Origin of the sequence: Variovorax boronicumulans (assembly GCF_040544675.1) — a bacterium.
Classification (GTDB): Bacteria; Pseudomonadota; Gammaproteobacteria; order Burkholderiales; family Burkholderiaceae_C; genus Variovorax; species Variovorax boronicumulans_D.
In genome coordinates, this window is record NZ_JBEPKK010000001.1 from 503,894 (window position 1) to 557,286 (window position 53,393).

Here is a 53,393-nt window from a genome sequence, read left to right on the forward strand (position 1 = left end):
CCGTTGCCGCATGTGCAACGACAGCACGCTTGCGCTGCGGAAGCGCGTGCCCGGCCCGCAATGCTGACCCGCACAAGGCGTCACGTCCCACGCTCGGCATGCAGCCAGCGGCCAGCATGAATGCATGACTGATCCACGCAATGTCGCGCACGACAAAAAAGTGCAGCAAGAAAAGAAACACAACGGCGAAGAGATCGCGCCTGGCGCCATCCATGCGCCGCAGCCCGGCCAGAAGCCTGCGCTGAAGCACGATGAAGCGGAGACTCCTGACGGCGACAGTTCGGGTTCGAACTGATCGCTCGGCCTGTCTAGAGCCCGTGTTCTTCGCCCTGCGTGGAATCGATCAACCGCAGCAACTGATAAAAATCCACCGGCTTCGCCACATGGTGGTTGAACCCGGCTGCGACTGACTGAACGCGATCCGAAGGGGCGTCGTAGCCGGTGAGTGCGATCAGTACCGGCTTTGGCGTGTCGTTTCGCTCGCGGATGCGCGAGGCCACCTGGTAGCCGTTCATTCCCGGCAGGCCGATGTCGCACAGCATCACCTGCGGCCGCTGCTGTTCGAACATTTCCAACGCCGCAGGGCCGTCGGCAGCCACCTCGACTTCATGGCCCGAGATGCGCAACAGCATCGCCAGAAGAAGCGCGGCGTCTGCGTTGTCATCGACCAGCAGGATGCGAATGGGTACGGCCGCCGGCACCGGGCGCAGCTCGACCACCGGGTCGACCACAGGCTCCTCGATACGGGGCAGTGTCACCACGAATTCGCTTCCCTCGCCGAGCCCTGCGCTGTGCGCCTGCACCGTTCCCCCGTGAAGTTCGACCATGCTCCGCACGATGGTCAGGCCAATACCCAAGCCGCCCTGGCTGCGATTGAGCAAGCGGTCTTCCTGGCGAAACAGGTCGAAGACGGTCGGCAAGGTGCCGGCGGAAATTCCGCTGCCGTTGTCGGCCACCCGGATCTCGACCTTGTTTTCCACCGGGCGCGTGCTCACGCGGATGGCGCCGCCTTCGGGCGTGTACTTTGCCGCGTTGTGCAGCAGGTTGCTGACGATCTGCGCCAGCCGTGTCGGATCGCCATCGACGTAGAGCGCATCCGGCGGCATGTCCAGCGTGAGCCGATGGCGCTGCGTGTCGATGATCCCGCGATTCGTTTCGACGGCCTGTTCCACGAAATCGTCGACCCGCGTGGGCCGGCGCTGCAGCGTGACCTTGCCGCTGGTGACGCGCGAGGCGTCCAGCAGGTCGTCGAGCAGGCGCGCCATGTGCTCCACCTGCCGCCCCACCACCTTGCGGATGACCGAGAGCGTCGGGTGCACCGCGTCCAGATGGTCCAGCAGCGCCACGGCGCTGCGAATCGGAGCCAGCGGGTTGCGCAGTTCGTGCGCCAGCATCGCCAGGAACTCATCCTGGCGTTGCTTGGCCAGCAGCGCGGCGTCCTTGAGTTCCTGCGCCTGCAGCGTGGCCATGACCAGGTGCTCATTGGCCTCGCGCAAGTTGCCGCTGCGTTCCTCAGCGTGCGACTGCGTCTGTTCGCGCGCGCCGAGTTGCTCTTCGCGCTCGCGAACGGCGTGCTCGCGCTTTGCGACCGCCTCTTCGCCATGAAGAGCCTTCTGGCCTTTGTCCCCTGGCGCGTCGGTGTTCATGGCGGGTGGCCGGTCTACGGACTTGCCGCCGTCGATCCCAGTCGGGGGTGGCCGGTGAGCAGTCCTTCCATTTCGGGCCTGGACTGCGCGATGGAGATGCCTTCATCGGTGATCTCGAACAGCCGCAGTTCGTGGCTGTGCGCGCTGTTTCGCAGCTTGACCACCGCCATCACGCGCTCGATCTTTCCCTGCAGTTCCACATAGCGCTGCACGATGATGGCGTCCGTGAGGAACGCCGCGCCGTAGGGGCTGAAACGAAGGTCGGTGTAGCGGTCTTCCAGCTCCGAGATCATCAGGACTGAGGCGCCCAGGCCCGTCAGCACGGCCACCATGCGATGGAGCGACTCGCGGAAGTCTTCGCGAAAGGTCGGCGCCAGCGCAAGCTCGAAGCCCGACAGCGAATCGATGACCACGCGCGTCGCGCCGGTGCGCTCGATCATTTCGGTCAGCGCGAACAAGGTTTCATCGATCGAAAGATCCAGCGAGCGCGTATCGACCACGCCGACATCGCCGTTGGCGATCAGCCGGTCCAGCAGGAACGCGCGTGAACGGCTGGGGCTTTTCTCGAAGGCGGCAATGGCGCCTTTTTCGCCCACCTGTGCCCCCGCGGCAAGGAATGCGGCTGCCAGCTGTGACTTGCCGGAGCCAGAAGGGCCGGCCACCAGCACCGAATAGCCCGCCGGCAAGCCGCCGCACATGAGTTCATCGAGCACCGGCACGCCCATCGAGAGGCGCGGTACAGGCGCGGTCTGGCCGCCGGACAAGTCCGCGGTCGCCGTCTCGGAAACCTGCGGAATGGTGCGCGGAAAGATATGCAGGCCGTCTCCGCTGATGCGAAAGGTGTGCAGCCCGGGAATGGTGGCGTGCCCCCGCATCTTGGCGACCTGGATCTTGCGCACCATCGAATTGCGGTCGATGCTTTGCGCCAGCCAGAAGATGCCGTCGGCAACCGTGAAGATGGGGTTCGAGTCGCTTTCGGGCGCCACGTACTCGCCGATCAGGAAGGTGGTGGCCTGCCAGGTGGTCAGGTGCATGGCCAGGCGCTGGATGAACTGCTGCAGGTCCATGCTGCCGTTGCCCGTGCCCTTGGTCGCCTGGACCACCGAACGAAACGAATCGACGATGACCAGGGCGGGATCGAAACGCTCGACTTCCTCGATGACGCGCGCCAGCACGCGGTCGAAGTCGCCGGTCATCACGTCGTCGGCCAGGTTGATGAAGCGGATGGAGTCGTTGACCTTGCTGGCGTCGAAGAAGCTGTACTGCTGCTGGTAGCGCAGCATCTTCAACGGCGGCTCGCCCAGCACGGTGAAGAACAGCGCGCGCCGGTCCGGCTTGGCGAGCGCGAACATGATCTGGTGCGCCAGCGTGGTTTTTCCCGACCCGGGGGCGCCGGCGATCAGGTTGAAGGAAAACTCCGCCAGCCCTCCGCAGAGCACTGCATCGAGCCCGGGCACGCCCGTCGGCAATCGTCGGATTTCAACTTTGTCATTCATCTCGCTTGCTTCCAGAAAGCTCATCGTCAGCGGGCCGGCCCCAGGCTGAGCGCAACAAGCGGTGTGTTAATTGCTCGCCGATCAGTGTGACCAGCAGATCGGCAAGGGTGCGTAGGAGGGCTACACCAGCTTGTCGCGCCTCGGTCGGCTCGCGCGAGGAAAGCTCGCCGTGCAGGATCGAAAAGAGTGCATCGGGCGCTTGCGTTGCCTGTGAAAGCCATTGAAAGGATGGGCGGGTCAAATGCATGCTGCGTACATAGAGCGCACTCGTGGCCTGGGATCCGATGAGCGAGGCGAGTTCGGTGTGGAGCAGACGCAAGGCATCCACGATTGCTTTTGCGATCTCGTTCGAAGTCGCCAGTTCGCCAGCAGTTTCAGCGAGTGCGTGATCGATTATTTGCTCTCGCATGACGCTTGCGGCGTTGGACGGCTGCGAGTTGGGGTTAGGCATTACCCTTCCCAGCCGCAGAGGATTGAGGTGCGAGGCGCATGCGGGGGAGCATACCTTGCGCACTGTTGCCGCAGTGGCGAGTTCGTGTGGCGATGACCGTACGTACGACGGGCTGATACAGGGTAGAAGCGTGTACCGGGACGAGGGGCGCCTACCCGCCCGATGCGGCTCCGTCCGTGGGGCTTTCGGGATGGATTCCGAGGTGGCACATGGTGCGCGCCTACAGAGGTGCCTGGGGTCGGCTAATACAAATGCCTGCATACCCACCAGGAATGCAGCCATGAGCCCGGATCAGACCACCAGCACTTTCGACCCTCGGGGGCCGCGCGTTGCCGCGTCGCTCGAAGCATCTAGCGCGGCGTCAGCCGAACACGACGGCAAGCGCTATTGGGCGCCGTGCCTGGCCGTCGCGCTGGTGGCGGTGTCGTTGTTCTATGTGAGCTTGCAGGACCTGGTGCGCGAGAGCGCGGCGCGCGCGCCGACCTTGCCGCCGGCCATCATGCCCGCGTATGTCGAGCCAGCCAGGCTGGCTGGCGGCGGTGCGGTGCCGGACGCCGGGGCACAGCCAGCGGTCAGTCCGGCGCAGCGCATGGTGGCGCTCACGACTTTCGAGCCATCGGCAAGCGTTGCCGAGGCGCCGCCTGCCAAGGCGGTACCTGCGGTCGTCGAGGTGCACAAGTGCCTCTCGCCTGAGGGGGCGGCTGCGTACACCGACGGGCCTTGTCCCGACGGTGCAAGCACGAGCACCTTGCGCCTGCCGCAAAACGTGAAGGTGGCCGGGCGCCTCTGAGCGTCGGTGTGTCAGCTACTGCGGCACCAACCCGGCCGCTTTCACCAGGTCGGCATGAAGGCGAATCTCTTGCGCGATGACCTGCGCCAGCGGCATCGCATCTTCCGTCGCCGGCTCCATTCCCGCCTCCAGCAGTCGGGCCTTGGCGGCGCCGCGCAGCAGCGTCTTCACCGACCTGTCGAGCTTGTCGAGCACGGCCTGCGGCGTCCGGGCCGGCGCCAGCAGGCCGATCCACGCCGACAGCACCACGTTGTCGATGCCGCCTTCGCGCAGCGTCGGAATGTCGGGCGCCGACACGGCGCGCTTGTCGCTCAGCACGCCCACCGCATGCAGCTTGCCGCCCTTGAGGTGCGGCAGTGCTTCGGGGAGCGGCGCGAAGACCATATCGACCTGCCCGCCGATGAGGTCGGTGATGGCCGGCGCGCCGCCCTTGTAGGGAACGTGCAGCAGCTTTGCGCCGGTCCTGCTCTCGAAGAGCAGGCCTACCAGGTGCTGCGGGCTGCCGTCGCCCGACGAGGCGTAGGTGAGCATGCCGGGGGCGGCCCTGGCGGCCGCGAGCACCTTGGCCGCGGTGGCGAAGCGCGCCTTGTCGCGCACCACCAGCACCATCGCCTGGTTGACCAGCTTGGTCACGGGGGCGAAGTCGGTTTCGGGGTTGTAGGGCAGCGTCTTGAAGATGCTCTTGTTCGTCGTGAGGAAGGAGGCGGGCGACACCATCAGCGTGTAGCCGTCCGGCGCCGCGCGCGCCACCAGCGGCACGCCGATCTGGCCCGAGGCGCCCGCCCTGTTGTCGACCACGAAGGGCTGGCCGAGGTCGGCCGACAACTGCTGGCTGACCAGCCGCGCCACCATGTCCACGCTGCCGCCGGCCGGCAGGGCGACGACGACCTTGACAGGGCGGCTGGGGTAGGCGTCTTGCGCCGAGGCGGGCGCTGACAGAAGCAAGCCGCACAAAGCGGCCAGCGGCAGGAAGAGGGAGCGGGTGGTAGGCATGCGGGTGGACACTGCAGTTTCCGTGCCGTGACCGAAATCGGCCTTCCTGCCTTCCTGTTGCGCACGCGGATGGACAACGAGCGCGCTGTTTTCCTGTCAAGACTCTTCCCCTGCGTGCAAAACCCGCCACCCCTCAGAATCCCCGCATGCCCCACGCCGTCTCCCTCCTTCGCGCCGCCCGCCTGACGCGGAGTGCCAAGCCCTTTCTCGCGCGCGGCGGTTTCAAGCAGGAGCGCTGCGCAGGCTGCCGGCTGTTGCCCAGCCATTGCATGTGCGCCCTGCGCCCGTCGGTGCCCACGCGCGTCGGGGTGTGCCTGCTCATGGCCGACATCGAACCGCTCAAGCCGAGCAACACCGGCTGGCTGGTCGCCGATGTGGTGGCGGACACCTTCGCTTTCGGCTGGGCGCGCACCGAAACCGACCCGGCGCTGCTGGCTTTGCTTCGCGATCCGCAGTGGCAGCCGTATGTGGTGTTTCCGGGGCAGTACGCGGCGCCCGAGCGGGTGGTGCACAGCGTTGCGCCCAGTCAACCATCGGATAAACACAAGCGCCCGCTCTTCATCCTGCTGGACGGCACCTGGGCCGAGGCCCGCAAGATGTTCAGCCGCAGCCCGTATCTGGCGGCGCTGCCGGTGCTGAGCCTGGAGCCCGAGCAGATCTCCCAGTACAAATTGCGCCGCTCGCGCCGCGAAGACCACTTCTGCACCAGCGAGGTGGCGGCACTGTGCATGCAACTGGCCGGCGAAGAGCTCGCGGGGCAGACGCTGGAGGCTTACCTGGCGGTGTTCACCCACCACTACCTGCGCGCGAAGCACCAGCAACCCGTCGAGTGGGACGGAGACGCGCATCGGCGCCTGCGCGAGCTGACCGGGGTGGCCGTGCAACCGCCGCCGCTGTCGCTTTAAGCCTTGACCAGCGCCGCCGCCTTGTCGACGTCGATGCCGCGCTGAATCGGCAGCCACAGCGTGAACCGGGTGCCCCCTTTGCCCGATTGCCAGCTCGCCGTGCCGCCGATGGCCTCCGCGCGCCGCTGCTGGTTGCGCAGGCCCCGGCCGCTGCGGCGCAGGGCCTCTTCCACGTCGAAGCCCGTGCCGTTGTCCTCGATCACCACGCGCACGCCTTCGCCCGCCATCGCGGTGCGAAAGCTGATGGTGGTGGCCTTGGTGTGGCGCAGCACGTTGGCCACGCACTCCTGCATGATCCGCAGGATGTGCAGCGCACTGCCCGGGTCCAGCCAGGGCAGGGCGGGCACGGGCTGCACTTCCCAGCGCAGCGAAAGGCCGGCGCTCTCGATGCGCGGCGCCAGCCGGAAGCGCAGGGTCGCCAGGAGCAGCAGCAGGTCGGCGTCCACGCTTTCCATGGAGTCGATGGCCAGCTTCAGGTCGTCCATGCAGCCCTTGAGCACGCCGGAGATTTCGGCGTCGCTCATGGCACCTTGCTCCACCGAACGGATCGCGCTGATCAGCGAGGAGCCCAAGCCGTCGTGCATGTCCTGCATCAGCCGCTTGCGCTCGGCGCTGAGCATCCGCTCGTTCTCCACCGCGCGCAGCCGCTGGTAGCTTTGCTCCAGCTCGGCCTCGCGCGCCTGCAGGCGTTGCGCCAGGCCCTTGTTCAGCCGGGCCACTTCGGCGAAGGCGCCGGTGTACCGCTGGAACATGATGTACGAGAAGATGAAGAACAAACTGATGATGGCGTAAGGCGAGGTGTACACGCTCTCCGGGCTCACCAGGTTGTTCTGCAGCAGGCTGTCGTACGAGGTGACCGCCACGGTGAACACCGCCCAGCCCGCCACCAGGCGCCCCTCGGGCAGCTTGGCGCGCAAGGCCTTGCGCAGGTTCACGGTGAAGATCAGCACCGCGACCGGCAGCACCATCAGGTTGAGCAGCGGCGTGACCAGGTAGAGGCTGGCGACGGCCTTGGTCGCATGCGGCAGCGTGACGACGCTGCAGGCCACGGCCAGCGTGACCGCGGTGCGGGTGAGCCAGCGCGAGGGCTGTTGGTGCAGGCGCTCCAGAAACAGGTGGATGGCGATGATCAGCCAGAGCATGGAGGCCACGGTCATCCACTCGAACCACTCGTCGGACATGGGCAGGTAGTCGCCGCTCACGTAGTAGTGAAGCATGCGCATGAAGGCCAGCGTCGAGATCGCGAAGAACAGCATGTAGAGCGGCTCGCGCCGCTTGCCCAGCCACACGGCGAGCGCGAACGCACCCACCGCCAGGAACGCGGCGCTGCCCATGAACGGCAGTTGCACCTGCAGCAGTTCGCGCACCTGGTAGCGCCAGTTGAGCGACGCCAGCTCGCCCACCCACACGGTCGAGAAGCCGCTGCCGCTGCTGCGCAAGCGGTTCACGCGGATCAGCACCGTCCTGGGCACGGGCGCGTTCGCCGCTGAATTCAAGGGCAGCAGCAGCGGGTGGTTGTAGCCGTTGTGAACGGGGCTGCCCTGCGACTGGTAGAGCAGGGCGCCGTCGCCGTACACCGCGATGTGGCCCAGCGTCTTCCAGCGCGGGAGGTAGAGTACCAGCGGCCTGGCCGAGGGCGGCTGCATGGCGGCCAGGTCGAGGCGGTACCAGTCGGTGACGGTCTGCTTGCCGCCCGACGACGTTGGCACCAGTTCGCGGCCGGCCGTGTGCGGGAGGGCGATGGTTCGCCAACCGTCGGCAGGGAGGGCTGCGTCTTCGATGCGCCGCGTCGGGGCGGAATACCCGATGCCGGGGATGGAGAGCAGCTCGGCCTGCGTGAAGTGGACTGCGCCCTCGGGCGGCTGCTGTTGCGCGGCGTTTGCAGATTCGGGCTCGCTGGCCTGTGCGCAAGGCAGAACAGCCAAGGCCACGGCCAGAGGCAAGGCCTGCCGGAACCGGGCCAGCCATTGGACGAGTCGCCGGCAACCCATGTCGCTCGGCTTCATGCTTGGGCCAAGGGCAACAGGGGGCGGTTTCATCGGGACACAATTATGTCCTCGACCGCCTTTGGCCTGCAGCCCTGGCGCATCCATCGGTCATTCCGGACAAAACCCGGCAATTTACTTTGCCGCGGGCGGCGGCTAACATCGGCGCCCCTGGAGATGGCATTCCTCCATGAACCGCCGCGGCATCGCCCGCAGCTGATGATGCCTACAGACACCTGATCACATCGCAGGGCTGTAGGCGTTCGCGTTTCGCGCACATTGCCCCGCTGGTCGATCAGGCCCTTGTTTTCCAACCTGATCTTCATGACCCGCTTTCGCCGCCCCGAACAACTGGAGCTCCTGCCTTACATCGGCAAGTGGCTCGTCATCGCCAGCGTCGTCGCCTTCCTGGCCGGCTCCGCCTCCGCCTTCTTTCTTTTTGCCCTCGACGGGGCCACCCGCTGGCGCGAATCGCATCGCGAGGTGATCTGGCTGCTGCCGCTCGCGGGCTTTGCGGTGGGGTGGATCTACTACCGCCTGGGCAAGCCGGTGGACGCGGGCAACAACCTGCTGATCGACGAGATCCACGATCCGAAGAAGGTCGTGCCGCTGCGGATGGTGCCCCTGGTGCTGGGCGGCACGGTGATCTCGCATCTCTTCGGCGCCTCCGTGGGCCGCGAAGGCACGGCCGTGCAGATGGGGGGCGCGCTGGCGGACCAGCTCACGCACCTGTTTCGCCTGAAGCAGGAAGACCGGCGCATCCTGCTCATGGCCGGAATCAGCGCGGGTTTTGCTTCGGTGTTCGGCACGCCGCTCGCCGGCGCCATCTTCGGGCTGGAGGTGCTGGCCATCGGCCGCATGCGCTACGACGCGTTGTTCCCTTGCATGGTGGCCGCCATCGTGGCCGACCAGGTCGGGCTCGCGTGGGGTGTGCATCACACCCACTACGTCGTCAGCGAAGTGGCACCTGTCGCCTTCTGGAGCGTGGTCGCGGTCGTTGCGGCCGGCATCGTGTTCGGGCTGGCCGGCCTGGTGTTTGCAACGGCGACGCATCGGCTCGGTGCGTTGATGAAGCGGTTTGTCGCCTACCCGCCCTTGCGGCCGCTGCTGGGCGGCATCGTCGTTGCAAGCGCCGTGTGGGCCGTCGACGGCTACCGCTACATCGGGCTGGGCATTCCGACGATCGTGCAGTCCTTCCAGGTGCCCGTGGCGCCATGGGACTTCCTGGGCAAGATGGCCTTCACCGTGGTGTCGCTGGGCACGGGCTTCAAGGGCGGCGAGGTCACGCCGCTTTTCTACATCGGTGCCACCCTGGGCAATGCCATGGCGCCGCTGCTGCACCTGCCGTTCTCGATGCTGGCCGCCATCGGCTTCGTCGCCGTGTTCGCCGGAGCGGCCAACACGCCGGTCGCCACCATCGTCATGGCCGTGGAACTGTTCGGGCCGGCCATCGGGCCGCTCGCCGCCATTGCCTGCATCGCGAGCTACCTGGTCTCGGGCCACACCGGCATCTATCACGCGCAGCGCGTCGGACACAGCAAACACCGCCAGTCCTTGCCCGAAGACTTGCGGATCGCCGACATCGCCCAGTTCCGCCGCAAGCAGACGCAAGAGAAGAAGGACGCCGTCTCGGGGGAGAAGAAGCAATGACGACGCAGCCCCAAAGCCGCACGCACGCGCTGACCGCGCTGCGCCTGTACTTTCCCGCCAACAGCCGCGCCAGGCCCACGCGTTTCTGGCACCGGCTGAGCGCGCCGGCGCTCGCGCAGCACCTGCTGGCGGTGGCCCGGCGCGCGGGCATTCAGCAAGCGCTGCTGTACCAGATCGGCTCGGGCTACCTGCCGGGCGAGCGGCTGTCGCACCACCACCTCGAGGGGCATGCCCTGCGGCATCCGCAGTGCCTGGAACTGCTCGACTCCGAAGCGCGGCTTCGGGCTTTCATGCAGGAGCACGCGGAAGAGCTGCGCAAGGTGCGGGCCGTATTGTTTGCGTGCGAACTGCCGATGAGCGCCGGCGAGCCGGGCTCGTCAGCCGGCACTTGAACCATGTTGAGCATCATCGCTGCCATCGGTGTGGGCGCTGCCAACGTGGCCGGCGTGTTGACCTGGCTCAAGCCTCTGCAACCCAGCCCCTGAACGCCATGCCCGCATAGAACACGCGGACGTTCGTGAAGCCCGCTTCCTCGAGCAGTTCTTCTTCTCGCTGCGGGCTGAGCAAGGGCAGCGTGGACCCGATGGCGGATGCCGCCTTGCGCGCGTTTTCCGGAGCTACGCCTGAAGCGACTGCGAACGCGACATAGCGCGAGAGCCAAACATCACGCTCCTCGGGTGCCTGAGGAAAACTCAGATGCGCCATGACGAACGGCGCACCGGGTTTCAGCCGGCGGCGGATTTCCGCGAGCGTCGATCTTCTTTCGTCGATCGCCACGAAGTGCATCGTCAGGAGGCATGTGGCGGCATCGAACGGGCCGGTGGGTGCTGTATCGGTATAGCCGTGGTGCAGCTGGACGCGCTCGCCGAGCGGCCCCAGCGTTGCCGCCGCCAGGTCGAGCATCGGTTGCGATGGATCGATACCGACGAAGCGCCATTGCGGATGCGCTTGCGCCAGCGCCTTCAGTTCCATCCCGCCGCCGGCGCCGATGACCAGCACCTTCGCCGACTCGGGCGCGCGCTCGGCGACCAGCAGCGCCGCCATCGTCTGCATGTCGTGCAAACCTGGCACGAGGCGGGCCGTTTTCTCGGCGTAGTCGGTGATGGCGGAAGAGTCGCTGAAGGGGGCGTTGGGTTCGGACATGGGAACAGTCTAGGGTCTGGCCAGGCGCTTTGCAGGCCTAGACTGAAGGCGTTTCAACCACCCAGCCGCGACCCCCCATGCTCAAGATCCACCATCTCGGCCACTCCCAGTCCGAACGCATCGTCTGGCTCTGCGAAGAGCTGGGCCTTCCGTATGAACTGCAGCACCACACGCGCGATGCCGTCACGCGGCTGTCGCCGCCCGAACTCAAGGCGCTGCATCCGCTGGGCGCCGCGCCGCTGGTCGAAGACGGCGACCAGCTGCTGGCCGAGTCGGCCGCCATCGTCGAATACATCATCGTGAAGCACGGCGGCGGCCGCCTCAAGCCCGGCCCGGAACATCCGGACTACGCGGCGTTCCTGTACTGGGTCCATTTTTCGAACGGCAACCTGCAGCCGGTGATCGGGCGACTGATGTTCCTGAACCGCCTCGCGCTGCCCGCGGACCATCCGGTCAAGGCTGCGCTGCAGGGGCGACTCGACAAGGTGATGGCGCTGGTGGAAACACGGCTCGGCGAGGTGCCGTATCTTGCGGGCGGCGAGTTCACGGCGGCCGACATCATGAGCGTGTTCTCGCTCACGACGATGCGGCTCTTTCAGCCGATCGACCTTGCGCCCTTTCCGAACATCCGCGCCTATCTGCGGCGCATCGGAGAGCGGCCTGCCTACGGTCGCGCAATGGCGAAGGGCGATCCGGATCTGGTGCCGATGTTGAGCTGAGTTGAGGGGCCGTCACATCGGCGGCATCTTCTCGAACTTCGGCAACGCCGTGTCCAGTGCATCCCACGCGTGACCGCGCACGGTGTACGTGACCGCCTGCGGCCGGTAGCGGCCCGGATCGTCCAGGCTTGCCGCATGCACCGTGAAGATGTCGGGCATGGCCGCAAAGCTCAGGTACACGGGCGAGCCGCAGGCCGGGCAGAAGGCGCGTGTCTTGACGTTGCCGCTGTCGGCGACCATGTCCCAGAGCGCGGCCTTGCCGGTTTGCTTCACGCCGCCGCGTGCGAATGTGAGGTACGAGCCGTGGCCGGTGCCGCTGGCTTGCTGGCAGTCGAGGCACTGGCAGTCGTTCTGGAAGACGGGCTCGGCAGAAATCTCGTAGCGGATGGCGCCGCATGCGCAGCCGCCGGTGTAGGAGTGGGTCATTCCGATGTGTCCTCTGGCGTTGATCGATGACCCAATGTAGTGAGCCCAGGCTCCGACGCGGGAGTAACAACTTCGTCGTGAATCGCGGCGGATGAGCCAGCCCTCGGTCCGCGTCGAGGCTTGTTGCAACTCCCGGCCGGCAGCGCCATTCGCAGGCGGTAAAGTGCCTGCGTCCGGTCGCGGATGTTCCGCGACGCCCTTCACGCGTTCCAACGTTTTTCCATGTCCAACCTCATCGTGCACGGCGGCACGCCGCTTCGCGGCCGCATCACCCCCTCCGCCAACAAGAACGCCGTGCTGCCGGTGCTCTGCGCCACCTTGCTCACCAACGAGCCGCTGCGGCTGCTCGGCGTGCCCGACATCACCGACGTGCGCAAGATCCTCGACATCTTCCGCACGCTCGGCAGCGAGGTGCAGATGGACCACGCCACCGGCACGCTCGAGCTGCACCACCGCGAAACCGCGTTCGATGCCGCGCTGCACCGCCTGCCCGAGGAGATGCGCTCGTCGATCATGCTGGTGCCGCCGCTGCTCGCGCGCTTCGGCGTGGCGCGGCTGGAAGACAACGTCAAGGGCTGCACGCTGGGCGTGCGCGAGATCGATCCGCACGTCGAAGTGTTCCAGCGCTTCGGCGGCGTGGTGGAACGCACCGAGGGCTCGTTGCTGGTGCGCAGCGCCGGCCGCCTGACACCCACGGACCACTGGCTCGACTACGCCTCGGTCACCACCACCGAAAACTTCGTGCTGTGCGCCGCCGCCGCGGACGGTATCTCGACGCTCACCAACGCCGCGTCGGAGCCGCATGTGCAGGAGTTCTGCCGCTTCATGGCGATGATCGGCGTTCGCATCGACGGCATCGGCACCTCGCGCGTGACGGTGCACGGCGGCAGGGCGATGACGGGCGGAGAGTTTCGCTTCGACGAAGACTTTCACGAGATCACCACCTTTCTGGCGCTGGGCGCGATCACCGGCGGCGACGTCATCGTGCGCAACACGGCGCCGGCGAACTTTCCGCTGATCGACCGCACCTTCGCCAAGTTCGGCGTGCGCATCGAGCATGCGGAGGGCTGGTCGCGCGCCATCCGCACCGGTCCGCTGAAGGTGCAGACGCCGTTCACGAGCAACGTGCTCACCAAGGTCGAGGCGGCGCCGTGGCCCTACTTTCCGGTGGACCTGCTGCCCATCTTCATTGCGCTGGGCGTGCGCGCCGAGGGCAATGCGATGTTCTGGAACAAGGTGTACGACGGCGCGCTGGGGTGGACCGGCGAGCTCTCCAAGTTCGGCGCGCATGTGTTCTCTTCAGACCCGCACCGCCTGATCACCTTCGGCGGCAATCCGCTGACGCCTGCGGTGGTCGAGAGCCCGTACATCATTCGCGTGGCGATCGCGCTCTTCATGGTGGCGGCGAGCATCGAAGGCCGCTCGGAGATTCGCAACGCGACGCCCATTCGCAGGGCGCATCCGCGCTTTGTGGAGAACCTGCGGAGTCTGGGCGTGCGGGTGGAGTGGACGAGCGAGGAGTGAGTGGGTGCCCGAAGGGCGCCGTCGGCAGACCGAAGCCGTATTTGTTTTTTCCCCAACCGAAGAAAGAGAGAAATCACCATGGCAAAAGCCTATTGGGTCAGTGCATACCGTGCCGTCAAGGACGCCGACAAACTCGCGGCCTACGCCAAGCTGGCCGGCCCCGCCATCACCGCCGGCGGCGGGCGCTTTCTTGCGCGCGGCCTGCCCGCCAAGGTTTATGAACACGGCCTGGCAGAACGCACCGTGTTGATCGAGTTCGACAGCGTCGAGCAGGCAATCGCCGTCCACGACAGCGCCGACTACCAGGCTGCGCTCGAGGCGCTGGGCGACGGTGCCGAACGGGACCTGCGGATCATCGAAGGGGTTTGAGACGCGTCGGGGTCGGGCGCTCGGCGCGATGACCCCGCCACCCCCGCGCCCTTCGCCTCGGCGGGACAATGCCCGGCATCCCGACATCACAGGACCCTTCAAATGACCACGCTGCAGCAGCTCCTCGGCACCGAACTTCCTCTCATCCAGGCGCCGATGGCGGGCGTGCAGGGCAGCGCGATGGTGGTCGCGGTCAGCAACGCAGGCGCGCTCGGATCGCTGCCTTGCGCGATGCTGAGCCCCGAGGTCATGCGCAGCGAGCTTGCCGCCATCCGCGCCGGCACAAGCAAGCCCTACAACGTCAACTTCTTCTGCCACACGCCGCCCGAGGCCAGTGCCGAACGCGAAGCCACGTGGCGCGCCGCGCTGGCGCCGTACTACGCCGAGTACGGCATCGACGCGGCGAGCATCCCCGCCGGCGCGGGGCGCAATCCGTTCAGCGCCGATGCGGCGAACCTGCTGGCCGAGTTCGGCCCGCCGGTGGTGAGTTTTCATTTCGGGCTGCCGTCCGAGGCCTTGCTCGCGCAGGTGCACGGCTGGGGCGCGAAGGTGCTGGCCTCGGCCACGACGGTCGACGAGGCCTTGTGGCTCGAGGCGCGCGGCGTCGATGCGGTCATTGCGCAGGGACTGGAAGCAGGCGGCCATCGCGGCCACTTTCTCTCGCACGATCTGACGAAGCAGCTGGGCACTTTCGCGTTGCTGCCGCAGCTGGTGCGCGCGGTGAAGGTGCCGGTGATTGCGGCCGGCGGCATCGCGGATGCGAACGGCGTGGCCGCGGCCATGGCGCTGGGTGCGGCGGGCGTGCAGGTGGGCACCGCCTACATGCTCACGCCCGAAGCCACGACGAGTGCGCTCCACCGCGCGGCGCTCAAGAGCGATGCGGCACGGCACACCGCGCTCACCAATGTCTTCACCGGCCGGCCGGCGCGCGGCATCGTCAACCGCGTGATGCGCGAGCTGGGGCCCATCGGTACAGCGGCGCCCGAATTTCCGCTCGCCACCTCGGGCATCGCGCCGCTGCGCGCCAAGGCCGAGGCGCAGGGCAGCGGCGATTTTTCTCCGCTGTGGTCCGGGCAGAACGCCACCGGCTGCCGCGAGCTGCCGGCGGCCGACGTGACGCGCATGCTGGCCCAAGGTTTTCACGCATCCCTCTGAACCACTTCAATGACCCAGCTTCACCTGCCCCTCAAGTTTCTCGAACACAGCGCACAGGCCAAGGTGCGCGAGCCCTGGCTGCTGGTGCTGATGCACGGCGTCGGCAGCAACGAGCAGGACCTGTTCGGCCTGGCGCGGATGATGCCGCCGCAGTTTCATGTGCTGAGCCTGCGCGCGCCTTATGTGCTGTCGCCCGATTCGTATGCGTGGTTCGAGTTCGGCGTGCTGCCCAACGGTGAGCGTCGCATCGACGAGGAGCAGGAGCGCGAGAGCCGCTTCCTGGTCGGCGAGATGATCGACTCGGCCGCGCAGCAACTGGGCGTGCCGCCCGAGCGCATCGTGGTGGGCGGTTTCAGCCAGGGTGGGATCATGGCGCTGTCGCTGCTGCTGACGCAGCCTGCAAAGCTGCGCGCTGCGATGGTGTGGCACAGCCGGCTGTTGCCGCAGGTGCTGCCGCACATCGCGCCGCCCGAGGCCTTTGAGGGCAAGGCGCTGTGGGTGAGCCACGGCAGCGCCGACAACGTGATCCCGCCGAGCGCCGCGCAAACCACACGCGAACTGGCGCGCACGCTGCCGCTCGCGCTGTCGGGTTCGGACTTTCCGGGGGCGCACGAACTGCGGCCGGCCGAGCTGCAGGGCACGCTGGCGTGGCTGCAGTCGCTGAGCGCGGCTGCGGGCTGAGCGGCGCCCGTCGTCATGACGGGGTCATCGCGCGCCGTGCTTCGCAGCCGGCGAATCCGTTGAGATCGGCCAGTTCATCCAGGATCGGGCATTCCGGGCGGCGGTCGCCGTCGCAGCAGTCGGACAGGCGCTCCAGCAGGCGTTTCATGCGGGCGAGTTCATCGATGCGCTGAGCCAGGTCGTCGGCCCGCTCGAGCGCGACGCGCTTGACATCGAAGCTCGCGCGGTGCCCGTCCTTCCAGAGGGCGTGGAGTTCGGCGACTTGCGGGGGCTCGAACCCCAGGGCATACGCCCTGCGTACAAAGCGCAGAGTCGATACAGCCTGCGCGTCATATTGGCGGCCTTGGGCATCGATGCGCACCATGTCGCCAAGCAGTCCCAGGGATTCGCTCTCGTGCAGCAATTGCGCGGAAGCGCCGGAGCGTGCAACGACTTCGGCGAGGGTCAGGCGCGCCCGGGTCGCAGGCGCAAGGGGTTTGTCCATGGAGGTGTCCTTTCAGTCGAAGGGCAAAGTCTCCGGGTTGACACCATCGGAAGGTCAAGGGGGCCGTGCGCGATCGCCGGCGAAGACGCTCGCGCACGCGGCGCGTCACACAGCGTTACGAGCTTGTGGCGTGAAGCGCCGGCTATTGATGCAACATCGACCGGCCTTCCGCATCACACAGCCTTCAGCAAAAGGAAAGTGCCGCCATGACCGACAGCGAAACCCCCGGCTCCAGGGACGCCCCCGAATTCAGACCACGCCGCGAAACCCCGATCGGCACCATCATCGTCATCGGCCTGCTGGTGCTGATCGCGGCCTTCTTCGGCTGGCGCTGGTATCAGCAACAGCAACCCAAGCCGGTCGACCCCACGCCGGTGGTTGCAGCGCCCAACGACGGCCCCGCGCCGGTGCCTGCACCCGCCGAGCCCACCGGCCCGCAGAACCCGATTGACGCGCTTGCCGCGCCAGACGCCGCGCTGCCGGCGCTCGCGGATTCCGATTCGCGCGTGATGAAGGCGCTGGTCGAGCTGCTTGGCGGCAAGAACGCCTCGGCCTACCTGCGCTCGGACGGCATGGTGCGGCGCTTCGTGGCCACGGTCGACAACCTGGCGCGCGACCATGCACCCGCCAGCGCATGGCCGGTGCAGCCCACGGGACAGCGATTCATCACCGAAGGACCGCAGGACGGGGTGCAGACCATCGCGGCGAACAATGCGGCGCGCTACAACGGCATGGTGCTGCTCGCCGAAACGGTCGATCCGGCAAAGGCCGCCACGGTGTACGCCAAGCTCTATCCGCTGTTCCAGAAGGCGTACGAAGAGCTGGGTTTTCCGGGGCGTTATTTCAACGACCGGTTGATCGCGGTCATCGACCATCTGCTGCAGGCGCCCGAGCCGAGCGGGCCGGTGCAGGTGCGGCTGGTCGAGGTGAAGGGCGACGTGCCCTCGCAGCGGCCGTGGGTGCGCTATGAATACGTCGACCCGAAGCTCGAAGCGCTTTCATCGGGCCAGAAGATCATGGTGCGCATGGGACCGGAAAACGAGCGCAAGCTGAAGGCCAGCCTGCGCGGCTTCCGCCAGCAGATCGCCACGGGCGAGCTGGCGAAGAAGAAAGGCTGAAGGAAGTCGGCAAGGCGGCGCTGTCAGAGCGCGCCGCCGCTGCCGTGCCTCGCTTGCCCTTGCTTCAGGCCTCTTCGGGTTCCTGGTACTCGCTCACCGGCACGCAGCTGCAGAACAGGTTGCGGTCGCCGTACACGTTGTCCACGCGGCCGACGGGCGGCCAGTACTTGGCCTTCTTGAGTTCGGCCAGCGGGAACGCCCCCAGTTCGCGCGCGTAGGGATGCACCCACTCGGTGCCCAGCAGGCTGGCCGCGGTGTGCGGTGCGTGCTTGAGCGGGTTGTCGTCCTTGGGCCACACGCCTTCTTCGATCCGGCGGATTTCGCCGCGGATCGCGATCATCGCGTCGATGAAGCGGTCCAGCTCGACCAGCGGCTCGCTTTCGGTGGGCTCCACCATCAGCGTGCCCGGCACGGGGAAGCTCAGCGTGGGCGCGTGAAAGCCGTAGTCGATGAGGCGCTTGGCCACGTCTTCGGCGGTGACGCCGCTGGTGTCCTTGAGCGGGCGCAGGTCCAGGATGCACTCGTGCGCGACGTGGCCGTTGGGGCTCGCGTACAGCGTCGGGTAGTGGTCCTTCAGGCGCGCGCTGATGTAGTTGGCGCTCAGGATCGCGGTTTCGGTGGCGGCCTGCAGGCCCTTGGCGCCCATCATCCGGCAGTACATCCAGCTGATCGGCAGCACGGCCGCGTTGCCCAGCGGCGCCGCGGAAACAGCGCCCACGCCGCTCGACGCCATGCCGGCCGTCGCATGGCCCGGCAGGTAAGGCACCAGGTCTTCGACCACGCAGACGGGGCCCACGCCGGGGCCGCCGCCGCCGTGCGGGATGCAGAAGGTCTTGTGCAGGTTCAGGTGGCTCACGTCGCCACCGAACTCGCCCGGTGCCGCCACGCCGACCAGCGCGTTCATGTTGGCGCCGTCCACGTAAACGCGGCCGCCGTGTTCATGCACGAGCTCGCAGAGTTCCTTCACACGGGTTTCGAACACGCCGTGCGTGCTGGGGTAGGTGATCATCACGGCGGCCAGGTGGGCGCTGTGCTTTTCGCAGGCGCGCTTCAAGTCGTCCATGTCGACGTTGCCTTGCGCGTCGCAGGCCGTCACCACCACCTGCATGCCGACCATCTGCGCGCTGGCCGGGTTGGTGCCGTGCGCGGACGAGGGAATCAGGCAGATGTTGCGGTGGCCCTGGCCCTTGGCTTCGTGGAAGCCCTTGATGGCGAGCAGCCCGGCGTACTCGCCTTGCGAGCCGGCGTTGGGCTGCAGGCTGATGCCTGCGTAGCCGGTCGCTTCGCACAGCCATGCGCGCAGTTGCGCGTCGAGCTGCGCATAGCCCAGCTGCTGCTCGGCGGGCGCGAAGGGGTGGATGTTCGCGAACTCGGGCCAGGTGATGGGGATCATCTCGCTGGTTGCGTTGAGCTTCATGGTGCAGCTGCCCAGCGGGATCATGCTGCGGTCGAGCGCGAGGTCCTTGTCCGACAGGCTGCGGATGTAGCGCAGCATCGAGGTTTCGCTCTTGTGCGTGTTGAACACCGGATGCGTGAGAAAGGCGCTGGTGCGGCGCAGGTCTTCGGGCAGGCGCGGCGCGGTGGTGGCCAGGTCGTCGAAGCGCGGCATCGCGGTACCGGCGGGCACGAACAGGGCCCAGAGCGTTTCGACGTCGGCGCGCGTGCTGGTTTCGTCGAGCGAAATGCCCAGGTGCTGCTGCAGCCGCTGGCGCAGGTTGACGCCGGCGGCATGCGCGCGTTCGATGATCCTGGCGGTGTCGTCGCCGGTGCGGATGGTGAGCGAGTCGAAGGCGAATTCGTTGACCGGCTCGCGGCCCATTTGGGCGAGGCCTTGCGCAAGGATGGCGGTGAGTGCCGCCACGCGCTGCGCGATGCGGGTGAGTCCGTCGGGCCCGTGGTACACGGCGTACATGCTGGCCACCACGGCCGGCAGCACCTGCGCGGTACAGATGTTGGAGGTGGCCTTCTCGCGGCGGATGTGCTGCTCGCGCGTCTGCAGCGCGAGGCGGTAGGCGGGCTGGCCGTGCGAGTCGACGCTCACGCCGACCAGGCGGCCCGGGAGCGAGCGCTTGAACGAATCGCGGCAGGCCAGGTAGGCGGCGTGCGGGCCGCCGTTGCACAGCGGCATGCCGAAGCGCTGCGTGGTACCGCAGACGATGTCGGCATCCCATTCGCCGGGGGGCGCGAGCAGCGTCAGCGCCAGCAGGTCGGCGGCCACGCAGAAGGCGGCATCGCACTGGTGGGCGTGGCCCGCGAGCGGGCGCAGGTCATGCACATGGCCGGTGGTGGCGGGGTACTGCGCGAGCACGCCGAAGAATTCGCCGCTCACCATCAGGTGCGGCAGTGTCTCGGACACGGTGCTGACCTTGACCTCGATGCCCAGCGGCGCGGCGCGCGTCTTGATGACCTCGATGGTCTGCGGATGGCAATCGCCCGAGACGATGAACACGTTGCTCTTGCTCTTGACGCTGCGTTTGGCGAGCGTCATCGCCTCTGCCGCAGCGGTGGCTTCGTCGAGCATCGACGCGTTGGCGATGGCCATGCCCGTGAGGTCGCACACCATCGTCTGGAAGTTGAGCAGGGCCTCCATGCGGCCCTGCGAAATCTCGGCCTGGTAGGGCGTGTAGGCCGTGTACCAGGCGGGGTTCTCGAGCACGTTGCGCAGGATCACGCCCGGTGTGTGCGTGCCGTAGTAGCCCTGGCCGATGAAGCTCTTGAACACCTTGTTCTTCGATGCCATCACCTTCAGCTCAGCCAGCGCCTCGGCTTCGGTCACGGCGGCCGGCAGCCGCATCGGCTTGGCGCGGCGGATGGCCGCAGGCACGATGCCGTCGATGAGCTCCGCCCGCGTTTCCGAGCCGATCACCGGCAGCATGCGCGCCTCGTCCGCCGCATCGATGCCGATGTGGCGGGCGAGAAATTCTTCGGCGTTCTCTAGTTCTTGCAAAGAGGGAAGGGCGGGAATCGGCATGGCGTGATGGATCAGCGTAGAAAAGAAGAAGGACTCAGCGGTCGCCGCCGGGCCGCCCCAAGGCGGGCCGCGCCTTCCCCATGGGGGATGGCGAAGCACACGAAGTGGCAAGCCGAGGGGCAAACATTTTCAGGATTCGGCGGCGAACTTGTCGTAGGTGGCGGCGTCGAGCAGTTCGTCGAGCTGCGCAGGCTCGCTCAGCTTGACCTTGAAGAACCAGCCGTTGGCCAGCGGGTCGCTGTTGGCGAGCGACGGGTCGGCGCGCAGCGCTTCGTTCACTTCGGTGATCTCGCCCGAGACGGGCATGAACACGTCGGCGGCTGCCTTCACCGACTCGACGACACCGGCGACTTCGCCCTGCGCGAAGGTCTTGCCGACTTCGGGCAGGTCGACGAACACGACATCGCCCAGCGCGTCCTGCGCGTGCACGGTGATGCCGACGGTGGCTGCGCCGCCTTCGGCCGACACCCATTCATGGTCCTTGGTGTACTTGATGCTCATGAAAAAAACTCCTCGTGGAAAAAATGATGATCGGGGTGCAGAGCCTAGCTGCGCCGGCCGGGTTCAACCGCGGTAATAGCGGGTCGGCACAAAGGGCATGGTCGAGACTTCCATCGGCACCGGCTTGCCGCGCACGATGGCCTGCACGCGTGTGCCGGGCTCGGAGAACGCGGTGGCCAGGTAGCCCATCGCAACGCAGCGGTCGGCGCTCGGGCCGAGCAGGCCGCTGGTGACGATGCCGATGTCCTGCCCTTCGAAGGACTGCAGCAGCGTGCCGTCGCGCACCGGAATGCGCTCCAGCGCCACGAGGCCGACGCGCTTGCGCTTCAGGGTGTCGTGGTCGGTATGGCCGGCAGCGCCTGCGGTTGCGGCCGTGAGTTGCGCCAGGATCTTTTCCGCGCCCGGAAAGCCGCCTTCGCGCGCACCGCCCGCGCGGCGCACCTTCTGCATCGCCCAGTTGAGCGAGGCCTCGACGGGCGTGGTGGTGGTGTCGATGTCGTTGCCGTAGAGGCAGAGCCCGGCTTCCAGCCGCAGCGAGTTGCGCGCACCCAGGCCGATGGGCTTGACCTCAGGCTGGGCGAGCAGCAGGCGGGCCAGGGCCTCGGCGTCCCTGCCGGCCACGGAGATCTCGAAGCCGTCTTCGCCGGTGTAGCCGCTGCGGGTGACAAAGGCAGGGATGCCGCCGATCTGCACCGCCCCGCCCGTCATGAACACGAAGCGCTCGATGCCGGGCGACAGGCGCGCCAGCGTGGCCGCGGCCTGCGGGCCCTGCAGCGCGAGCAGCGCGTGGTCGGGCAGGGGCTGCACCTCGCAGCGCGCGCCGATCTTCTGCTGGATGTGGGCGATGTCTGACACCTTGCAGGCGCCGTTCACGATCACGAAGATCGAGCCGTGGCCCTCATTGAAGAACATCAGGTCGTCGAGGATGCCGCCTTCGTCGTTCAGCAAAAGGCCGTAGCGCTGCTTGCCGGCGGGCAGGTCGATCACGTCGACGGGCATCAGGGTTTCGAAGGCGGCCGCTGCATCTGGGCCGACCAGGCGCAGCTGGCCCATGTGCGAGATGTCGAAGAGGCCCGCCGCATCGCGCGTGTGCTTGTGCTCGGCCATCAGGCCGGCGGGGTACTGCACGGGCATCGAGTAGCCGGCGAAGGGCGCCATGCGGGCCCCGAGTTCCACGTGCAGGGCGTGCAGCGGCGTCTTGAGAAGTTGGGTGTCGGATGAAGCGGAAGAAGCGGCCACGGGGCACTCCAAAGGGGCAGTCGAAATCCATGGCTGCAACGCCACGGGCCACCCCTGCTGTCCGCTTTACCTGAGAGATTCGCCCCACGATCGGGGTTTGCTCCTTCGGTGGGCCAGTGCAATGCATGCATGCCATGGCCTCTCTCCAGCAAGGAAACGCCGGTGTGCACCGGCGTCTTGTCAGTCCTTTTGCCTGAGCGTTCGGGGGTTCCCTGCGCCTTCGGCGGCCCCGTCGTGCGGGGCTCTCTCCTGACCCGGGCGAGTGTAGTGGACGAATCGCAAGACTTCGGCACTTCGGGCTTCGATGTGCAACCTTGGTGAGGCCAGCGCGGCATCGACGCCGCCCCGGTTTTCTGGAATTCCGGCTGGTGAATATGCTCTTTTGATATTAGTATCTTAGGCTTATACGTATAGCCACTAAAGGACTTCAAAGCATGACAATTGCCAGAAACATGAGCTTCGCCGAGATCCAGAAACGCATTCAGGAAATGGACAATGAACGCGTCGAACTGGAAATGGCATTGCAAGCCAAGCGCGGTGAAGAATTGAAAGTGCTGGCCGATGCCTATGCCAAGAAACTCGAAGCAGCCGGTTTCAGCATTGCCGAAGGAAAGACCGCGCTGGACCCGTATGACAAATCGGAATCAAAACGCAGCCGTTCACCCAATGGCAGTCGCGCACCGGAAGCCAAGGCTTATGTGAAGGGCACTGTTTACAAGGACCCCCATTCCAGCGCGACCTGGACGGGCGGAACCAAGGGCCGTCAACCGCCGTGGCTGGTTGCCGCGCTCGAAGGTGCATCGGACAAAGCCGAGGCTTTTGCAAGGCTCGCGGTGGGTGGGGATCACGTCAATAACGGGTGATTGAATCTGGCTAAAAACGAATATGTTTTTAGCCACGAAATTTTTATTGCTTAGGGAAAGTCTGCGCAGGAAGGTCTGAACAGGTCACCAAACGGCGTGCGATGAAGGTCAATGGCAGGCACGGAAATGGATCGCACCGCCAGATGCTCCGAATCGACGAGATGGCCAATCATGTCCGTCACAGATCCGTGCTGTTCGGAAGAATGACCATGTCGCGAATGGTCACGTGGCGCGGTCGGGTCAGCATGAACAGCACGCACTCGGCCACTTCGCTCGGTTGCATCAGGCTGCCCGATGCCAGTGCCTCTTCCATCTTGGCTTTCGGCCAGTCGTCCAGCAGTGCGGTCACGACGGGGCCGGGAGCCACCGCACCGACCCGCACGCCGTGCCTGGCGAGCTGGCGGCGCGTGGTGTGCACGAAGGCCTGCACCGCGAATTTGGAGGCGGTGTAGACCGGCTCCCAGACCACCGGCACCATGCCCGCGATCGAACTGGTGAAGATGATGTCGCCCGACTTCTGTGCGACCAGGTGCGGCAGCACGGCGTGCACCGAACGGAATGCGGCGTTGATGTTGAGATTGAGCATGCGGTCCCAGGCGTCGGGATGCCCGTCGACCACGTCGCCGCCGACATACGCGCCAGCATTGGCATGGAAGATGTCGAGCCCGCCCGCCAGCGCGATGATTTTCTCCAGCATTGCGGAGTTCTGTTGCGGATCGAGCAGGTCGACCTGCAGTGCAATCGCGCCGGGGCCGAGCGCGGCACAGACCTGCGCCAGGCGATCCGCATCGCGGTCGATCAGCACCACCTTCGCCTGCGCCTCGATGAGCGTGCGGGCGCATTCGAGGCCGATGCCCGATGCGGCGCCGGTGATGGCCGCAACGCGGCCCTTGAGAGATTCAGCCATTGTGTTTTTTCCAGAGGCCAGCTTCACGAGCGGCCATGCGACAGACGCGATTGCCGCGAGAGCGAGTCGACGATGACCGCGATCGCCAGCACGGCACCGGTGATCGTGAAGGCGGTTGCCTCACTTGGCGCGAATACTAAAAGCGTTGCCCCACCATCAGCTACTGCAATTCGCGGCAGCGATCGATACGTTTTGGTCTTTTTCCACCCCGAGGTGGCGCGAAGGGTCGGACAGGGTTTCCTGTCTGAAAGATGGGTTCAGTGCACCACTTCCGCCGGCGGCAGCAAGCGCTCGATCCGCTCGCGCAGCGACTCGGCGCGCTCGGCACCGGCCGTCTTCTCGACTTCACTGAGCATCAGCGCCGCAATGGTCAGCATCGCCTGCCGGTCGCGGGCTTCGCGCAGGGCGTCGCGCATCTGCAGCGCGAACTTGGGATCGCGGCGCACGAACATGCGCTCGCAGATGTCGAACAGGAACATCCGCGTGGTGGCCAGCGAGCGCTTGCCGTCGAAGTTGTCGGTCGAGGTGGCGATGCGGATCGGATCGGCCGCTGGCAACGGTGCCGGCGGCGCAAGTGCGGCGGCGTGTGCGGCAGCTTGCGCGGCAGCCGCAGCCACCGCCTGCGCGTCCTGCAGATAGCCCTTCATCACCAGCGCCTGGATCGCCTGCTCTGCTTCCAAGCGGTTGGGGAACAGCGGGCTGAAATCGGTCAGCGAGCGCCGGCCGTCGGCCATCAGCAGCAGCGCGCGCTCACGCTGGCTGAGCGTGCGCTGGCCGGCCTGGAGTTCGTCGCGTGCCTTGTCGGTCTTGGTGGGAAACATGGCGGCCACAGCTTTCGGAAATCGAAGGCTGCAGCATCGTTGCAAGCGGTGACATCTTCATGAACCATTCGGTTTGCATGGAGAAATCACCGCCGCCGCTTCGGGCGCACGCTCGAAGGCTCAGCCTCCGATGCTTTCCTTGCGAATCAACCACTTGTCGCCCACGCGCTGCAACTCCAGCGTCTTGCGGTCGGTGCTGCTGAACTTGTCGGCGCTGTACACCTGCTTGAAGCGCGCGCTGGCGTTCTGCCCGTTCACGCTGATGACCAGGTCATCGACGGTCACGCTGATCTTCGACTTGCCGGTGATGCGCGCGCGCCGCTCGGCTTCCCACTGCTTGCGGTCCTGTTTTTTGGACGGCGTGAACTCGGTAGCGTAGGCCGCCAGGTAGCGCTCCACGTCGCGCGCGGACCAGGCCGCGGCCCAGGCGCGCACGGTGGCCTCGACTTCGGCGATGCCATTGGACGGCGCCTGCGCGGGCGCGGCGGCCGTCGCCGGTGCGGTGCTGGGTGCCGGCGTTGCAGCAGCGGCCGACGACGCAGCGGGTGCGGGTGGCGCTGCGGCCGGCGTGGCAGCCAGCGCGGCCGAGGACAGCAGCCCCGCGGCAAGAAGACAGGCGACGAGTCGGTTCATGGCGCGGTTCCCTCTGTTGTCTGTTGTGGGCATTGAATGTGGCGCCGATTCTGGCAGCGAACCCGCCGCGCGGGACAGAAGGCAGCAACGCCCGCTACTTGAACCCCAACGCCCGCGGCAGCCAGGTGCTCAGCGCCGGCACGAAGGTCAGGATCATCAGCACCGCGCCATGCGCCCACAGGAAGGGCACCAGTTCCTTCACCAGCGCCGACATCGGCACCTTCGACACGTTGCATGTGACGAACAGAAGCCCGCCCACCGGCGGCGTGATCATGCCCAGCGTGAGGTTGAAGATCACGATCATCGCGAAGTGCACCGGGTCCACCCCCAGCTTCATCGCTACCGGCGCGAGGATGGGCGCGAGCACCATCACCCCCGGCAGCGGCTCGATGAAGATGCCGAACAGCAGCAGGAACACGTTGACGATGATCAGGAACATCCACGGCGAGAGGTTCATGCTGATGAGCCATTCGGCCATCTGCTGCGGAATGCCCTCGATGGTCAGCACCCACGCGAACGAGGCCGACAGGCCGATGATGATCAGCACCGAGGCCGAGAGCAATGCCGAGCGCGAGAGGATGTCGGGCAGCATCTTCCACTCCAGCGTGCGGTAGATGAACTTGCCGCACACCAGCGCGTAAAACACCGCCACCACCGAAGCTTCGGTGGGCGTGAACCAGCCGGCGCGCATGCCGCCCAGGATGACCACGGGCAGGAGGATCGCGGGAATCGCCTTCCAGGTGGTGATGAGGATTTCGCGCAGCGGCGGCGTCTGCCCGTCGCCCTTGTAGTTGCGCTTTTTCGAGACGTGGAAGTTCACGATGCACATCGCCACCGCGATCAGGATGCCGGGCATGATGCCGGCCGCGAACAGCGTGCCCACCGACACGCTCTCGTCCTGCAGCGCATAGATGATCATGATGATCGAGGGCGGAATGATCGGCCCCACGATGGCGGTGGAGGCCGTGAGCGCCGCCGCATAAGAGCGGTCGTAGCCGGCCTTGTCCATCATCTTGATGAGCATCGACCCCGGACCCGCCGCATCGGCCAGTGCCGAGCCCGAGATGCCTGAGAAGAAGGTGAGCGACACCACGTTGGTGTAGCCCAGGCCGCCGCGCCGGTGGCCGACGAACTGGCCGGCGAAGCGCAGCAGCACCTCGGTGAGCGAGCCACCGCTCATGAGCTCGGCCGCCAGGATGAAGAAGGGCACGGCCATCAGCGGAAAGCTGTCGATGCCGGTGAAGGTTTCCTTCAGCAGCACCATCAGCGGATAGTTTTCCGCAAGGATCAGCGTGGTGACGGTGGAGAGCCCGAGCGCAAAGGCCACGGGCACGCCGATGGCCAGGAAAATGCAGGCCGAGACGATGAGAACGATGCTGGCATCCATGGTCGTTCTCCTTACAGCGACGCCGAGGCGTTGGCGTCGAAGTGCGCGTCGGACGCGAACTCGCGCCGCAGCACGTAGCCGCGCACCACCAGCAGCCAATGCACGATCAGGAGCAGGCCGCCGAACAGCATCGCGCTGTAGATGTAGGCGAACGGAATCTGCGTGACGGCGGTAAGCTGGAACATCGTGCGCTGCATGTAGAGCCAGCCGTACCAGACCATGAAGCCGAAGAAGGCAAACAGCAGCGTGGCGACCAAGGCGCGCACCGCGATGGCGCCCGCGCGCGGCAATGCGTCCTGCAGGTTCTCCACCGCGATGTGGCCGCCGTAGCGCAGCACCGGACCGGCACCGAGGAAGGTGAGCCAGATCATCATGTGGCGCGAGACCTCTTCGGCCCACTCGAGCGAATTGCTCGTGGTGTAGCGCATGACGACGTTGGTGAAGATGATGACCGACATGGCGGCCAGCAGAAGAATCAGCGCCCACCGGTTGGCGGCGAGGAAGTAGCGCTCGAAGGCTTGCACGTGTTGTTCTCTTGAATTGGGCTCGCCCCCAGGCTGCGCGCACTTCGTGTCGCTTCGCCAACCCCCTACCGGGGGCAACACCAACGGCCCGGCAGAGCCGGTTCCGTGGTGTTTCTCGAATGGGGCAGCGTATTACTGGACGTCCGCAATCTTCTTGATGTTGTCCGCCCCGAACTCCTTGGCATAGCTCGCATAGGCTGGCTTCAGCGCTTCGCGGAAGGCCGCGCCGTCGACGGTCTTGGTGACCTTCATGCCGTCCTTCTCGAGCTGGGCGATGCCGTTGTTCTCGTCGTCGTTCACCTTCTTGCGCTGGGCCACTGCCGCCTTCTTGGCCGCATCGACGAAGACCTTCTTGTCGGCATCCGACAGCTTGTTCCACACCTTCGGCGAGAGCAGCAGCAGGGCGGGCGAGTACACGTGTCCCGTGAGCGACAGGTGCTTTTGCACCTGCGAGAACTTGGACGCCAGGATCACCGGAATCGGGTTTTCCTGCCCGTCGACCGTGCCCTGCTGCAGCGCGCCGAACAGTTCGGGGAAGGCCATGGGCGTCGGCAGGATGCCGAAGGTGCGGTAGCCGTCCATGTGCACCTTGTTTTCCATCGTGCGCATCTTCAGGCCAGCCGCATCGGCGGGCTTGACGATGTCGCGCTTGCTGTTCGTCATGTGGCGAAAGCCGTTCTCCGTCCAGGCCAGCGCGACGATGCCTTTGCTCGGGAACTTGGTGAGGATGTCCTGGCCGATCGGGCCGTCCATCACCTTGCGTGCGTGGTCGTAGTCGCGAAAGAGGAAGGGGATGTCGACGATCTTGACCTCGGGCACGAAGTTGCCCACCGGGCCGGTCGAGGTGTTCACCAGGTCCTGCGTGCCCAGCTGGATCGCCTCGATCTGCTCGCGCTCGCCGCCCAGGGCCGAGTTGGCGAAGTGCTGGCACTTGAAGCGGCCTTGCGTGCCCTTTTCGACCTCGTCGCAGAAAGCCGTGGAACCCACGCCGTAGTGCGACTCCTTGGATGTCGCGTAGCCGATCTTCAGCACCGTCGGTTGTTGAGCGAGGGCGGACGTGCCCAGGGCGAGCGAAAGGCAGGCGGCGGCGATGTGGCCGAGTTTCATGGTGTCTCCGGGGGGAATGTGATCGGGGTCAGGAATGCGTCAGGCGCATTCGACTATGCCGCAAGCGTGGGCTTCGCCGCGTCGGGATTTTCACGGACGCCGTCCGTCCGCTACGTCGCACTTAAAGTACCGTCCGGAGTGGAGGACCCCAGGATGGACAACAGATTCGAAGTGTCGGACGCCGTGCGCGATCTGGACCCCGACCGTATCGACGGCGACCGCTTCAGCTGGCGGGCCGCGCTGCTGGGCGCGGCGGTCGGCGTCGGCGGACAGACGTACGGCGGCACGCTGCTCGCCAACCTGAGCATCTGGCTCATGGTGGCCCAGGGCCGTTCGGTCAAGGAGGCGTATGCGCAGCTCTACAGCTTTGCACTGTCGCCCTATCTTGTGCTGTCGCTCGTGCTCCTCACGCTCGTCCTGCTCCTCTCAGGCCAGGTTGCCGCGTCCCTGGCGCGCAGCCGGCCTTACCTGCACGGCCTGGTCGCGGGGCTGATGACCTCTTCGTTCTATGTGGTCATGACGGTGAATCCGTCCGGGATGGTGATTCCCGCGTGGTACGGATGGATGTCGCTGACCCTGCCCATCGCCGCTGGCCTGGCCGGGGCGCATCTGTATGCGCGCAAGCACGCAGGCACCACTCGGGCGTAACGACATGGAGCAACCCAATCCCTACGCGCCGCCCGCGGCGCCGCTCGACCAGGCGCCGTCGCCCTTGCAGACCAACGCGAAGAAGCCGATCTCGGCGTGGCTGGTTCAACTGTTCACCGTCGTGGCTTGCGTTCTCGCAGCCCTCGGGCTGTTCCGGCTTGTTTCATGGCTGCTCGCAAACCGCGGGATGGCGTGGACATGGGGTGTCCTCGTGATCGAGGTCGTCTGGCGCTTCTCCCTGTTGGCCATCGCGGTGGGCGCGCTGATCGGGACGCAACGACGCACCAGCTACGGACGCTGGTCGGGCCTCGTCTTCATTGCACTGGTCTTTGCGTTATGCGTCTACACGCAGTTTTCCGACAAGACCTCGTCCGCGCCTGTGGACCTCTACACGAGCGAAGCGATGCGAGTGGGGGAAAGCATCGGGATCGTCTTGTTGCTGATCCTGATCGCCTGGTGGTTTTACGCGTTCGGTTTTTCCAAGAAAGCGCGCCGGTATTTCCTGAGTTCACCAGGCAGCCGGAAGCCCTGAAGCGCCCATGAAAAAGCCCTCCGAAGAGGGCTCGCGGAACCAGCGCGGGGAGCGCCTTACATGCCCACGTAGTTCGGCCCGCCGCCGCCTTCGGGCGTCACCCACACGATGTTCTGCGTCGGGTCCTTGATGTCGCAGGTCTTGCAGTGCACGCAGTTCTGCGCGTTGATCTGCAGGCGCTGCTTGCCGTCCTCGGTGCCCACGAATTCGTAGACGCCGGCAGGGCAGTAGCGACTTTCGGGACCGGCGAACTGGGCCAGGTTGATGTTGACCGGCACCGTCGCATCCTTGAGCGTCAGGTGAGCCGGCTGCTGCTCTTCGTGGTTGGTGTTGCTGATGAACACGCTGGAGAGGCGGTCGAAGGTGAGCTTGCCGTCGGGCTTGGGGTACACGATGGGCTTGCACTCGGCCGCGGGCTTGAGGTACAGGTGGTCGGGCTTGGTGCGGCGCAGCGTCCAGGGGATGTTGCCCTTGAGCAGCCACTGCTCGATGCCGTTCATGAGGGTGGCGACGCCCAGGCCCTTCTTGAACCAGGCCTTGAAATTGCGCGCCTTCTTCAGTTCGGCGTGCAGCCAGCTCTTCTCGAAGGCTTCAGGGTAGGCGCTGAGCTCGTCGTGCTGGCGGCCGGCCTGCACCGCGTCGAAGGCGGCTTCGGCGGCCAGCATGCCGGTCTTGATGGCGGCGTGGCTGCCCTTGATGCGGCTCACATTCAGGTAGCCGGCCTCGCAGCCCACCAGCGCGCCGCCCGGGAACACTGTCTTGGGCAGCGACTGCAGGCCGCCCGCGGTGATGGCGCGCGCGCCGTAGCCGATGCGCTTGGCCGGCTTGATGCCCTTGGCCTCGTCGCCCTCGAGGTACCAGCGGATGTTGGGGTGCAGCTTCCAGCGCTGCATTTCCTCGAAGGGGCTCAGGTACGGGTTGCTGTAGTCCAGGCCGGTGATGAAGCCCATCGTGACCTTGTTGTCCTCCATGTGATAGAGGAACGCGCCGCCGTAGGTGTCGCTCTTCATCGGCCAGCCGGCCGTGTGCAGCACGAAGCCGGGTTGGTGGCGCTGGGGGTCGATTTCCCACACTTCCTTCACGCCCAGGCCGTAGGTCTGCGGGTCGCGGCCTTCGTCGAGCTTGAACCTGTCGATGAGCTGGCGGCCCAGGTGGCCGCGCGCGCCTTCGGCGAACACGGTGTACTTGCCCAGCAGTTCCATGCCGAGCTGGAAGTTCTCGGTCGGCTCGCCGTCCTTGCCCACACCCATGTTGCCGGTGGCCACGCCGCGCACCGAACCGTTCTCGTTGTAGAGCACTTCGGCAGCCGGAAAGCCCGGGAAGATTTCCACGCCCAGGTTCTCGGCCTGCTGCGCCAGCCACTTGGTGAACGCGCCCAGGCTGATGATGTAGTTGCCGTGGTTCTGGAAGCACGCCGGCAGAAACGCGTTGGGTGTGCGCAGGCCCGACTTCTCGCCCAGGAACACCATGGCGTCGTCGGTCACGGGCTGGTTCAGCGGGGCGCCCAGCGCCTTCCAGTCGGGCAGCAGCTCGTTGAGCGCGCGCGGGTCCATGATGGCGCCCGACAGGATGTGCGCGCCCGGCTCGGAGCCCTTCTCGAGCACCACGACCGAGATTTCCTTTTCTTGTTGCGCAGCGAGCTGCTTGAGCCGGATCGCGGTCGCGAGGCCGGCGGGGCCGCCGCCGACCACGACCACGTCGTATTCCATGGCTTCGCGAGGGCCGAACTGGGCAAGGATTTCGTCGTGGGTCATGTGGGTGTGGTCGATAATGTTTTGAGGCTCGGACGCTGCGAGGGCCGCGAAACATTTTAGGGGGAGCGCCACACGTCACCTGCGCGACTCCCCCAGAGACATCCAGCACACACCCAGGACCCGTTCCCCATGGCTTACAGCATCGATCTTTCGGGCCGCGTGGCCTTCGTTACCGGGGCCTCCAGCGGCCTGGGTGCCCAGTTCGCGAAAACGCTGGCGCGCGCCGGCGCCGCAGTCGTCCTGGCAAGCCGCCGCGTCGACAAGCTGAAGGAGCTGCGCGCCCGCATCGAAGGCGAGGGCGGCGACGCCCATGTGGTCGAGCTCGACGTCACCGACCACGGCAGCATCAAGGCCGCCGTGGCCCGCGCGGAGACCGAAGTCGGCGCCATCGACATCCTGGTCAACAACTCGGGCGTCAACACGCGCCAGCGGCTGCAGGACGTGATGCCCGAAGACTTCGACTACATCTTCGACACCAATGTCAAGGGCGCCTTCTTCGTCGCGCAGGAAGTGGGCAAGCGCATGCTGGCGCGCGCCGACGGTTCGGCGCCGGGCACCTACATTGGCGGGCGCATCATCAACGTCGCCTCGGTGGCGGCGCTCAAGGTGGTGCCCAACATCGGCGCCTATTGCATGAGCAAGTCGGCCGTGGTGCAGATGACCCGCGCCATGGCGCTGGAGTGGGGCCGCTTCGGCATCAACGTGAATGCGCTGTGCCCTGGCTACATCGCGACCGAGCTCAACGAAGAACTCTGGGCCACCGACGCCGGCGCCAAGCTGGTCAACGCGCTGCCGCGCAAGCGCGTGGGCAAGCCCGAAGACCTCGACGGCCTGATCGTGCTGCTGGCCAGCGGCCAGAGCCATTTTGTGAACGGTGCCGTGATCGCCGCCGACGACGGATTCGCCCTCTGACTCCCAGAGCGTGGATAGGCATTGCGGCCGGGCTGGGCGCAGGCGCGCTGTGGGGCCTGGTGTTCGTGGCGCCGCGCATGGTGGGCCATTTCGGCATGGTCGACATCACGGCCTCGCGCTTTGCGGTGTTCGGCGCCGTCTCCGCGCTAGCGGTGTTCGCGCGGCCGGCTGCCGTGCGCTGGCCCGACGGGCGGCAGGCGCTGGCGGCGCTGGGGCTCAGCGTGCTGGGCTTCAGCGGCTACTACCTGCTGCTGGCCTTCGGCATCGAAGCCGCAGGCACCGAGGTGCCCAGCCTCATCATCGGCACCATTCCCGTCTGGATGATGCTGCTCGGCCGGCCCGCGGGGCTGCGCATGCGCGCGCTGCTGCCGGGGTTGCTGCTCACGGGCGCGGGCATCGCGTTGATGATCTGGGGCGCGTGGTCGGCGCAGCACGGCGCGAGCGACGGCGGCGGCGCTCGCTTCGGCTGGGGCCTTGCGCTCGCGCTGGGCGCCATGGTGAGTTGGACGATCTACGGCCTGCTCAACGCGAAATGGCTGCAGCGCCACACCGAACTCAACGCGACCGACTGGGCCAACTGGCTCGGCATCGCGACCGGCCTTGGCGCTCTGCTGCTGTGGCTGGTGGCGGGCAGTGACATGGCCACGCTGCAGTCGCGGCCCGACGGCATGCTCTTCGTCTGGATCGCATTGGCGGGCGGCTTCGGTTCGTCGTGGCTCGCGACCATTCTCTGGAACGTCGCGAGCCAGCGCCTGTCGGCCAGCCTGTGCGGCCAACTGATCGTGAGCGAGACGCTGTTCGCCTTGCTCTATTCCTTCGTCTGGGACGGCCGCTGGCCGCAGGCCACCGAGTGGGTGGCGGCGCTGCTGTTCGTGCTGGGCATCCTCGCATCCATCAAGGCGCACCGATGAGAATCGACATCCCCGAAAAGAAGAAGCTCGTGTACGAGATGCTCATTCCCATCCGATGGGGCGACATGGACGCCATGGGCCACCTGAACAACGGCACCTACTTCCGCTACCTGGAAACCGCGCGCATCGACTGGATGCATTCCATCGGCTTCGAACCCGAGCCCGGCGGCCAGGGCATGGTGATCGTCAATGCCTTCTGCAATTTCTACCGGCAGATCGAGTACCCGGGCAAGGTGCTGCTGAAGATGTACGTGAGCGACCCGGGCCGCACCACCTTCGAGAGCTGGGGCACGATGGCGCGCGAAGAGGCGCCCGACGTCATTTGCGCGGCGGGCGGGGCGACGACGATCTGGGTGGATTTTCCGAAGCAGAAGGCGTTGGAATTGCCGGAGTGGCTGCGCGCGATCGTCAGCGAATAGCCGGCGCGATCGCCTTCAGGCCGGCTGCAACACAATCCGCGCCTCGAACCCCCGCGCCGCGCCGACAGGCGGGGACGCCAGCTCCAGCTTCGCGTTGTGCTTCTCGACGATGGTCCCCACGATCGACAGGCCGAGGCCGTAGCCCGCGCGATCCGCAGCATGGCGCACGTGGCGCTGCTGCAGCGTGGCGAGCTGCTTTGCATCGACGCCGGGGCCTGCGTCGCGGACCATGAGCGTGCAGGGCGCTGCCACCTCGATCACCACGCGACCGCCGCCGCCGTAGCGCAGCGCGTTTTCCACCAGGTTGCGCAGCGCGATCGCCAGCGCATCGACATCGCCGAAGGCCACCGGCGCCGCGCTGTCGGGCACCTTGAGTTTCAGGCGCTCGCTGTTGGCCGGGTCTTGCCAGAACTCCTGCGCCACGGTGCCCGCGAGCTGCACTAGGTCGACCCGCGCGCGGGTCAGCGACGCACCCGACTCCGCGCGCGACAGTTGCAGCAGTTTTTCGGTGCGGTGGCTCAGCACCTGCAGTGCCTGGAGTGCGCCCTGCACGTCGTCGCGTTTCAGGTCATGGTCGAGCGCGGTCTGCAAACGAAGGCGCGCGGCGGCCAGCGGTGTGCGCAGTTCATGGGCCGCGTTGGCGGCGAGCGCTCGTTCCACGTCGAGCGACTGCGACAGCCGCTCCAGCAGGCTGTTGACATGGTCGCCCACCGCGCGCAGCTCCTGCGACAGGCCGGGCAGGGTGATGGGGCGCAGGTCTGCGCCGCTGCGCTTTTCGATCTCGCCGGCCAGATCCTGCAGCACGCGCAGCTCGGTGCGCGCCACGTTGCGCAGGACCAGCGCCAGCAGCGGCAGCACCGCGCCCAGCGGAATGATCAGGCCGAACAGCGTCCGGTTCAGCGCGCGGCGGCGCTCGTCCAGCGGGTCTGCCACCTGAAAGTAGAGCCCGCGCGTCGGATGCCGCACGGTGTAGATGCGCCAGGTATGGTTGTTGGCAAAGCCCGCGGCCATCGGCACATCGAAGGCATCGACGGGCGCTTCGGCCGACCGCAGCAGCACATGCTCGTGGATGTCGAGCACCTGGTACATCACGGCGTCCTGCGAGAAGAGCTGCTTGGGCGCCACGAGCGGCGCGCCGCCGGCGGCGGGACTGTCTTGCTGCTGCAGCTTGTCCAGCTCCTGCACCGCCATGTCGAACATGCGGTGCGACACCTCGACCAGTTCGTTGTCGAAGTTGTGGTTGATCTCGCGGTCCACGTACCAGACCACCGCCAGCACGCACAGGAGCCACACGCCGCCCACCCACACGATGAGGGTGCGTGTGAGGCGCCCGGCCAGCGAGTCGTGGCCGTTTCGTGTTCGGGCGATGCTCATTCCTCGTCGTCCGCCGAGAACGACAGCCGGTAGCCCAGGCCGCGCAGTGTCTGGATGTGGCTCTTGCCCAGCTTGCGCCGCAGGCGGCTGATGAACACCTCCAGCGTGTTGCTGTCGGCCTCGTCGCCGAAGCCGTAGAGCGCATCGGCCAGGTTCTCGCGCGTGTGGATGCGCTCGGGGCGCGTGGCCATCACGCGCAGCAGCGCCCACTCTTTCTGGGTCAGCACGACGGCGATGCCGTCCTTGCGCACGCGGTCATGGGCCAGGTCGATTTCGAGTGTGCCGAACTGCAGCACCGGCGATGTGTTGGCGCTGCGCCGCCGCTCGACCGCGCGCAGCCGCGCGAGCAGTTCGGCCGGGTCGTAGGGCTTGATGAGGTAGTCGTCCGCGCCGGCATCCAGGCCGCGGATGCGGTCGGTCACCTGGTCGCGCGCGGTGAGCACGATGACGATGGGGGGCTCCCGCAGCGCGCGCACCTGGGGCAGCAGGGAGAGCCCGTCGCCGTCGCCCAGGTGCAGGTCGAGCAGCACCGCGGCGTATTGAACCGAGAGCAGCGCGCCGCGTGCCTCGGCGATGCTGGCCGCCACATCGACCACGAAGGCCTTCGCCAGCAGGTAGCTGCACACGGCATCTGCCAACGCAGTGTCATCTTCGACCAGCAATATGCGCACGCGGTGTCTCTCTAAAAACTCGAAGTCTAGCCCCGCAGCGCGGCCAGGAGGCGGCGTCAGCATTCGTTCAGGTCGCTTCAGACTGGGTTCATACGGCGACAGTAGGCTCGCGCCAGTTTTCTCAGAGGCCTCGCTTTTTCTCTTCATGACACGCACCGCGAACCTCCGTCTTGCCGCACTGACCCTGCTCGCACTGGCCTTGCTGATCGCCTGGGACGCCTCCGGCGGCGATCTCTGGATGGCGCGCATGGCGGGCACGCCCATGGGGTTTCCGTGGCGCGACAACCCGTTTTTGGTCCATGTGATGCACGCGGGCGCCCGCAACCTCAGCTGGTTGCTGGTGATCGGCCTGTTCGTGGCCATTCGCTGGCCCGTGGGCCTGCTGCGCAAGCTGGCCACGCGCGAGCGCGTTCAGCTTGCGTCGACCGTGCTGGCCTCGGTGCTGGCCGTGAGCCTCATCAAGCACGGCAGCGACACCAGCTGCCCCTGGGACCTGAAGGAGTTCGGCGGCGTGGCGCGCTACGTGTCGCACTGGTCCTGGGGCGTGGACGACGGTGGCGCGGGCGGGTGCTTTCCGGCGGGGCATGCCTCGGCGGCCTTTGCCTACCTGGGTGGGTATTTCGTGCTGCGCCGGGTGTCCCCGCGCGCGGCCCTGATCTGGCTGGGCACGGCGGCGGTCGCGGGCCTGGCGCTGGGGCTGTCGCAGCAATGGCGCGGCGCCCACTACATGAGCCACACCCTGTGGACCGCCTGGATCTGCTGGGTGGTCGGCTTCGTCATCGACCTGGCGGAGACGCGCCTCCAACCCAAGCTGCCGCAACCGGCAGCCGACCTGCATGCATGCACTTGATTTCGCCCTGTTCGAATGGCTCAACGCGGGCGCATCCGCGTCGTTGTGGACCATCGAGTTCGCGCGCTTCGCCTCCGAGGTGCTGCCCGAACTGCTGGCCCTCACGATCGTGGCGGCGGCCATGGTCGACAAGCGTTGGCGCTACGTGCTCTTTACTGCGCTGGTGAGCGTGGTGGCCACGTGGATCGTGGTCAACCTGTTCCGTTCGGCCTTGCCGTTCCCCAGGCCTGCGTTCTACGGCCTGGGCATCCAGTGGGCGCCGCAGGGCACGCGGCCGGGGTTTCCGAGCCTGCACACAGCCGCCACCTTCGCCGCCGCGTTCTCGCTGTGGTGCCTGCCGCAACGCGCGCCCATGCTGGCGGCGCTCGCAGTGGCGGCGGTGGTGGGCTGGAGCCGCCTCTACCTGGGGCTGCACTTTCCGTCGGATGTGGCCGCGGCAGTGATGCTGGGAGCGCTGGTGGCTATCGTGGTGGAGCGCGGCGTCAGCCGTCCGCTGAACCTGGCGCTGTCAAGAATGCCGGCGCGCCGCCGGCGGGCGCGCGCACGGCGAGCCTGAACACCGCCTGAACGCCCAGTTCAGGCTCCTTTCAGGCGGCGTCCCTACAGTCGCTGCATGTCGTTTTCGCGTCTAGAGCCACCACTGCTGCACCGCGCACCTTTTTCCGAGGTGTCGGCGCCACACTTTCACTGGGCGGGGGCACTGCACAAGCGGCTTGACATGTGGCTCGCGCGACCGCGTTCGGCCAGCCAGGTCGTGCTGTGGCTCAGCCTTTACCTGGTGCTGACCGCCAACTGGCCGCTCTGGAACGAACTTGCCCGCATCGGCGGCGCGCCCAGCACCTACTTGCCGACCATCGTGTCCATGAGCCTGCTCACGCTGTGCGGCTCGGCCGCCATGCTGTCGCTCACGGCCTGGTCGCGCTGGATGAAGCCGCTGTGGTTTGCCACGGTGGTGCTGGCCGCGGTGGTGCAGCACTACATGCTGGAGTACCGCGTCGTCATGGACCCGACCATGATCGCCAACGCGCTGCAGACCGACCCCAACGAAGCACGCGACCTCCTGAGCTGGCGCATGGCCTTCAACGTGCTCGCGGTGTCGCTGCCCGCGGGCTGGCTGCTGTGGCGCGTGCGCATCGCGCGCATGGGTCTTCTTGCAAAGCTCTGGCGCAATGCGGCGCTGTTGCTGCTGGCCGCGTTGGTGGCGGTGGGCACCGGCGTGGCCGCCAACCGGCAGCTGGCGCCGCTGATGCGCAACAACATCCACCTGCGCTACATGATGAACCCCATCGCGACCCTCTACTCGACGGGCGCCTTGCTCATCAAGCCGCTGTTCAAGCGCAGCGGCAAGCTGGTTCCGATCACCGCCGGCACCGCCCTTGGCCCGAGCTACGCTGGCCAGGTGCGTCCGCCGATGTTCGTGGTGGTGGTGGGCGAGACGGCGCGCGCCGACCACTTCGCACTCAACGGCTATGCGCGCGACACCACGCCCGAGCTGGCCAGGCGCGGCGTGCTGAGCTACCGCGACGTGCATTCCTGCGGCACCAATACGCTGGCCTCGGTGCCCTGCATGTTCTCGCCGCTGGGAAAGATCGGCTATGAATCGCGCAAGGACGACTACGAAAACCTGGTCGATGTGCTGCAGGCCTCGGGCCTGGCCGTGCTGTGGCTGGACAACCAGGCCGGCTGCAAGGACGTGTGCACCCGCGTCCCCAATGCATCGGCCTTCGACGGTCTCGACGCAGCCACCAAGAAGGCGCTGTGCGACGGCGACGAGTGCCTGGACGACGTGATGTTGAACAACCTGGACGCGCGCATCGCCGCGCTGCCCGCCGAGCGCCGCGCCAAGGGCGTGGTGCTGGTGATGCACCAGATGGGGAGCCACGGCCCCGCGTACTACAAGCGCTCGGCGCCCGACGTGAAGCGCTTTTTGCCCGAATGCAAGACCAATGCACTGGCCGAGTGCGGGCACAACGAGCTGATGAACGTGTACGACAACTCCATCGCCGAAACCGACCGCTTTCTGGCCCGCACCATCGATTGGCTGAAGGTGCAATCGAAGCAGTACGACCCCGCGATGCTGTACGTGAGCGACCACGGCGAATCGCTGGGCGAGTACGGGCTGTTCCTGCACGGTGTGCCCTACAGCTTTGCGCCCGAGGCACAGAAGCACGTGCCGATGGTCACCTGGTTCAGCGAAGGCATGAGCGAGCGCCGCAAGCTCTCGCGTTCATGCATGGAAGCGGGGCTCGATGCGCCGCTGACGCATGACAACCTCTATCACACGGTGCTGGGGGTGATGGATGTGAGCACGCCCACCTACAAGCCTGCGCTCGACGCGCTGGCGTCTTGCCGGAGCGTTTCGCAAGCCCGTTCGGGCTGAGCTTGTCGAAGCCTTGCGCGGCGCTTCGACGAGCTCAGCGTGAACGGACTGTGCCTTGTCGGACGCAGGCCTTTACTTCTTCTCGCGCGGCACTCGCCCCATCAGGAAGAACTCGTTGTTCGGCTGCATCCCGCTGAAGCTCGCCAGCCTGTTGCTGAGGCCGAAGAACGCGGTGATCGCCGCGATGTCCCAGATGTCTTCATCGTCGAAGCCGTGCGCGTGCAGCGGCGGAAAGTCGCTGTCGTCGATCTCGTGCGAGCGGTCGCAGACCTTCATTGCAAAGTCCAGCATCGCGCGCTGGCGCGGCGTGATGTCCGCCTTGCGGTAATTCACCGCCACCTGGTCGGCCACCAGCGGCTTCTTCTCGTAGATGCGCAGCAGCGCGCCGTGCGCCACCACGCAATAGAGGCACTGGTTGGCCGCGCTGGTGGTGGTGACGATCATCTCGCGGTCGCCCTTGGTGAGCGAGCCTTCTTCCTTCAGCATCAGCGCGTCGTGGTACGCGAAGAAGGCGCGCCACTCGGCCGGGCGGCGCGCCAGGCCGAGAAACACGTTGGGCACGAAGCCGGCCTTTTCCTGCACGGCGAGGATCGCGGTGCGGATGTCTTCGGGCAGGTCCTTGAGTTCGGCGAGGGGATAGCGGGTGGCCATGCTTTTGTCTCCTGGTGTTCGATGCCGGGATCATAGGCACCCACCCGCCGACACACGCGCCGAAGGGCCGGCCGCCCCGCCTATTTCAGCGCCTTGCCCTGCGTTGCGCCCAACGGCGTGTGCAGCTGCGACGCCACCCACTCGCCCGTGTTGTCGTCGCGGCCCTGCAGCAGGTAGCGCGTGTTGGGCTTGCCGTAGTTCTGAACCGCCATCGCAGAGAACTTGCCGATGTCGGTCTTCGGGTCGCGCAGGCGGTTCACGATCAGCACCTTCTTCGTGTCGGCGAAGTCGGCCATCATGTTCTGGTCGCCCTCGCTGTCGCCAGCAACGAAGCTCGGGCCGTAGCCGTACTTGCTGACCAGGAAGCGTCGGATGTTCTTCGTCTTGCCCGGGCCCTGGGTCTGGTCGTAGCCGCGGCGGAATTCGGGCTGGATCACGCCGTTGACGTCGCGCTCCAGCTCCATCGCGAGCACGCGCTCGGGCGGGTTGTTGTAGCCGAAGGCGGGGTTCGACGAGATCTCCTTGATCACGTCCACGAACGACGCCGAGCACACCCACACATCGAAGCCCGCGTTGCGGAACGCGGCGTACAGCTCCTGCATCTCGGGCTGCAGGCGCAGGCCGTTCTTCCAGCTGACCGACACCACGCCCGCGCGGCCCGGCAGCGCGACGGGCGATGTCCACTTCACCTTGGCGACCGGCTCCTTCAACTGCCACGCCACCGTGTCGGCCGTGAGCTTGCGCACTTGCGCTTCTGTCATGCCGGCGAAGAGGTACGTGACCCAGGGGTAGGCCGTGTCGTGGTCGAAGGTGTCGCCGATGGCTTCATAGAGATAGCGCACCTTGGTGATGAAGGCGCCGTAGTGCGGGCTCATCGCCACCACGGCCAGCGACTGCGCGCCCTTCATGCCCTTGTAGTTCTGGTAGAGCCATGTGTAGCTGGCCACGATGTCGGGCACCAGAAGGTCGATGTTGACCGGCTTGCCCGCCGCGTTGTTGTATGCAGGCAGAAAGTCTTTCTTCGGAATGTTCTTGCGCAGCGCCACTTCGAGCTGCGCGGGCGTGGCGCCGAAGACGAGGTTCTCCAGCTGATAGATGAGCGAGGCTTCCTCGATGTCCAGAAAGATGCTGGTGTTGTCCCAGTCGAAGACCACGTAGGGTGGCCTGGCGGCGTTGTAGCCGGGGCTGCCCTTGCCGAGGCCGGCGATCAGGCCCTCGATCTGTGCGCGGTTGAAGGCGTCCCAGTGGCCGGGCGACAAGCCCTTGGCGGGCGAGTCGAAGCTGGCGCAGCCTGCTGCGACCAGCGCGGCGGCCATGGGGGTGAGAAGTGCGAGACGGCGTTGCATGCGTTCCCTGTTGTTGTGCGGTTGCCATGTGGTTGCTATGGGAAGCGCCGGGCGTAGGCACCGCCCTGACGCTTCCGCAGCGAGCTACGCATCAGCCGTGCCAGGTTGCATGCGATGGGCGCATGGCCGTGTCGCTTGCGAGCGGTGTGGTCATGGGCTCTGGGCGATGCGTGCGCGCATGGATACCATCGGCGGCCGAATCCTTTTCAGGAGAAACCATGCAGCTTCGTACCGCGCGCATTTTTGTAGCCGACCTGCCGGGCGCCTCACGGTTCTACCAAGAGGTGCTGGGCTTGCCCATCAAGGCCGATGGAAGCGCACAAGGCTTTTGCGTGTTCGATGCGGGAGCGATGAGCCTGGTGGTCGAGCATGTCGATGCGAATGCGCCGGCGGAAGACCAGGTCCTGGTGGGGCGGTTCACCGGGCTGTCTTTCGATGTCGCGGACATTCAGGCGAAGTTCACGGAGCTGTCGAAGCGGGGCGTTGTCTTTGCCGGGCCGCCGGAGCGGCAGGAGTGGGGCGGTGTTCTGGCTACGCTTCGTGATCCTGCGGGGAATGAGCTGCAGCTTGTGCAGCGGGTGGTGGGGTAGGTGTCGATGGCGGGTTGTTGGTTGTACCGTTTTCGGCCAACACCGGACCTTCATGCTTGCCCTCCAATCTGCCGAGAACTGACCGACAGACATGACCCAGCGACACTTCTTCGCGTTGCCCGGCGACTTGCTCTTGGTGTTTGACGCCGTCGAAAGCAAGGCCGCCGTCTCCTATACGCTGGCCGGCATCTTTGACACACCCGACGTTACATCTGTGCACGCCGGTCGGGCGCTTCCTAGTCTGCGCGTGCCGGCGGCGGCTTCGTCGATTGACTGCGCAACCTATCTGGTCATGCCTGCCGACGTGGCGGTGCAAGTTCGACCAATTCCCACTTCGCTCGGTGCTACCCGCTTTGCGATAGACCAGCTGCTCAATCCGGCCAGTGTCACCCTAAGCCATGGCGGCTTCGACGTGAACATGACGCTCATCTCGGGCCGCGTCGCGACCGCGTCTGATGCACTGCAGGCTAGGAGGCTTCAATCTGCTTTCGCCAATGCAATCGGGAGGCTGTTCGAGCGGGTGAACGCGTACTGGGTTGGCCCCATGGCGATGGAGCATTTCCAGCGTGGAGGACGGCTCACCCACAATGCATCCTCTCCGTCCGAGTACGATTTGGCGCAGGCGCGAGCTCAACCGTAGCGGCGGCATGCGGCCAGAAGCTGTCGCTGGTTCGGCCGTTCAAAACAACAACCCGTTCATAGAGGAAAGCCCATGTTGACCGCCGCAGTGCTTGGCATCGCAACTGGCACAGCAATCGGATTTCTGCTTTGCACCTTCGCGTTTTTTGCAGCAAGACGGCACGTCTCCCATGCTATGGCCGCGGGTGCCTCAGTCGCCTACCGTCCGCCTGATTGGCGTGGCTTCGCGAAGAACGCTGCATTCCTCTTGCTAATTCTTGTCGCCCTGCACTGGCTGCCCGACGTTCTCGCATGGGGCTACGCCTCATTTCAGGGGGAGACGCTGGTCATCAGCGAACGACGCTGGAGGGGGATTCTCTTCGTCGGTTACGCAATGGCGTCGACAGGAGTTTCGGCCAATCTCATTGGATTGCTGTGGGCTACAAGGCAGGGCTCACGCAGAACCAAGGTTGGGTAAGCAAAACGCTCCGTTCCAGGTGCCCGAGAGTGTCAGACACCCGCAGCTGACCACCGATTCCGCCGGGCGCAACCAAGCAGCGAATGACTGCTTGGGAGCAGGGCCGATGACCGTTTTGGGCCCTTTGCAGACGTCCACGCCGCCAGATAGCAGTCGCTCAAAGCGACGCGAACTTGTCTTTGAACTGCCTGAAGTCCGTTCGATAGACGTCAACGATGTTCGTGCCGACGATGGGGAACCGAATACCAAGCTCTATCTCTGCATCTGAAATTGCTTCAGCAGACGCAGGGTCGCTGTAGTCCCATTCTAAAAAGTGTTCTTTGAGCATCTTAAGTTCAGCACATGTGAATAGGCCATGACAGACCGAGGTCGGGCACCAAAAAAACAGCCCCTAGTCACCGTTCGCTCGGATGAGACTCTCAACGGTCCTCTTTTGCTCCGCAAGCAGCTTTGTGACGTCAGGCTTGGATGGGGCCACCTGCATCAAGGCTACGTGGATAACCCGATTTCGGACGACTGTTTGACCACTGACAACGACCAAGACCCCAGCATCGCCTGAGTCCATCGCGCTCGACATTACGCTGGCTGAATAAATTGCGCGGTCGTCGTCGTCGATGAAGCCAAGATCTTGAGGCGCATCGACTCCAGGCGAGAACGAGCGCAGCGCCGCCAGCCCCGAATCCATGCCACGTTTGCGGTGTTCGGCCCCTTTGGCGCTCAGCGAGAAATTAATGAAATATCTACGAGTGAAGCCGTTGGGAGCCTCTAATACCTTTCCATCTTTGAGCGGTGTCGTGTATTGACCCATCTTGTCGAGGCGTTGACGTTTTTCCGTCCGGAGCTCCTTGACTTCATCGCAGGGGCCAAACGTGGAGACGATTCGACTCTTGTTCAAGTTGAACTGGGCCTGTTCAGCTCGTATTGCGGACTCGTACCTTGACGCGCCTAGCTCGCAATAACCGGAGGGAACAGGAATTTCAAGCGTCACCCCGTCCAGATCTTTTGGAGCGGCGTGAACGACTCCCGCGAGCAGAAGAGAGACAAGTTGGAGATATTTCAACTTCATGTGGAGCGTGAGCGTGTAAGTGGTAGTAGGAATGGCTGTCGAAAGTTCGCACGGACGATGGTGCGGAACTCATTCTAAAAAATGGCGCGGCGCGATAAATGCTCACAATTTAAGCCCATCAAACACCCGTACTCCCGCCTCGTATGCCTGCGATCTGGAGGTATCTTCTCCGGAATCGGACGACTGCTTCTGGCCGACTGTAGCCTTACGCGCGGCCAGCACAAAGGGGCCCACCAGTCACGCTAGCCAGCGAATAGTGGTCTCAGGGCTTCGCGTGGAGCCCCGCGAACGTCCGACGCGACATCAGTCCTCCCAACGAAAGGGCACATTCTTGATCTCGTATTTGTTCCAGGCTGTGACGATGCCGGAGACGCTCTTGCCTTGGTTGCTACCGCGATAGTTGAGCGAGCTGACGTGGTAGCGATATTCCGGGCCGTTGGCTGCCCCGACGACTTCGATGGCCTTGATGGCCGCGTCGCTACGCTGAACCAATACGCTGACGGTCGCGAATGCCAGCGCCAGGCAGATACCAACGGCGATCGGCATTCGTGCGCTACGTTCTTTCTGTCCGGCTGCGGCACGCGCTGCTCGAACCTGGGGTGATCCGAGTTCTTTTACGAGCCAAATCAGAAGAGCCATGGTGAACACGAACAGCGTGATTCCAACGAGAGCAACGTGGGGGTGCAGCCGAATCTCTGTGAGCGTCAGGTCAGTAGGTTGAAGAGCCGGAGAGACAACGAGCATCGAAATAAGCGCGGCGGCTATGAGGAGTGCAAACCACTGAACATGAGAAGCTGCTTGCAGGCTGCCGCGGAGAAGGAAGACGCCACCGATAACAGCAAATACGCTGATGCTCGATGAATATGGAATGCGGCTCACGATCGAGTAGATCAAGACGCAGATGTCCAGCAGACCGGCAACCACGAGGACGATTCCCGCGCGTTTTAGGGTGGCCGTATGCGGTGCCTCCGCGAATCTATTAGCTACGCTGGTGCTCATCGCCAGTCTCGAAAAACGCGTTGATGTACGCACTTGGCTCAAGGTCGCTCTCGCGCAACAGAGAGAAGACCTCGACGCCCGACGCCGCAACGGGATCAACGAGCCAATAGGACTGGCAAACGTCAAGGTAGGTCGAGTCTTCCCCTGCATAGGCTTTCGCCTCGCGTTTCGCCATCTCTATGGCCTCGTCTGCGGACTCGGCTTGCCACAACGTGATGCGCTCTTCGTATAGATGAGCCTTCTTCTGTCCGTCCCGTGGTTCCCACTCGAAGAGGCAGCGCGTTGAATAGGATTCCATTGTCAGTCTTCACGATTGGTAAGGAGGTCCTCTGGATAGCCTACCTGAAAGCCGTCGTGCACGAACTTCCGCTTCTGGCCGAAATCCGCCGTGCGCCTACTTTTTTCCCGCGTTCGATGCCGCCAAGCGCGCGGCAGTAATCGCCCTGTCTTGGTCGGCAACCAGAACGGGGTCCAGTTCCGCCGCCCGCGCCGCCTGCAATGCGGCGAGGTAAGCGCGGTTCAGTGCGGCGTCGGCAGGCACAGCGATGTCAGGCTGCACCCCGCGGCTCTCCCAGTTGTCCTTGGTGATGGGATTCACAGCTCGGGCGAAAGGCACCAATACTTCAAAGTGCTCGCTAAGGCGAAATGGCTTTACCGGGTGAGCACCCCCGCCTGTGACTTCTCCTATCACCGTGGCCCGTTTCAAGGCTTGCAGGTTGTATGCGAACTCCTCGCCTCCGGAGAAGGTGTCCTTGCTGGTAAGAACGTACACGGGGCGCTCGGTGAACTTCCGGCCCGGGACGCCTGGAGTCGTCCAAAACGCTTCGATCCGATTGTTTTTTCGATGCAAGAGATCGTTCAGATGAACTCGATCTCGGAAAAGATAGCTGGTCACCCAGGCAACCCCGGCTGGCCAACCGCCTCCGTTGTGCCGCATGTCGATGACCAGCGCGGCGGTATCGGCGACGAAGCCGAAAGCCGCAGCCGCCACATCTTGAAGGGCCTCTGGCTTGGAGAAGCCTCTGATGTCGAGGTAGCCAATGTTGCCCTCCAACCGCTCAGCCTTGACGAAGCCACTATTTGCGTACGAATAGTAGCGTCGCTCTTCTTCGGTGACTTTCGTGGAAGGCGATGATGGTGCCAGGCCTGCCGAGGGAATGGGACTAAACAAAACCATCAAGTGCTTGTCGCCATTCACGGATCGCAGGTCTGTCTCCAGTTGGAGGCGAAGCTCCTGGGCGGTGCGGATAGACGCGTAACCGCCGGAACTCTCTTTACCGCGAATGTGCTTGGCGATGTCTGCCGCGCGATCCGCGAAGACGTAGTTCTGCTCGACGGCCGCCGCGGCCCCGACGGCGATATCTCGGATGACGCTGGCGTTGATTGGGACCGAGGGGCCGTCGGTCTGCGCCCGAGCCGCACCGGCGAAAACAAATGTCCCTATCGCCAAGATGGCTCTAAGCCAGAACAGCAACAAGTTTCCGAAGTTTGAGGGCATCAGACGCCGACTTTCAGTCCTGGAAGGATGCATGAGCGATGTTCGGTAGCAGGTGACCGCTGTTGACCAGTTCCGCTGTGCTGGCGAGAGACTTGTCTTGGCCAACCAGCCACTCGCTTGGCGAAACCACTCATCGCGCTGCAAGAGTACTCGCAAGCCGCTCAATCGCTGCGACCTGCCAGTTCCGCTCAGCGACAAATGACTCGGGATCGGAGACTGCGCCGTAGCCACCTTCGCCGTAGACCGCAGCGTACGCGGCATAGTCCGCCGCTTGGACAGCCCTGCCAGCCAGTGCGTTGGCCACCGCATAGCTTGCCGATACAGCAGCGTGACCCACGCCGTCCAGTGATCGGGAGCCTTGGTGCCCAATGGCGAGGGCTGCGGCCTCGGCCGCTGCTTTCTCAAGGGCCTGCAGGTCGGCCTCGCCCTTGAGGTACGCCTCCAGCACGTCGAGGCAGCGCAGGACGCCCTCGTCTTCAAGCAAGTGACGGACTCGCGCTACGCATTCAAAGGCAAACGCCAAGTTGAGCACTTGGTAGGTCGCAGACGATTGATGCGCCTGTAGGGCTGAAGAAACTGCATCTGTCATGGTCCGTGGTCTCTCCTGGGTGAGTCGCTGCGAACGTGTATTGCTCGCCGACTTTAGCCGGTCGTGCCGCCGTCTTGAACAAGCCCGTTAGCGCCATTGGCTTGACGGACAAAGACCCAACCAAGCCGTTGCATCGATCGGTTGAATCCCCGCACGCGCTGTACTCAAGCAGCCAAACCCCTCTCAGGCAGCAACGCCTCCAAAACAAAAGCGGTAGGTCCACTGGCGCCCCGTTCACTGACCGCCAGGCCCAGCTGCCGCCATAGCGCTGGGCTGAGCGGGCGCACGACGATGCGAGGGTCATGCGTGGGCTCTTGCGATTCCTCCGGCAGCAAGGCTGCGCCATAGCCGGCGGCGACCAGCGTCCTGATCGCATCGTTGTAATTGAGCTCGATGCGCGGCCTGCAGTGCACGCCGGCCGCGGAGAACCATTCCGCGGTTAGCCGGTAAAGACGTGTGGAGGCGTCGTTCATGATCAACGGGCGCTGGGCCAGCCATTGCGGGGTCAGCCGCTTGGGTGCTCTCCAGTCCGCCGGCAGAAAGGCGACGACAGCCTCGCGCCGCAGGGGCGTGACATGAACGCCGCGCACCGGCGCCTGCGGCAGCGCCACGACCGCGAGGTCGAGGCTGCCCGCGGCGAGCCGGGCCATGCTGTCGTTGGAGGTCAGCACCTGCACATTCACGTCGATGCCGGGGTGCTTTCGGGCCAGGCGTTCGAGTGCGGGCGGCAGCAGGTGGGCAATGGCGCCCGTCGAAGCGCCCACCCGCACGCGGCCGGTTTGGCCTGCGAGCTGGCGTCGAACGTCCTCCACCGCGTCGTCGGCGTCCGCGAGCAACCTGCGGGCACGCGCGATGAAGCGTTCTCCCAAGGCGGTGGCCTGCGCCGGCCCCCGCCCGCGAACGAGCAGCTGGCCGCCCAGGCGCGACTCCAGTTCCGCAAGCTGGACAGTGACGGTGGGGGCGGCCAGGTGAAGGGCGCGCGCGGCATTGGCCAGGGAGCCGAGATCGGCGACGGCGACCAGGGTGCGCAGATGGTCAAGGCTCAGTTCTCGCATGGCGCTAATTTAACTTTTCTTAATCTGGGGTTGCGTATATTTAGCTGGAGCCATCGAGGTCACATCCCTACGATTGCGTGCCATGGACCTCAACATCTTCATCGACGGCGACCAGGGAACCACCGGCCTTGATCTGCAGAACCGCCTTCGGGGCGGGGACTTTCGCATCCGCACATTGCCGGCAAGCCTGCGCAAGGATGCGGCCGCCCGCCGGGACGCGCTCAACGCGTGCGACATCGCCATCCTCTGCCTGCCCGATGCCGCGGCGCGCGACGCAGTGGCGATGATCGAGAACCCTTCGGTGCGTGTCATCGACGCCAGCTCGGCGCACCGCATCAGCCCGGGTTGGGTCTACGGTTTGCCGGAGCTCGATGCACTGCAAGCTGAACGCATCGCCTCGGCGCTGCGGGTCACGAATCCGGGCTGCTATCCCACGGCGGCGGTCGCTTTGCTGCGGCCGCTGACGGATGCGGGCCTGTTGCCCGCCGACTATCCGCTGGTCATCCACGCCGTCTCGGGCTATTCGGGTCAGGGCAGGGCGGGGGCGGAAGCGCACGAGGCCGCAGCTGGCGGCGCAGCGGCGCATTCGTTGAAGGTCTATGGCCTGGCGCTCGAACACAAGCACGTGGCGGAAATCGAGTCCTACGGCGGCCTGGCGGAGCGGCCCATCTTCGTGCCGGCCTATGGCAGCTACCGGCAGGGCATCGTGCTCACCATCGGACTGCACGCGCGAATGCTGAGCGCCGATGTTTCCGGCTTGCGCATTCACGAATGCCTCGTGGAGCGATACCGCGATGCGGCGCATGTGCATGTGATGCCGATGTCTTCCGCGGCGCCAATGACCGAACTGGACCCGCAAGTCCACAACGGCACGAACGACATGAGCCTGGCCGTTGCATGCAATGAACGCACCGGTCAGATCGTCTTGAGCGCGGTTCTCGACAACCTGGGCAAAGGTGCCGCAGGCGCGGCCGTGCAGAACTTGCGGCTGATGACGAACGCCTCGCAAGGCACGTTGTAAATTCGAAGCGTTGATGGGGCCAAAGGGGAAAACGAGTGAATGAGTACATGCTTCTGATGCATCAGGACGCTACCGATAGGAAAGCTGCAGACGACCCGAAACAATGGGAGCAGTACATCGCAACGCTCCGCGGCACCGGCCAATTCGACGGTGGCAGCTCGATGGGGCGTGGAGAGTGCCTCAAGAAAAATCAGCCGAGCCAACCGACCGGCAATGATTTCAGCGGCTTCATCCGGGTACGCGCAGTGAGCCTCGAAAGCGCCAAGCAGTTTCTTTTGGGCAATCCGGTTTATGAGGCTGGCGGCACGGTGGAGATTCGGGAACTGCCTCGCTCCGGGAGTTGACGGGTTCCTCCTTCGTGGCAGAGTTTGTCCGTCGCGCACGCCGCAATCCCGAAGGAGAAGCACATGGGCCGCAAGGAATTCGAAGCTTCGCTGGCTGACGGCGTGCACGCGCAGTTGGCGCGCATGGCAGGGCAGTGGGAGGGCCGCTTCCGCCTCTGGTTCGAGCCCGGCAAGCCGGCCGACGAATCGGTGCAGCGAGGCAGCATCCGCGTGCTGTTGGGCGGTCGCGTGCTGTTGCACGAATACACCGGTCGCTGCGGCGGCGAGCCAATGCAAGGCGTGGCGCTCATCGCCCATCATCTGGACGAGTGCCGGTACGAATCGGCCTGGGCCGAGAGTTTCGGCACCGGCACGTCCATCATGTTCAGCACCGGCACCAGCGGCGACCCGCGCCTGTCGATGCTGGGCAGCTACAGCGACAAAGAGGGCGGCTCGACCTGGGGCTGGCGCACGGCCATCGAGCAGCCCGACGACGACACGCTGAACCTGCGCATGTACAACATCAGCCCCGCCGGCGAGGAGGCGCTGGCCGTCGAAGTGAACTACCGGCGCATGCCGGCCGAGGCAGGCAGCGCCTGAGGCTTTCACTGCCGGGAGCGGAAGTGGCCCGCAAAGAAAATAGGTTCTGGCTATCCGTGGATTGAAGTCATTCAATTTCCCAGCATTGTGGCCTCTGAATATCCTTGCCGCTCACCCACTCGATCCACCACGGAAAGCAGAGCCCACATGTCTACCGAAGCAAAGTGCCCCTTCAATCACACGGCCGTCGCCAGCGCCACGACCAACCGGGACTGGTGGCCGAATCAGTTGAAGCTGAATGCCATGCACCAGCATTCGACGTTGTCCGACCCGATGGACACGGAGTTCGACTACGCCGAGGAATTCAAGAGCCTGGACCTCGCGGCCGTGAAGAAGGACCTGCAGGCGCTCATGACCGACTCGCAGGATTGGTGGCCGGCCGACTTCGGCCACTACGGACCGCTGTTCATCCGCATGGCCTGGCACAGCGCCGGCACCTACCGCACCTTCGACGGCCGCGGCGGCGCGGGTGCGGGGCAGCAGCGCTTTGCACCGCTCAACAGCTGGCCTGACAACGGCAACCTCGACAAGGCGCGGCGGCTCCTGTGGCCGATCAAGCAGAAGTACGGCAGGAAGATCTCCTGGGCCGACCTCATGATCCTCGCGGGCAACGTCGCCCTGGAGTCGATGGGCTTCAAGACCTTCGGCTTCGCCGGTGGGCGCGCTGACGTGTGGGAGCCCGAGGAACACATCAACTGGGGCGCCGAGAAGACCTGGCTGGACGACAAGCGCTATTCCGGCGACCGCGTGCTCGAGAACCCGCTCGCCGCCGTCCAGATGGGCCTGATCTACGTCAACCCCGAAGGCCCCAACGGCAACCCCGATCCGCTCGCCGCGGCCCGCGATATCCGCGAGACCTTCGCCCGCATGGCGATGGACGACGAAGAGACGGTGGCGCTGATTGCCGGCGGCCACACCTTCGGCAAGACGCACGGCGCCGGCGATGCCAAGCTCGTGGGCGTGGAGCCGGAAGGCGCGGGCATCGAGGCGCAAGGCCTGGGCTGGACCAGCAGCTTCGGCACCGGCATGGGCGGCGACGCGATCACCAGCGGCCTGGAAGTCACCTGGACCCAGACGCCCACGCAATGGAGCAACTTCTTCTTCGACAACCTGTTCGGCTTCGAATGGGAGCTGACCCAAAGCCCGGCCGGCGCGCATCAATGGATCGCCAAGGACGGCGCGGGCGCCGGGACCATTCCGGACGCGCACGACCCCTCCAAGCGTCGTTCGCCGACCATGCTGACCACCGACCTCTCGCTTCGCTTCGATCCGGCCTACGAAAAGATCTCCAGGCGCTTCCACCAGAACCCGGACCAGTTCGCCGGTGCATTCGCCCGCGCCTGGTTCAAGCTCACGCACCGCGACATGGGACCGCGCACCCGCTACCTCGGCCCCGAGGTCCCGGCGGAAGAACTGCTCTGGCAGGACCCGATTCCCGAGGTCGATCACCCGCTGGTCGATGCGCAGGACATCGCGGCGCTCAAGAGCACGATCGCGTCTTCGGGACTGCTGGTTTCGCAGCTGGTGGCGACCGCCTGGGCGTCGGCCTCCACCTTCCGCGGCTCCGACAAGCGCGGCGGTGCGAACGGTGCACGCATCCGTCTTGCGCCGCAGAAGGACTGGGCCGTCAACCAACCCGAGCAGTTGGCCAAGGTGCTCGAAGCGCTGGAAGGCATCCAGCGCGAATTCAACGACGCGCAGTCCGGCGGCAAGAAAATCTCCCTGGCCGACCTGATCGTGCTGGCCGGTTCAGTGGGCGTGGAGCAGGCTGCGAAAAAGGCGGGTCATGCCGTCACAGTGCCCTTCACGCCGGGCCGCATGGACGCTTCGCAAGCGCAGACCGACGTGGAATCCTTCGCCGTGCTCGAACCGATCGCGGATGGCTTCCGAAACTACCTGAAGAGCAAGCAGAGCGTCTCGACCGAGGCCCTGCTGGTCGACAAGGCGCAGCTGCTGACGCTGAGCGCGCCCGAGATGACCGTGCTGGTCGGCGGCCTGCGCGTGCTGAACATCAACGTCGGCCAGTCGCAGGACGGCGTGTGGACCCAGCGGCCGGAGGCATTGAGCAACGACTTCTTCGTGAACCTGCTCGACATGGGCGTGCAGTGGAAGGCGGCGTCGGAAGACCAGGAGGTGTTCGAAGGGCGCGATCGCAAGACCGCCCAACGCAAATGGACCGGCACGCGCGCCGATCTGGTCTTCGGTTCGCAAGCCCAGCTGCGGGCGCTGGCCGAGGTGTACGGAAGCGCCGATGCAGAGGCGAAGTTCGTCCGCGACTTCGTCAAGGCCTGGACCAAGGTGATGAACCTGGACCGCTTCGACCTGGTGTGATGCCCGAGGGCGGGACGCCGTGTCAGCGGGCCGCTTCGCGCGGCCCGAACATGATGATGGCCATGCCGATGAAGCACACGGCCACGCCGATCCAGTCGCTGGCCGACGGTGTGACCTTGTCCACCGCCCAAAGCCACAGGATGGCAACGCCGATGTAGACGCCCCCGTAGGCCGCGTACACGCGGCCCGCGGCCGTCGGGTGAAGGGACAGCATCCAGGCGAACAGCGCCAAGCTCAGCGCTGCAGGTACAAGCAACCAGGCCGACCTGCCTTCCTTCAGCCACAGGTACGGCAGGTAGCAGCCGACGATTTCAGCCACGGCGGTGGCGACGAACAGTGCGAGAGTCTTGAGGGCTTCCATGCACGCATTGTGTGCACCAGGCGCTCGCCCACGTCGGCGGCGGGCAAAGGCATGGATTTTCTGGCCGACCGGCGCGCGAGAATGCGAGCAGTACTACAGGAGAACACTTCTTGACCACCGTCGCCATCACCTCCGCAATCAACGTCAGCAACAGCAACGGCTTTGTCCTGTTTGGCGGCGTGAACGTACTCGAGTCCAAGGACATGGCCCTGCATGCCGCGGAAGAATATGTCCGGGTTACGCGAAAGCTTGGCATCCCCTACGTCTTCAAGGCGAGTTTCGACAAGGCGAACCGTTCGTCCATCCATTCCTTCCGGGGCCCCGGCCTGGAGGAGGGTTTGAAAATCTTCGAGGCCGTCAAGGCGGAGTTCGGCGTTCCTGTGCTCACCGACGTGCATGAGCCGTGGCAGGCGGATCCGGTCGCCGAAGTGGTGGACGTCTTGCAGCTGCCGGCCTTCCTCGCTCGCCAGACGGACCTGGTCGTTGCCCTTGCCAGGACGGGCAAGGTCATCAACGTCAAGAAGCCCCAGTTCCTGAGCCCGCCCCAAGTGCTGAACATCGTCGAAAAAATCAGGGAGGTGGGCAACTCCCCCGTCATTCTGTGCGACCGGGGAACCTGTTTCGGCTACGACAACCTGGTGGTGGACATGCTTGGCTTCGGTGCCATGAAGAAGGTCACCGGCAACCTGCCCGTCATCTTCGACGTGACCCATGCCCTCCAGCAACGCGATGCGAACGCCGCTGTGTCAGGCGGGCGACGCGAGCAAGTGGTGGAACTGGCGCGTGCCGGCCTGGCGGTAGGCTTGGCGGGCCTCTTTCTTGAAGCGCACGCCGACCCGGCGCAGGCCAAATGCGACGGCCCCAGCGCTCTGCCGCTGGACCAGCTGGAGCCTTTTCTCACGCAGTTGAAGGCGTTGGACGATCTGGT

Annotated in this window: 58 protein-coding genes and 3 riboswitches (1 of these 61 cut by a window edge); of the genes, 28 read left to right on the plus strand and 30 right to left on the minus strand. The window is 65.6% G+C overall.

The window, feature by feature from the left end:
- Positions 1-124: 124 nt before the first annotated feature.
- On the plus strand, positions 125-295 hold the full coding sequence (locus ABIC90_RS02315) for a hypothetical protein (protein WP_354352409.1): 171 nt from the start codon (positions 125-127) through the stop codon (positions 293-295).
- Between the two features lie 13 nt (positions 296-308).
- On the opposite strand, the gene ABIC90_RS02320 is transcribed toward ABIC90_RS02315, so the two are convergent.
- The 3 genes from ABIC90_RS02320 to ABIC90_RS02330 are packed head-to-tail and all read right to left on the minus strand — an operon-like array spanning position 309 to position 3,593.
- A complete protein-coding gene (locus tag ABIC90_RS02320; protein WP_354352410.1) occupies positions 309-1,646 on the minus strand; it encodes a hybrid sensor histidine kinase/response regulator in 1,338 nt (445 codons plus the stop codon).
- Between the two features lie 14 nt (positions 1,647-1,660).
- Entirely contained in the window at positions 1,661-3,142 is a 1,482-nt protein-coding gene (locus tag ABIC90_RS02325) for an RAD55 family ATPase (RefSeq protein WP_354352411.1), read from the minus strand.
- Positions 3,135-3,593 (minus strand): hypothetical protein, encoded by a 459-nt coding sequence (locus ABIC90_RS02330; protein WP_354352412.1) that lies wholly within the window; start codon positions 3,591-3,593, stop codon positions 3,135-3,137. The genes ABIC90_RS02325 and ABIC90_RS02330 overlap by 8 nt, the downstream gene beginning before the upstream one ends.
- A 280-nt stretch (positions 3,594-3,873) precedes the next feature.
- Here ABIC90_RS02330 and ABIC90_RS02335 point away from each other — a divergent pair, with 280 nt between their 5' ends.
- Positions 3,874-4,383, plus strand: a complete 510-nt coding sequence (locus ABIC90_RS02335) for a hypothetical protein (RefSeq protein WP_354352413.1) — start codon at positions 3,874-3,876, stop codon at positions 4,381-4,383.
- A gap of 15 nt (positions 4,384-4,398) precedes the next feature.
- Here ABIC90_RS02335 and ABIC90_RS02340 read toward each other — a convergent pair whose 3' ends face one another.
- Positions 4,399-5,376 (minus strand): Bug family tripartite tricarboxylate transporter substrate binding protein, encoded by a 978-nt coding sequence (locus tag ABIC90_RS02340; RefSeq protein WP_354352414.1) that lies wholly within the window; start codon positions 5,374-5,376, stop codon positions 4,399-4,401.
- 146 nt (positions 5,377-5,522) lie between these two features.
- On the opposite strand from ABIC90_RS02340, the gene ABIC90_RS02345 reads away from it, so the two are divergent.
- Positions 5,523-6,281 (plus strand): tRNA-uridine aminocarboxypropyltransferase, encoded by a 759-nt coding sequence (locus tag ABIC90_RS02345; RefSeq protein WP_354352415.1) that lies wholly within the window; start codon positions 5,523-5,525, stop codon positions 6,279-6,281.
- On the opposite strand, the gene ABIC90_RS02350 is transcribed toward ABIC90_RS02345, so the two are convergent.
- Positions 6,278-8,272, minus strand: coding sequence for an ATP-binding protein (locus ABIC90_RS02350; protein ID WP_436318166.1), 1,995 nt, complete (start codon positions 8,270-8,272; stop codon positions 6,278-6,280). The two genes, ABIC90_RS02345 and ABIC90_RS02350, sit on opposite strands and share 4 nt — an antisense overlap.
- A 158-nt stretch (positions 8,273-8,430) precedes the next feature.
- Positions 8,431-8,502: riboswitch (Fluoride riboswitch) on the plus strand.
- 88 nt (positions 8,503-8,590) lie between these two features.
- Here ABIC90_RS02350 and ABIC90_RS02355 point away from each other — a divergent pair.
- Together ABIC90_RS02355 and ABIC90_RS02360 are read left to right on the plus strand one after the other, a co-directional pair.
- The gene (locus ABIC90_RS02355) at positions 8,591-9,916 is read left to right on the plus strand and encodes a voltage-gated chloride channel family protein (protein WP_354352417.1); all 1,326 of its coding nucleotides are present in this window, start codon (positions 8,591-8,593) and stop codon (positions 9,914-9,916) included.
- Positions 9,913-10,308, plus strand: a complete 396-nt coding sequence (locus ABIC90_RS02360; RefSeq protein WP_354352418.1) for a hypothetical protein — start codon at positions 9,913-9,915, stop codon at positions 10,306-10,308. The genes ABIC90_RS02355 and ABIC90_RS02360 overlap by 4 nt, the downstream gene beginning before the upstream one ends.
- Before the next feature lie 67 nt (positions 10,309-10,375).
- Here the strand turns inward: ABIC90_RS02360 and ABIC90_RS02365 are convergent, their stop codons facing one another.
- Entirely contained in the window at positions 10,376-11,059 is a 684-nt protein-coding gene (locus ABIC90_RS02365; RefSeq protein WP_354352419.1) for a class I SAM-dependent methyltransferase, read from the minus strand.
- A gap of 77 nt (positions 11,060-11,136) precedes the next feature.
- Between ABIC90_RS02365 and ABIC90_RS02370 the strand changes: the two genes are divergently transcribed.
- Positions 11,137-11,778 (plus strand): glutathione S-transferase family protein, encoded by a 642-nt coding sequence (locus tag ABIC90_RS02370; protein ID WP_354352420.1) that lies wholly within the window; start codon positions 11,137-11,139, stop codon positions 11,776-11,778.
- 12 nt (positions 11,779-11,790) lie between these two features.
- On the opposite strand, the gene ABIC90_RS02375 is transcribed toward ABIC90_RS02370, so the two are convergent.
- Positions 11,791-12,204, minus strand: coding sequence for a GFA family protein (locus ABIC90_RS02375; protein ID WP_354352421.1), 414 nt, complete (start codon positions 12,202-12,204; stop codon positions 11,791-11,793).
- 222 nt (positions 12,205-12,426) lie between these two features.
- Between ABIC90_RS02375 and ABIC90_RS02380 the strand changes: the two genes are divergently transcribed.
- The 4 genes from ABIC90_RS02380 to ABIC90_RS02395 all read left to right on the plus strand — a co-directional run bounded on the left by ABIC90_RS02380 (position 12,427) and on the right by ABIC90_RS02395 (position 15,933).
- Positions 12,427-13,728 carry a UDP-N-acetylglucosamine 1-carboxyvinyltransferase gene (locus ABIC90_RS02380; RefSeq protein WP_354352422.1) on the plus strand — a complete coding sequence of 434 codons (1,302 nt, stop codon included), beginning with the start codon at positions 12,427-12,429 and terminating at the stop codon, positions 13,726-13,728.
- Positions 13,729-13,806: 78 nt separating this feature from the next.
- A complete protein-coding gene (locus ABIC90_RS02385) occupies positions 13,807-14,097 on the plus strand; it encodes a DUF1330 domain-containing protein (RefSeq protein WP_354352423.1) in 291 nt (96 codons plus the stop codon).
- Positions 14,098-14,199: 102 nt separating this feature from the next.
- Positions 14,200-15,252 (plus strand): NAD(P)H-dependent flavin oxidoreductase, encoded by a 1,053-nt coding sequence (locus ABIC90_RS02390; protein WP_354352424.1) that lies wholly within the window; start codon positions 14,200-14,202, stop codon positions 15,250-15,252.
- Between the two features lie 9 nt (positions 15,253-15,261).
- On the plus strand, positions 15,262-15,933 hold the full coding sequence (locus ABIC90_RS02395; protein WP_354352425.1) for an alpha/beta hydrolase: 672 nt from the start codon (positions 15,262-15,264) through the stop codon (positions 15,931-15,933).
- 13 nt (positions 15,934-15,946) lie between these two features.
- On the opposite strand, the gene ABIC90_RS02400 is transcribed toward ABIC90_RS02395, so the two are convergent.
- Positions 15,947-16,417, minus strand: a complete 471-nt coding sequence (locus ABIC90_RS02400; RefSeq protein ID WP_354352426.1) for a MerR family DNA-binding protein — start codon at positions 16,415-16,417, stop codon at positions 15,947-15,949.
- 206 nt (positions 16,418-16,623) lie between these two features.
- Here ABIC90_RS02400 and ABIC90_RS02405 point away from each other — a divergent pair, with 206 nt between their 5' ends.
- On the plus strand, positions 16,624-17,535 hold the full coding sequence (locus ABIC90_RS02405) for a DUF3014 domain-containing protein (RefSeq protein WP_354352427.1): 912 nt from the start codon (positions 16,624-16,626) through the stop codon (positions 17,533-17,535).
- 64 nt (positions 17,536-17,599) lie between these two features.
- On the opposite strand, the gene gcvP is transcribed toward ABIC90_RS02405, so the two are convergent.
- From gcvP to gcvT, 3 genes are all read right to left on the minus strand, one after another.
- Positions 17,600-20,506 carry an aminomethyl-transferring glycine dehydrogenase gene (gcvP, locus tag ABIC90_RS02410; RefSeq protein WP_354352428.1) on the minus strand — a complete coding sequence of 969 codons (2,907 nt, stop codon included), beginning with the start codon at positions 20,504-20,506 and terminating at the stop codon, positions 17,600-17,602.
- Between the two features lie 129 nt (positions 20,507-20,635).
- Entirely contained in the window at positions 20,636-21,007 is a 372-nt protein-coding gene (gene gcvH, locus ABIC90_RS02415; RefSeq protein ID WP_354352429.1) for a glycine cleavage system protein GcvH, read from the minus strand.
- Positions 21,008-21,070: 63 nt separating this feature from the next.
- Complete coding sequence (gene gcvT / locus ABIC90_RS02420; protein ID WP_354352430.1) at positions 21,071-22,246, minus strand: glycine cleavage system aminomethyltransferase GcvT; 1,176 nt, start codon at positions 22,244-22,246, stop codon at positions 21,071-21,073.
- A gap of 47 nt (positions 22,247-22,293) precedes the next feature.
- A riboswitch (glycine riboswitch) is annotated at positions 22,294-22,405 on the minus strand.
- 16 nt (positions 22,406-22,421) lie between these two features.
- Positions 22,422-22,508: riboswitch (glycine riboswitch) on the minus strand.
- A gap of 172 nt (positions 22,509-22,680) precedes the next feature.
- Between gcvT and ABIC90_RS02425 the strand changes: the two genes are divergently transcribed.
- Positions 22,681-23,109 carry an H-NS family nucleoid-associated regulatory protein gene (locus tag ABIC90_RS02425; RefSeq protein ID WP_354352431.1) on the plus strand — a complete coding sequence of 143 codons (429 nt, stop codon included), beginning with the start codon at positions 22,681-22,683 and terminating at the stop codon, positions 23,107-23,109.
- 178 nt (positions 23,110-23,287) lie between these two features.
- On the opposite strand, the gene ABIC90_RS02430 is transcribed toward ABIC90_RS02425, so the two are convergent.
- The 6 genes from ABIC90_RS02430 to ABIC90_RS02455 form a co-directional block, all read right to left on the minus strand.
- Positions 23,288-24,016, minus strand: a complete 729-nt coding sequence (locus ABIC90_RS02430; RefSeq protein ID WP_354352432.1) for an SDR family oxidoreductase — start codon at positions 24,014-24,016, stop codon at positions 23,288-23,290.
- 257 nt (positions 24,017-24,273) lie between these two features.
- A complete protein-coding gene (locus ABIC90_RS02435) occupies positions 24,274-24,837 on the minus strand; it encodes a hypothetical protein (RefSeq protein ID WP_354352433.1) in 564 nt (187 codons plus the stop codon).
- A gap of 120 nt (positions 24,838-24,957) precedes the next feature.
- Positions 24,958-25,470 (minus strand): L,D-transpeptidase Cds6 family protein, encoded by a 513-nt coding sequence (locus tag ABIC90_RS02440; protein WP_354352434.1) that lies wholly within the window; start codon positions 25,468-25,470, stop codon positions 24,958-24,960.
- Positions 25,471-25,564: 94 nt separating this feature from the next.
- Positions 25,565-26,857, minus strand: coding sequence for a TRAP transporter large permease (locus tag ABIC90_RS02445; RefSeq protein WP_354352435.1), 1,293 nt, complete (start codon positions 26,855-26,857; stop codon positions 25,565-25,567).
- A gap of 11 nt (positions 26,858-26,868) precedes the next feature.
- The gene (locus ABIC90_RS02450) at positions 26,869-27,381 is read right to left on the minus strand and encodes a TRAP transporter small permease (RefSeq protein ID WP_354352436.1); all 513 of its coding nucleotides are present in this window, start codon (positions 27,379-27,381) and stop codon (positions 26,869-26,871) included.
- Between the two features lie 132 nt (positions 27,382-27,513).
- A complete protein-coding gene (locus tag ABIC90_RS02455) occupies positions 27,514-28,488 on the minus strand; it encodes a TRAP transporter substrate-binding protein (RefSeq protein WP_354352437.1) in 975 nt (324 codons plus the stop codon).
- A gap of 153 nt (positions 28,489-28,641) precedes the next feature.
- Between ABIC90_RS02455 and ABIC90_RS02460 the strand changes: the two genes are divergently transcribed.
- Both ABIC90_RS02460 and ABIC90_RS02465 read left to right on the plus strand, forming a co-directional pair.
- A complete protein-coding gene (locus ABIC90_RS02460) occupies positions 28,642-29,136 on the plus strand; it encodes a hypothetical protein (protein ID WP_354352438.1) in 495 nt (164 codons plus the stop codon).
- A 4-nt stretch (positions 29,137-29,140) separates the two neighbouring features.
- Positions 29,141-29,668 (plus strand): hypothetical protein, encoded by a 528-nt coding sequence (locus ABIC90_RS02465; RefSeq protein WP_354352439.1) that lies wholly within the window; start codon positions 29,141-29,143, stop codon positions 29,666-29,668.
- Positions 29,669-29,724: 56 nt separating this feature from the next.
- Here the strand turns inward: ABIC90_RS02465 and ABIC90_RS02470 are convergent, their stop codons facing one another.
- The gene (locus ABIC90_RS02470) at positions 29,725-31,422 is read right to left on the minus strand and encodes an electron transfer flavoprotein-ubiquinone oxidoreductase (protein ID WP_354352440.1); all 1,698 of its coding nucleotides are present in this window, start codon (positions 31,420-31,422) and stop codon (positions 29,725-29,727) included.
- A 129-nt stretch (positions 31,423-31,551) separates the two neighbouring features.
- On the opposite strand from ABIC90_RS02470, the gene ABIC90_RS02475 reads away from it, so the two are divergent.
- The 3 genes from ABIC90_RS02475 (at position 31,552) to ABIC90_RS02485 (ending at position 33,664) form a co-directional block, all read left to right on the plus strand.
- Positions 31,552-32,334, plus strand: coding sequence for an SDR family oxidoreductase (locus ABIC90_RS02475; RefSeq protein WP_354352441.1), 783 nt, complete (start codon positions 31,552-31,554; stop codon positions 32,332-32,334).
- Positions 32,335-32,411: 77 nt separating this feature from the next.
- The gene (locus ABIC90_RS02480) at positions 32,412-33,245 is read left to right on the plus strand and encodes a DMT family transporter (RefSeq protein ID WP_436318161.1); all 834 of its coding nucleotides are present in this window, start codon (positions 32,412-32,414) and stop codon (positions 33,243-33,245) included.
- Positions 33,242-33,664 carry an acyl-CoA thioesterase gene (locus tag ABIC90_RS02485; protein WP_354352442.1) on the plus strand — a complete coding sequence of 141 codons (423 nt, stop codon included), beginning with the start codon at positions 33,242-33,244 and terminating at the stop codon, positions 33,662-33,664. Before ABIC90_RS02480 ends, ABIC90_RS02485 begins: the two co-directional genes overlap by 4 nt.
- A 15-nt stretch (positions 33,665-33,679) precedes the next feature.
- Here the strand turns inward: ABIC90_RS02485 and ABIC90_RS02490 are convergent, their stop codons facing one another.
- Together ABIC90_RS02490 and ABIC90_RS02495 are read right to left on the minus strand one after the other, a co-directional pair.
- Positions 33,680-35,038 (minus strand): sensor histidine kinase, encoded by a 1,359-nt coding sequence (locus ABIC90_RS02490; protein ID WP_354352443.1) that lies wholly within the window; start codon positions 35,036-35,038, stop codon positions 33,680-33,682.
- Positions 35,035-35,709, minus strand: coding sequence for a response regulator transcription factor (locus tag ABIC90_RS02495; protein WP_354352444.1), 675 nt, complete (start codon positions 35,707-35,709; stop codon positions 35,035-35,037). Before ABIC90_RS02495 ends, ABIC90_RS02490 begins: the two co-directional genes overlap by 4 nt.
- Before the next feature lie 145 nt (positions 35,710-35,854).
- Here ABIC90_RS02495 and ABIC90_RS02500 point away from each other — a divergent pair, with 145 nt between their 5' ends.
- The 3 genes from ABIC90_RS02500 to ABIC90_RS02510 are packed head-to-tail and all read left to right on the plus strand — an operon-like array spanning position 35,855 to position 38,939.
- Complete coding sequence (locus ABIC90_RS02500) at positions 35,855-36,559, plus strand: phosphatase PAP2 family protein (RefSeq protein WP_354352445.1); 705 nt, start codon at positions 35,855-35,857, stop codon at positions 36,557-36,559.
- Entirely contained in the window at positions 36,546-37,115 is a 570-nt protein-coding gene (locus tag ABIC90_RS02505) for a phosphatase PAP2 family protein (RefSeq protein WP_354352446.1), read from the plus strand. The genes ABIC90_RS02500 and ABIC90_RS02505 overlap by 14 nt, the downstream gene beginning before the upstream one ends.
- A gap of 57 nt (positions 37,116-37,172) precedes the next feature.
- Positions 37,173-38,939, plus strand: coding sequence for a phosphoethanolamine transferase (locus tag ABIC90_RS02510; RefSeq protein WP_436318162.1), 1,767 nt, complete (start codon positions 37,173-37,175; stop codon positions 38,937-38,939).
- Between the two features lie 72 nt (positions 38,940-39,011).
- Here the strand turns inward: ABIC90_RS02510 and ABIC90_RS02515 are convergent, their stop codons facing one another.
- The gene (locus tag ABIC90_RS02515) at positions 39,012-39,590 is read right to left on the minus strand and encodes a peroxidase-related enzyme (protein WP_354352448.1); all 579 of its coding nucleotides are present in this window, start codon (positions 39,588-39,590) and stop codon (positions 39,012-39,014) included.
- Between the two features lie 80 nt (positions 39,591-39,670).
- Entirely contained in the window at positions 39,671-40,936 is a 1,266-nt protein-coding gene (locus tag ABIC90_RS02520) for an HAD family hydrolase (protein WP_354352449.1), read from the minus strand.
- A gap of 218 nt (positions 40,937-41,154) precedes the next feature.
- On the opposite strand from ABIC90_RS02520, the gene ABIC90_RS02525 reads away from it, so the two are divergent.
- The 3 genes from ABIC90_RS02525 (at position 41,155) to ABIC90_RS02535 (ending at position 42,622) form a co-directional block, all read left to right on the plus strand.
- Positions 41,155-41,526, plus strand: a complete 372-nt coding sequence (locus ABIC90_RS02525) for a VOC family protein (RefSeq protein WP_354352450.1) — start codon at positions 41,155-41,157, stop codon at positions 41,524-41,526.
- A gap of 91 nt (positions 41,527-41,617) precedes the next feature.
- The gene (locus ABIC90_RS02530; protein WP_354352451.1) at positions 41,618-42,166 is read left to right on the plus strand and encodes a hypothetical protein; all 549 of its coding nucleotides are present in this window, start codon (positions 41,618-41,620) and stop codon (positions 42,164-42,166) included.
- A gap of 72 nt (positions 42,167-42,238) precedes the next feature.
- Positions 42,239-42,622 carry a hypothetical protein gene (locus ABIC90_RS02535; RefSeq protein WP_354352452.1) on the plus strand — a complete coding sequence of 128 codons (384 nt, stop codon included), beginning with the start codon at positions 42,239-42,241 and terminating at the stop codon, positions 42,620-42,622.
- 157 nt (positions 42,623-42,779) lie between these two features.
- Here ABIC90_RS02535 and ABIC90_RS02540 read toward each other — a convergent pair whose 3' ends face one another.
- The 7 genes from ABIC90_RS02540 to ABIC90_RS02570 all read right to left on the minus strand — a co-directional run bounded on the left by ABIC90_RS02540 (position 42,780) and on the right by ABIC90_RS02570 (position 47,829).
- Complete coding sequence (locus tag ABIC90_RS02540; RefSeq protein WP_354352453.1) at positions 42,780-42,950, minus strand: hypothetical protein; 171 nt, start codon at positions 42,948-42,950, stop codon at positions 42,780-42,782.
- Between the two features lie 63 nt (positions 42,951-43,013).
- Complete coding sequence (locus tag ABIC90_RS02545; RefSeq protein ID WP_354352454.1) at positions 43,014-43,688, minus strand: hypothetical protein; 675 nt, start codon at positions 43,686-43,688, stop codon at positions 43,014-43,016.
- Positions 43,689-43,991: 303 nt separating this feature from the next.
- Positions 43,992-44,687, minus strand: a complete 696-nt coding sequence (locus ABIC90_RS02550; protein ID WP_354352455.1) for a hypothetical protein — start codon at positions 44,685-44,687, stop codon at positions 43,992-43,994.
- On the minus strand, positions 44,668-44,985 hold the full coding sequence (locus ABIC90_RS02555; RefSeq protein ID WP_354352456.1) for a hypothetical protein: 318 nt from the start codon (positions 44,983-44,985) through the stop codon (positions 44,668-44,670). Before ABIC90_RS02555 ends, ABIC90_RS02550 begins: the two co-directional genes overlap by 20 nt.
- 96 nt (positions 44,986-45,081) lie before the next feature.
- Entirely contained in the window at positions 45,082-46,185 is a 1,104-nt protein-coding gene (locus tag ABIC90_RS02560) for a S41 family peptidase (RefSeq protein WP_354352457.1), read from the minus strand.
- A 130-nt stretch (positions 46,186-46,315) separates the two neighbouring features.
- Positions 46,316-46,774 carry a putative immunity protein gene (locus ABIC90_RS02565; RefSeq protein WP_354352458.1) on the minus strand — a complete coding sequence of 153 codons (459 nt, stop codon included), beginning with the start codon at positions 46,772-46,774 and terminating at the stop codon, positions 46,316-46,318.
- A 164-nt stretch (positions 46,775-46,938) separates the two neighbouring features.
- Entirely contained in the window at positions 46,939-47,829 is an 891-nt protein-coding gene (locus ABIC90_RS02570) for a LysR family transcriptional regulator (protein ID WP_354352459.1), read from the minus strand.
- An 82-nt stretch (positions 47,830-47,911) separates the two neighbouring features.
- Between ABIC90_RS02570 and argC the strand changes: the two genes are divergently transcribed.
- From argC to katG, 4 genes are all read left to right on the plus strand, one after another.
- Complete coding sequence (gene argC / locus ABIC90_RS02575; RefSeq protein WP_354352460.1) at positions 47,912-48,850, plus strand: N-acetyl-gamma-glutamyl-phosphate reductase; 939 nt, start codon at positions 47,912-47,914, stop codon at positions 48,848-48,850.
- Between the two features lie 47 nt (positions 48,851-48,897).
- The gene (locus tag ABIC90_RS02580; protein ID WP_354352461.1) at positions 48,898-49,194 is read left to right on the plus strand and encodes a hypothetical protein; all 297 of its coding nucleotides are present in this window, start codon (positions 48,898-48,900) and stop codon (positions 49,192-49,194) included.
- A 63-nt stretch (positions 49,195-49,257) separates the two neighbouring features.
- Complete coding sequence (locus tag ABIC90_RS02585; protein ID WP_354352462.1) at positions 49,258-49,773, plus strand: DUF1579 domain-containing protein; 516 nt, start codon at positions 49,258-49,260, stop codon at positions 49,771-49,773.
- Between the two features lie 147 nt (positions 49,774-49,920).
- Positions 49,921-52,104: a catalase/peroxidase HPI gene (gene katG, locus ABIC90_RS02590; RefSeq protein WP_354352463.1), complete on the plus strand. Its 2,184-nt coding sequence runs from the start codon at positions 49,921-49,923 to the stop codon at positions 52,102-52,104.
- Positions 52,105-52,126: 22 nt separating this feature from the next.
- Here katG and ABIC90_RS02595 read toward each other — a convergent pair whose 3' ends face one another.
- Positions 52,127-52,465 carry a YnfA family protein gene (locus ABIC90_RS02595; protein WP_354352464.1) on the minus strand — a complete coding sequence of 113 codons (339 nt, stop codon included), beginning with the start codon at positions 52,463-52,465 and terminating at the stop codon, positions 52,127-52,129.
- Between the two features lie 110 nt (positions 52,466-52,575).
- Between ABIC90_RS02595 and kdsA the strand changes: the two genes are divergently transcribed.
- Positions 52,576-53,393 carry the 5' portion of a 3-deoxy-8-phosphooctulonate synthase gene (gene kdsA / locus ABIC90_RS02600; protein ID WP_354352465.1) on the plus strand. The gene runs 34 nt beyond the window's last position, so 818 of the gene's 852 nt are visible here — the first part of the coding sequence; its start codon is at positions 52,576-52,578; its stop codon lies beyond the right edge, outside the window.

Coding starts and splice junctions, on each gene's coding strand:
- ABIC90_RS02315 (WP_354352409.1), top strand. CDS start 125: ATGACTGATCCACGCAATGTCGCGCACGACAAAAAAGTGCAGCAAGAA.
- ABIC90_RS02320 (WP_354352410.1), bottom strand. CDS start 1,646: ATGAACACCGACGCGCCAGGGGACAAAGGCCAGAAGGCTCTTCATGGC.
- ABIC90_RS02325 (WP_354352411.1), bottom strand. CDS start 3,142: ATGAATGACAAAGTTGAAATCCGACGATTGCCGACGGGCGTGCCCGGG.
- ABIC90_RS02330 (WP_354352412.1), bottom strand. CDS start 3,593: ATGCCTAACCCCAACTCGCAGCCGTCCAACGCCGCAAGCGTCATGCGA.
- ABIC90_RS02335 (WP_354352413.1), top strand. CDS start 3,874: ATGAGCCCGGATCAGACCACCAGCACTTTCGACCCTCGGGGGCCGCGC.
- ABIC90_RS02340 (WP_354352414.1), bottom strand. CDS start 5,376: ATGCCTACCACCCGCTCCCTCTTCCTGCCGCTGGCCGCTTTGTGCGGC.
- ABIC90_RS02345 (WP_354352415.1), top strand. CDS start 5,523: ATGCCCCACGCCGTCTCCCTCCTTCGCGCCGCCCGCCTGACGCGGAGT.
- ABIC90_RS02350 (WP_436318166.1), bottom strand. CDS start 8,272: ATGGGTTGCCGGCGACTCGTCCAATGGCTGGCCCGGTTCCGGCAGGCC.
- ABIC90_RS02355 (WP_354352417.1), top strand. CDS start 8,591: ATGACCCGCTTTCGCCGCCCCGAACAACTGGAGCTCCTGCCTTACATC.
- ABIC90_RS02360 (WP_354352418.1), top strand. CDS start 9,913: ATGACGACGCAGCCCCAAAGCCGCACGCACGCGCTGACCGCGCTGCGC.
- ABIC90_RS02365 (WP_354352419.1), bottom strand. CDS start 11,059: ATGTCCGAACCCAACGCCCCCTTCAGCGACTCTTCCGCCATCACCGAC.
- ABIC90_RS02370 (WP_354352420.1), top strand. CDS start 11,137: ATGCTCAAGATCCACCATCTCGGCCACTCCCAGTCCGAACGCATCGTC.
- ABIC90_RS02375 (WP_354352421.1), bottom strand. CDS start 12,204: ATGACCCACTCCTACACCGGCGGCTGCGCATGCGGCGCCATCCGCTAC.
- ABIC90_RS02380 (WP_354352422.1), top strand. CDS start 12,427: ATGTCCAACCTCATCGTGCACGGCGGCACGCCGCTTCGCGGCCGCATC.
- ABIC90_RS02385 (WP_354352423.1), top strand. CDS start 13,807: ATGGCAAAAGCCTATTGGGTCAGTGCATACCGTGCCGTCAAGGACGCC.
- ABIC90_RS02390 (WP_354352424.1), top strand. CDS start 14,200: ATGACCACGCTGCAGCAGCTCCTCGGCACCGAACTTCCTCTCATCCAG.
- ABIC90_RS02395 (WP_354352425.1), top strand. CDS start 15,262: ATGACCCAGCTTCACCTGCCCCTCAAGTTTCTCGAACACAGCGCACAG.
- ABIC90_RS02400 (WP_354352426.1), bottom strand. CDS start 16,417: ATGGACAAACCCCTTGCGCCTGCGACCCGGGCGCGCCTGACCCTCGCC.
- ABIC90_RS02405 (WP_354352427.1), top strand. CDS start 16,624: ATGACCGACAGCGAAACCCCCGGCTCCAGGGACGCCCCCGAATTCAGA.
- gcvP (WP_354352428.1), bottom strand. CDS start 20,506: ATGCCGATTCCCGCCCTTCCCTCTTTGCAAGAACTAGAGAACGCCGAA.
- gcvH (WP_354352429.1), bottom strand. CDS start 21,007: ATGAGCATCAAGTACACCAAGGACCATGAATGGGTGTCGGCCGAAGGC.
- ABIC90_RS02425 (WP_354352431.1), top strand. CDS start 22,681: ATGACAATTGCCAGAAACATGAGCTTCGCCGAGATCCAGAAACGCATT.
- ABIC90_RS02430 (WP_354352432.1), bottom strand. CDS start 24,016: ATGGCTGAATCTCTCAAGGGCCGCGTTGCGGCCATCACCGGCGCCGCA.
- ABIC90_RS02435 (WP_354352433.1), bottom strand. CDS start 24,837: ATGTTTCCCACCAAGACCGACAAGGCACGCGACGAACTCCAGGCCGGC.
- ABIC90_RS02440 (WP_354352434.1), bottom strand. CDS start 25,470: ATGAACCGACTCGTCGCCTGTCTTCTTGCCGCGGGGCTGCTGTCCTCG.
- ABIC90_RS02445 (WP_354352435.1), bottom strand. CDS start 26,857: ATGGATGCCAGCATCGTTCTCATCGTCTCGGCCTGCATTTTCCTGGCC.
- ABIC90_RS02455 (WP_354352437.1), bottom strand. CDS start 28,488: ATGAAACTCGGCCACATCGCCGCCGCCTGCCTTTCGCTCGCCCTGGGC.
- ABIC90_RS02460 (WP_354352438.1), top strand. CDS start 28,642: ATGGACAACAGATTCGAAGTGTCGGACGCCGTGCGCGATCTGGACCCC.
- ABIC90_RS02465 (WP_354352439.1), top strand. CDS start 29,141: ATGGAGCAACCCAATCCCTACGCGCCGCCCGCGGCGCCGCTCGACCAG.
- ABIC90_RS02470 (WP_354352440.1), bottom strand. CDS start 31,422: ATGACCCACGACGAAATCCTTGCCCAGTTCGGCCCTCGCGAAGCCATG.
- ABIC90_RS02475 (WP_354352441.1), top strand. CDS start 31,552: ATGGCTTACAGCATCGATCTTTCGGGCCGCGTGGCCTTCGTTACCGGG.
- ABIC90_RS02480 (WP_436318161.1), top strand. CDS start 32,412: ATGGTGGGCCATTTCGGCATGGTCGACATCACGGCCTCGCGCTTTGCG.
- ABIC90_RS02485 (WP_354352442.1), top strand. CDS start 33,242: ATGAGAATCGACATCCCCGAAAAGAAGAAGCTCGTGTACGAGATGCTC.
- ABIC90_RS02490 (WP_354352443.1), bottom strand. CDS start 35,038: ATGAGCATCGCCCGAACACGAAACGGCCACGACTCGCTGGCCGGGCGC.
- ABIC90_RS02500 (WP_354352445.1), top strand. CDS start 35,855: ATGACACGCACCGCGAACCTCCGTCTTGCCGCACTGACCCTGCTCGCA.
- ABIC90_RS02505 (WP_354352446.1), top strand. CDS start 36,546: ATGCATGCACTTGATTTCGCCCTGTTCGAATGGCTCAACGCGGGCGCA.
- ABIC90_RS02510 (WP_436318162.1), top strand. CDS start 37,173: ATGTCGTTTTCGCGTCTAGAGCCACCACTGCTGCACCGCGCACCTTTT.
- ABIC90_RS02515 (WP_354352448.1), bottom strand. CDS start 39,590: ATGGCCACCCGCTATCCCCTCGCCGAACTCAAGGACCTGCCCGAAGAC.
- ABIC90_RS02520 (WP_354352449.1), bottom strand. CDS start 40,936: ATGCAACGCCGTCTCGCACTTCTCACCCCCATGGCCGCCGCGCTGGTC.
- ABIC90_RS02525 (WP_354352450.1), top strand. CDS start 41,155: ATGCAGCTTCGTACCGCGCGCATTTTTGTAGCCGACCTGCCGGGCGCC.
- ABIC90_RS02530 (WP_354352451.1), top strand. CDS start 41,618: ATGACCCAGCGACACTTCTTCGCGTTGCCCGGCGACTTGCTCTTGGTG.
- ABIC90_RS02535 (WP_354352452.1), top strand. CDS start 42,239: ATGTTGACCGCCGCAGTGCTTGGCATCGCAACTGGCACAGCAATCGGA.
- ABIC90_RS02540 (WP_354352453.1), bottom strand. CDS start 42,950: ATGCTCAAAGAACACTTTTTAGAATGGGACTACAGCGACCCTGCGTCT.
- ABIC90_RS02545 (WP_354352454.1), bottom strand. CDS start 43,688: ATGAAGTTGAAATATCTCCAACTTGTCTCTCTTCTGCTCGCGGGAGTC.
- ABIC90_RS02550 (WP_354352455.1), bottom strand. CDS start 44,687: ATGAGCACCAGCGTAGCTAATAGATTCGCGGAGGCACCGCATACGGCC.
- ABIC90_RS02555 (WP_354352456.1), bottom strand. CDS start 44,985: ATGGAATCCTATTCAACGCGCTGCCTCTTCGAGTGGGAACCACGGGAC.
- ABIC90_RS02560 (WP_354352457.1), bottom strand. CDS start 46,185: ATGCCCTCAAACTTCGGAAACTTGTTGCTGTTCTGGCTTAGAGCCATC.
- ABIC90_RS02565 (WP_354352458.1), bottom strand. CDS start 46,774: ATGACAGATGCAGTTTCTTCAGCCCTACAGGCGCATCAATCGTCTGCG.
- ABIC90_RS02570 (WP_354352459.1), bottom strand. CDS start 47,829: ATGCGAGAACTGAGCCTTGACCATCTGCGCACCCTGGTCGCCGTCGCC.
- argC (WP_354352460.1), top strand. CDS start 47,912: ATGGACCTCAACATCTTCATCGACGGCGACCAGGGAACCACCGGCCTT.
- ABIC90_RS02580 (WP_354352461.1), top strand. CDS start 48,898: ATGCTTCTGATGCATCAGGACGCTACCGATAGGAAAGCTGCAGACGAC.
- ABIC90_RS02585 (WP_354352462.1), top strand. CDS start 49,258: ATGGGCCGCAAGGAATTCGAAGCTTCGCTGGCTGACGGCGTGCACGCG.
- katG (WP_354352463.1), top strand. CDS start 49,921: ATGTCTACCGAAGCAAAGTGCCCCTTCAATCACACGGCCGTCGCCAGC.
- ABIC90_RS02595 (WP_354352464.1), bottom strand. CDS start 52,465: ATGGAAGCCCTCAAGACTCTCGCACTGTTCGTCGCCACCGCCGTGGCT.